The 42,490-nt window shown below is 41.9% G+C and carries 42 protein-coding genes and 2 pseudogenes (1 of these 44 cut by a window edge); 21 read left to right on the top strand and 23 right to left on the bottom strand.

The genetic code is table 11. The features are described 5' to 3' along the window. From DK188_RS12750 to DK188_RS12800, 11 genes are all read right to left on the bottom strand, one after another. Nucleotides 1-177, bottom strand: partial view of a M23 family metallopeptidase gene (locus tag DK188_RS12750; RefSeq protein ID WP_111671264.1) — the 5' portion only. The gene continues 1,701 nt to the left of window position 1, outside the view; 177 of the gene's 1,878 nt are visible here — the first part of the coding sequence; its start codon is at nucleotides 175-177; the stop codon falls past the left edge of the window. Then, complete coding sequence (locus tag DK188_RS12755) at nucleotides 164-775, bottom strand: fumarylacetoacetate hydrolase family protein (RefSeq protein ID WP_111671209.1); 612 nt, start codon at nucleotides 773-775, stop codon at nucleotides 164-166. Before DK188_RS12755 ends, DK188_RS12750 begins: the two co-directional genes overlap by 14 nt. A gap of 202 nt (nucleotides 776-977) precedes the next feature. Beyond that, nucleotides 978-1,673 carry a DUF4377 domain-containing protein gene (locus tag DK188_RS12760; RefSeq protein ID WP_111671210.1) on the bottom strand — a complete coding sequence of 232 codons (696 nt, stop codon included), beginning with the start codon at nucleotides 1,671-1,673 and terminating at the stop codon, nucleotides 978-980. Between the two features lie 4 nt (nucleotides 1,674-1,677). Then, nucleotides 1,678-2,376: an SGNH/GDSL hydrolase family protein gene (locus tag DK188_RS12765; RefSeq protein ID WP_111671211.1), complete on the bottom strand. Its 699-nt coding sequence runs from the start codon at nucleotides 2,374-2,376 to the stop codon at nucleotides 1,678-1,680. A gap of 79 nt (nucleotides 2,377-2,455) precedes the next feature. After that, nucleotides 2,456-3,496, bottom strand: coding sequence for a S66 peptidase family protein (locus DK188_RS12770; RefSeq protein WP_111671212.1), 1,041 nt, complete (start codon nucleotides 3,494-3,496; stop codon nucleotides 2,456-2,458). A 136-nt stretch (nucleotides 3,497-3,632) separates the two neighbouring features. Further along, nucleotides 3,633-4,220, bottom strand: a complete 588-nt coding sequence (locus DK188_RS12775) for a hypothetical protein (RefSeq protein ID WP_111671213.1) — start codon at nucleotides 4,218-4,220, stop codon at nucleotides 3,633-3,635. After that, complete coding sequence (locus tag DK188_RS12780; RefSeq protein ID WP_111671214.1) at nucleotides 4,210-4,722, bottom strand: RNA polymerase sigma factor; 513 nt, start codon at nucleotides 4,720-4,722, stop codon at nucleotides 4,210-4,212. Before DK188_RS12780 ends, DK188_RS12775 begins: the two co-directional genes overlap by 11 nt. Beyond that, nucleotides 4,719-5,573, bottom strand: coding sequence for an alpha/beta fold hydrolase (locus tag DK188_RS12785; RefSeq protein WP_111671215.1), 855 nt, complete (start codon nucleotides 5,571-5,573; stop codon nucleotides 4,719-4,721). Before DK188_RS12785 ends, DK188_RS12780 begins: the two co-directional genes overlap by 4 nt. Nucleotides 5,574-6,029: 456 nt before the next feature. Then, complete coding sequence (locus DK188_RS12790) at nucleotides 6,030-7,316, bottom strand: D-alanyl-D-alanine carboxypeptidase (RefSeq protein WP_111671216.1); 1,287 nt, start codon at nucleotides 7,314-7,316, stop codon at nucleotides 6,030-6,032. A gap of 1 nt (nucleotide 7,317) precedes the next feature. Continuing rightward, nucleotides 7,318-7,710: a DUF423 domain-containing protein gene (locus DK188_RS12795; protein ID WP_111671217.1), complete on the bottom strand. Its 393-nt coding sequence runs from the start codon at nucleotides 7,708-7,710 to the stop codon at nucleotides 7,318-7,320. 104 nt (nucleotides 7,711-7,814) lie between these two features. Next, on the bottom strand, nucleotides 7,815-8,489 hold the full coding sequence (locus DK188_RS12800) for a YggS family pyridoxal phosphate-dependent enzyme (RefSeq protein ID WP_111671218.1): 675 nt from the start codon (nucleotides 8,487-8,489) through the stop codon (nucleotides 7,815-7,817). A gap of 49 nt (nucleotides 8,490-8,538) precedes the next feature. Between DK188_RS12800 and DK188_RS12805 the strand changes: the two genes are divergently transcribed. The 10 genes from DK188_RS12805 (at nucleotide 8,539) to egtD (ending at nucleotide 17,996) form a co-directional block, all read left to right on the top strand. Beyond that, nucleotides 8,539-10,089: a GH3 family domain-containing protein gene (locus DK188_RS12805; protein ID WP_111671219.1), complete on the top strand. Its 1,551-nt coding sequence runs from the start codon at nucleotides 8,539-8,541 to the stop codon at nucleotides 10,087-10,089. Continuing rightward, nucleotides 10,086-10,709, top strand: a complete 624-nt coding sequence (locus DK188_RS12810; RefSeq protein ID WP_111671220.1) for a LysE family translocator — start codon at nucleotides 10,086-10,088, stop codon at nucleotides 10,707-10,709. Before DK188_RS12805 ends, DK188_RS12810 begins: the two co-directional genes overlap by 4 nt. 36 nt (nucleotides 10,710-10,745) lie before the next feature. After that, on the top strand, nucleotides 10,746-11,345 hold the full coding sequence (locus DK188_RS12815; RefSeq protein ID WP_111671221.1) for a DUF6992 family protein: 600 nt from the start codon (nucleotides 10,746-10,748) through the stop codon (nucleotides 11,343-11,345). Nucleotides 11,346-11,417: 72 nt separating this feature from the next. Further along, a complete protein-coding gene (locus DK188_RS12820; RefSeq protein WP_111671222.1) occupies nucleotides 11,418-11,954 on the top strand; it encodes a DUF4136 domain-containing protein in 537 nt (178 codons plus the stop codon). A gap of 87 nt (nucleotides 11,955-12,041) precedes the next feature. Further along, entirely contained in the window at nucleotides 12,042-12,380 is a 339-nt protein-coding gene (locus DK188_RS12825) for a zinc ribbon domain-containing protein YjdM (RefSeq protein ID WP_111671223.1), read from the top strand. Nucleotides 12,381-12,584: 204 nt separating this feature from the next. Then, a complete protein-coding gene (locus DK188_RS12830; protein WP_111671224.1) occupies nucleotides 12,585-13,823 on the top strand; it encodes a bifunctional alpha/beta hydrolase/OsmC family protein in 1,239 nt (412 codons plus the stop codon). A gap of 97 nt (nucleotides 13,824-13,920) precedes the next feature. Beyond that, nucleotides 13,921-14,202: a DUF427 domain-containing protein gene (locus DK188_RS12835; protein ID WP_111671225.1), complete on the top strand. Its 282-nt coding sequence runs from the start codon at nucleotides 13,921-13,923 to the stop codon at nucleotides 14,200-14,202. Between the two features lie 24 nt (nucleotides 14,203-14,226). After that, nucleotides 14,227-15,723: a BCCT family transporter gene (locus tag DK188_RS12840; protein WP_157963237.1), complete on the top strand. Its 1,497-nt coding sequence runs from the start codon at nucleotides 14,227-14,229 to the stop codon at nucleotides 15,721-15,723. 182 nt (nucleotides 15,724-15,905) lie between these two features. Continuing rightward, nucleotides 15,906-17,063 carry an ergothioneine biosynthesis protein EgtB gene (gene egtB / locus DK188_RS12845; protein ID WP_111671227.1) on the top strand — a complete coding sequence of 386 codons (1,158 nt, stop codon included), beginning with the start codon at nucleotides 15,906-15,908 and terminating at the stop codon, nucleotides 17,061-17,063. A 6-nt stretch (nucleotides 17,064-17,069) separates the two neighbouring features. Then, nucleotides 17,070-17,996 carry an L-histidine N(alpha)-methyltransferase gene (gene egtD, locus DK188_RS12850; RefSeq protein ID WP_111671228.1) on the top strand — a complete coding sequence of 309 codons (927 nt, stop codon included), beginning with the start codon at nucleotides 17,070-17,072 and terminating at the stop codon, nucleotides 17,994-17,996. Nucleotides 17,997-18,279: 283 nt separating this feature from the next. On the opposite strand, the gene DK188_RS12855 is transcribed toward egtD, so the two are convergent. Both DK188_RS12855 and DK188_RS12860 read right to left on the bottom strand, forming a co-directional pair. After that, nucleotides 18,280-19,779 carry a M43 family zinc metalloprotease gene (locus DK188_RS12855; protein WP_111671229.1) on the bottom strand — a complete coding sequence of 500 codons (1,500 nt, stop codon included), beginning with the start codon at nucleotides 19,777-19,779 and terminating at the stop codon, nucleotides 18,280-18,282. A gap of 333 nt (nucleotides 19,780-20,112) precedes the next feature. Further along, nucleotides 20,113-20,286: pseudogene (locus tag DK188_RS12860) on the bottom strand (helix-turn-helix domain-containing protein); the annotation flags it as partial. 74 nt (nucleotides 20,287-20,360) lie between these two features. Between DK188_RS12860 and DK188_RS12865 the strand changes: the two are divergent. Continuing rightward, entirely contained in the window at nucleotides 20,361-21,467 is a 1,107-nt protein-coding gene (locus tag DK188_RS12865; RefSeq protein WP_111671230.1) for a Fic family protein, read from the top strand. Between the two features lie 88 nt (nucleotides 21,468-21,555). Here the strand turns inward: DK188_RS12865 and mnmE are convergent, their stop codons facing one another. The 8 genes from mnmE to DK188_RS12905 all read right to left on the bottom strand — a co-directional run bounded on the left by mnmE (nucleotide 21,556) and on the right by DK188_RS12905 (nucleotide 29,393). Beyond that, a complete protein-coding gene (mnmE, locus tag DK188_RS12870) occupies nucleotides 21,556-22,938 on the bottom strand; it encodes a tRNA uridine-5-carboxymethylaminomethyl(34) synthesis GTPase MnmE (RefSeq protein ID WP_111671231.1) in 1,383 nt (460 codons plus the stop codon). Then, nucleotides 22,935-23,390, bottom strand: coding sequence for a thioredoxin family protein (locus tag DK188_RS12875; protein WP_111671232.1), 456 nt, complete (start codon nucleotides 23,388-23,390; stop codon nucleotides 22,935-22,937). The genes mnmE and DK188_RS12875 overlap by 4 nt, the downstream gene beginning before the upstream one ends. Before the next feature lie 12 nt (nucleotides 23,391-23,402). Continuing rightward, nucleotides 23,403-24,299, bottom strand: a complete 897-nt coding sequence (locus tag DK188_RS12880; protein WP_111671233.1) for a metal ABC transporter permease — start codon at nucleotides 24,297-24,299, stop codon at nucleotides 23,403-23,405. Further along, on the bottom strand, nucleotides 24,286-25,581 hold the full coding sequence (locus DK188_RS12885) for a metal ABC transporter permease (RefSeq protein WP_111671234.1): 1,296 nt from the start codon (nucleotides 25,579-25,581) through the stop codon (nucleotides 24,286-24,288). Before DK188_RS12885 ends, DK188_RS12880 begins: the two co-directional genes overlap by 14 nt. A gap of 1 nt (nucleotide 25,582) precedes the next feature. Beyond that, nucleotides 25,583-26,371, bottom strand: coding sequence for a metal ABC transporter ATP-binding protein (locus DK188_RS12890; protein WP_111671235.1), 789 nt, complete (start codon nucleotides 26,369-26,371; stop codon nucleotides 25,583-25,585). Next, nucleotides 26,368-27,282 carry a metal ABC transporter solute-binding protein, Zn/Mn family gene (locus DK188_RS12895; protein ID WP_232825725.1) on the bottom strand — a complete coding sequence of 305 codons (915 nt, stop codon included), beginning with the start codon at nucleotides 27,280-27,282 and terminating at the stop codon, nucleotides 26,368-26,370. Before DK188_RS12895 ends, DK188_RS12890 begins: the two co-directional genes overlap by 4 nt. After that, the gene (locus DK188_RS12900; protein ID WP_111671237.1) at nucleotides 27,279-27,941 is read right to left on the bottom strand and encodes a metal-dependent transcriptional regulator; all 663 of its coding nucleotides are present in this window, start codon (nucleotides 27,939-27,941) and stop codon (nucleotides 27,279-27,281) included. Before DK188_RS12900 ends, DK188_RS12895 begins: the two co-directional genes overlap by 4 nt. Nucleotides 27,942-28,265: 324 nt before the next feature. Next, nucleotides 28,266-29,393 carry a glycosyltransferase family protein gene (locus tag DK188_RS12905; protein WP_111671238.1) on the bottom strand — a complete coding sequence of 376 codons (1,128 nt, stop codon included), beginning with the start codon at nucleotides 29,391-29,393 and terminating at the stop codon, nucleotides 28,266-28,268. 20 nt (nucleotides 29,394-29,413) lie between these two features. Here DK188_RS12905 and DK188_RS12910 point away from each other — a divergent pair, with 20 nt between their 5' ends. Further along, entirely contained in the window at nucleotides 29,414-30,229 is an 816-nt protein-coding gene (locus DK188_RS12910; RefSeq protein ID WP_111671239.1) for a 2,3,4,5-tetrahydropyridine-2,6-dicarboxylate N-succinyltransferase, read from the top strand. A 10-nt stretch (nucleotides 30,230-30,239) separates the two neighbouring features. Further along, nucleotides 30,240-30,842 (top strand): tetratricopeptide repeat protein, encoded by a 603-nt coding sequence (locus DK188_RS12915; RefSeq protein WP_111671240.1) that lies wholly within the window; start codon nucleotides 30,240-30,242, stop codon nucleotides 30,840-30,842. Nucleotides 30,843-30,869: 27 nt separating this feature from the next. Here the strand turns inward: DK188_RS12915 and DK188_RS12920 are convergent, their stop codons facing one another. Then, a complete protein-coding gene (locus DK188_RS12920) occupies nucleotides 30,870-31,475 on the bottom strand; it encodes a tetratricopeptide repeat protein (RefSeq protein WP_232825726.1) in 606 nt (201 codons plus the stop codon). A gap of 313 nt (nucleotides 31,476-31,788) precedes the next feature. On the opposite strand from DK188_RS12920, the gene DK188_RS12925 reads away from it, so the two are divergent. The 6 genes from DK188_RS12925 to DK188_RS12950 all read left to right on the top strand — a co-directional run bounded on the left by DK188_RS12925 (nucleotide 31,789) and on the right by DK188_RS12950 (nucleotide 38,060). Further along, a complete protein-coding gene (locus DK188_RS12925; RefSeq protein WP_111671242.1) occupies nucleotides 31,789-32,196 on the top strand; it encodes a DUF4332 domain-containing protein in 408 nt (135 codons plus the stop codon). Between the two features lie 80 nt (nucleotides 32,197-32,276). Further along, complete coding sequence (locus tag DK188_RS12930) at nucleotides 32,277-33,812, top strand: helicase HerA-like domain-containing protein (protein ID WP_111671243.1); 1,536 nt, start codon at nucleotides 32,277-32,279, stop codon at nucleotides 33,810-33,812. Between the two features lie 34 nt (nucleotides 33,813-33,846). Then, on the top strand, nucleotides 33,847-35,049 hold the full coding sequence (locus DK188_RS12935) for a BaiN/RdsA family NAD(P)/FAD-dependent oxidoreductase (RefSeq protein WP_111671244.1): 1,203 nt from the start codon (nucleotides 33,847-33,849) through the stop codon (nucleotides 35,047-35,049). 8 nt (nucleotides 35,050-35,057) lie between these two features. After that, a complete protein-coding gene (locus DK188_RS12940; protein WP_111671245.1) occupies nucleotides 35,058-35,405 on the top strand; it encodes a hypothetical protein in 348 nt (115 codons plus the stop codon). 138 nt (nucleotides 35,406-35,543) lie between these two features. After that, entirely contained in the window at nucleotides 35,544-36,506 is a 963-nt protein-coding gene (locus tag DK188_RS12945; protein WP_111671246.1) for a YheT family hydrolase, read from the top strand. A gap of 36 nt (nucleotides 36,507-36,542) precedes the next feature. Continuing rightward, complete coding sequence (locus DK188_RS12950; RefSeq protein WP_111671247.1) at nucleotides 36,543-38,060, top strand: FMN-binding glutamate synthase family protein; 1,518 nt, start codon at nucleotides 36,543-36,545, stop codon at nucleotides 38,058-38,060. On the opposite strand, the gene lhgO is transcribed toward DK188_RS12950, so the two are convergent. Then, nucleotides 38,061-39,263 (bottom strand): L-2-hydroxyglutarate oxidase, encoded by a 1,203-nt coding sequence (gene lhgO / locus DK188_RS12955; RefSeq protein ID WP_111671248.1) that lies wholly within the window; start codon nucleotides 39,261-39,263, stop codon nucleotides 38,061-38,063. 167 nt (nucleotides 39,264-39,430) lie between these two features. Between lhgO and DK188_RS12960 the strand changes: the two genes are divergently transcribed. Next, nucleotides 39,431-41,908: a DUF5686 and carboxypeptidase-like regulatory domain-containing protein gene (locus tag DK188_RS12960; protein WP_111671249.1), complete on the top strand. Its 2,478-nt coding sequence runs from the start codon at nucleotides 39,431-39,433 to the stop codon at nucleotides 41,906-41,908. A gap of 154 nt (nucleotides 41,909-42,062) precedes the next feature. Beyond that, a pseudogene (locus DK188_RS12965) lies at nucleotides 42,063-42,490 on the top strand (hypothetical protein); the annotation flags it as partial.

A 42,490-nucleotide genomic window follows, 5' to 3' on the forward strand; every position in this document is an offset into this window, starting at 1 on the left:
CAAGCCAGTATGAAAGTGGTTTGGACGTAATTCAGAAAAATTACCCGAAAGGTAATTTCTTCCTCCCGGTTTTACAGGTGAGCGAAAAACCCCTTTTTCAATTTGCTGCGCAGAAAGCTCAGAAACGAAGAAAAAACCAAGAAAGAGGGTAAGCGAAAAAAGATTATTTAACTTCAAAATCAAGCATTTTTTCTGTTCCAATAAATCCAGCTAGGTGATCACCGACTTTCACTGGGCCAACTCCCGCGGGTGTTCCGGTGTAAATCAAGTCTCCTTTCTTCAACGTGAAAAACTGAGATACATAGGAGATTATTGTAGCAAAATCGAATAGCATCAGACTTGTATTCCCTTTTTGTTTCAATTCACCGTTGATTTCCAAGTGAAAGTCAATATCCTTCAGATCGCTAAAATCACCAACAGGCTTAAAGCTTCCAATTGGTGCAGAACCGTTGAAAGCTTTGGCAATTTCCCAAGGCAAACCTTTGGCTTTGCACTGATCTTGCAAATCGCGGGCGGTAAAGTCGATCCCCAAACCGATTTCCTCAAAATACCGATGCGCAAATTGAGGCTGGATATACTTCCCTTCCTTGTTGATTTTCAATACCAATTCTACTTCGTGGTGGATATTTTCTGAAAAATCAGGGTAGAAAAATGGAGCGCCTCCTTTTAACAGTGCTGTATCCGGCTTGAGGAATACGACTGGTTTTCCGGGTTTTTCGTTTTTGAGTTCTTCAATATGTGCCGCGTAATTGCGACCAATGCAAATGATTTTCATAAAATAGGTAGGCTGGATTTACCGAAAAGCTGATTCACTTTGAAGTCGTGAAAATAAGCATATCTTCGGCAAAGTGAGGATTGAAAATAAGCAATTCTGAGATTTGTACTCGTCTGGAAAAAAGGCGATGAAGACATTAACTTCCAAAAATTACCAGTATAATTTAGGGTATTTTGCCAAATGTGTTTCCAACTGAATAAATTCAGTCTACAGCCTGAAACTTGATCAGAATTGTTCCAAGTGAATCAATCAAATGAAGCTGGTTGTTTTCAAGTTTGTACTTCCGAGTATCAATTAAGGCTTTTCCAATCGCCTGTTCCACATTCATATCCGGACAAGCCATCATCGTACTTGCACCAGGACCCAAAATAAGATTTTCAGCATCAGCTTCTTTGATTCCACCTCGAACTGAATTACAGCCCATATCGCCAAAATAAGTTCCTGCGCTTCGATTGATCTCAAAGGTTAAGGCTTCGCCGGTTTTGAAGCTTTTCGGGTCTTTGAACTCTCCGACTTCCAGTACTTTCCAGATATTGGTCAGCCTCAGGCTTGCATCAGGTTCTTTGCTCATGATTTCCACTAGTTTGAAATTTAAAGAGGAAGCGTCTGCAGGTATGGGTTCGGATTTTTTGCTGATTTCCACTTTTACCTGATACAGGTTTCCTGGTTCGTATCCGAAACCCTCAATCTGGTTGTAAAACAGTTCCCAACTTCCGCTTTCTAGTTTATCGCCTTTTTGGATTTGAAAGCAGGACATCGGTCCTACGCCTGTGCAGTCCACTTTTGCAGAGTTGATCCACCAGATTTCGATGTCATTTACATTTTCAGTTGAAGTCTCTTTTTGGCAGGAAGTAGCTACCAATAGTGTCAGGTTGAGCAAAAGAAGCAGTGATTTCATGGGATTAAAATTTCATGCTTTGAACTTCAGTCAAAATCTTTTCTGTCCATCTAGAATAAACCAAACCAGAAGGATGAAGCTGATCTTCCACGACCATTTCAGGATTGGCTCCAATGGCACGGTAATCTTCTGTAATATCAATATAAGTGACTTTGTACTTGTTGCAAACGGCTTCTTTTGCAGCATTATAGGCATCAATTTCCTTTGCAACTTTCGCCTGATCAGATTTTCGATTTACTGCAAATGGAGTCACTCCCCAGTCAGGAATTGAAATTACCACCACATGCTCTTTTTTGCCTCTGGCAAATTCAATCGCCCGTTGAAGCATGGCCTCAAACTCCTTTTCGAAGTCGGCTACTGGCCTTCCTCGGTATTGATTATTGACGCCGATAAGCAAGGTGACCAGATCATAACCTTCAGATTTGGTAGTTGCTGCGTTGATTCCAGCATCTAGTTCGTCGACGGTCCAACCTGTTTTGGCAATAATCTGAGGAGCTGAAAAATTAACCTTTCCTTCATTTTTGAGCATTGTTACCAGTTGAACGGGGTATCGGTCATTTTCAGGAACTCCTTCTCCAATGGTGTAGCTATCGCCAAGGGCGAGGTAGGATAATGGTGTGGTCTTTGACATGGGTTCGGATAAATCGGTGCTTTTGCAGCTCAAGAAGCTAAAAGCGATGATGAAGAATAATAGTATTTTCATGGGCAGTTTAATAGGCAATCAAAGGAGATTTAATCTAGTAAATCCTTATTTAAAATGGTCTTTGGACAACTTTGATTTTTTAAGAAAACACCTGATTCAAAATCGTAAATGTCCCTTTATCCGCATCCATTCTTACTTTTGCTCCCACAGGGATGATAAATTGCTTTGGAATATGACCGATCATTGCGCCGGTGTAGGCAGGAATTCCAAGTGGCAAAATGTACTGATCCATAATCTGATCTACTGTGAAAGAACCATAGCCGCCACCCGGTGTGCAGCCTGAACATTGACCGAAAATAAAGCCTTTGATTTTGGCTAAAGTTCCATTCAGTTGTAGCGTACTCATCATCCGATCGATCCGATAAGGATCCTCTCCGATGTCCTCAATGAATAAAATAGCGTCTTGAAATTCAGGATAATATGGAGTTCCTGATAAAGCTGAAAGAACGGTCAAATTCCCTCCTAAAATGGGACCTTCTACAATTCCACCTTTAAGAGTTTGAATCCGATTTCCTTTGGAAACAAGGTCATCTCCTTTGCTTGTTTCGTTTTGGTAAGTGACCAATTCCCGTTCAAAAAAGACTTTTTCGAATTGTTTCACATTAAAACTGTTCCAACTTCCGGTTCCATTTTGCCCATGAAACGTGATCAAACCGGTTTGACTGTAAATCGCACAATGTAAAGCGGTAATATCCGAATAGCCCAAGATCGGTTTTGGGTTGGATTTGATGATTTCATAGTTGATCAAAGGAAGAATTCGTGCTGCACCTGAACCACCTCGGATGCAGATCACAGCTTTGACTTCCGGGTCAGTGAACATTTGATTCAGATCATTTGCCCGCTCTTCATCAGTTCCGGCCAAGTGTCCAAAACGGTTTTTGAGGTTTTCTCCAAGCTTTACATTAAATCCTAAAGCCTCCATGGCTTCTTTAGCAAAAGTAAATTCCATGCGATCGGCAGTCGCGGCTGATGGGCTGATGATTCCGACGGTATCGCCCTTTTTTATGGATTTGGGTAAAAGGGGAGAGGGGAGGTCTACATTTTTGCTAAAATCAAAACTTAGAAATGGTATTGATCCTGCAGCAAATCCTATTGATTTTAGAAAAGTCCGTTTGTCCATTTTGGAAATATTTTGGGTGAAAATAGTGCCTTTTTGCTTAAGCTTTTAAAATTCTTGGCTTCGACTCTGCTCAGCCTGACAAAGAAATAGATATGGCCTGACAAAGAAAAACCCTGCCAAATGACAGGGTTATCATTCAATTTTCTGCTGCATTGAGTAGTTTTTCCAATTGCCTGATCACAGGTCGAGATTCGACATCAAACTTTCTCTGCTTCTTTTTTAAAGTGAACCACATAATCCCTGCGACAAACAAAGTTGCTCCTATATGGGCTATTAGCCTGAACTTTAATTCCAGAGGGGATAGTACTTCCAAATAGCCCAAATTGATCGCTAAAGCCAACAAAACTCCATACGTAATCATGTGCTTTTGGATGATCTTGCCCCGGAGATTGAGCTTTTGAAGTTGTTCTTTCAGATAGTCCCGCTGATTATAAAGCTCGGAATCTTCCACCTGTCTCAGAAGTGATTTACTGTTTAGCCAGAGGACCCAAGCCATGCCAAAACTGATAATCAAAAGCGTAAGAATACCCAAAAGACTGTCTTTGAGCGGAAGCGCATAGACCAAAAAAATGATGGTAATCGGGGTGCAAACCAAACCGATGATCCATTCCATTTTTTGTTTCTTTTCGGTTGCTTTCATTTGTTGAATCAGACCGCCAAGGTCAAAATTGCTTGCTTTTTGGCTCTGCCAAAGTTGTTGTATATCGTTGAAGTTAGTTTCCATGAGGTTGGGGGTTGAGTTTTTGGGTTAAAGCTGCTTTGATCCGGTTGACTTTCACAGCGACGTAATTTTCAGAAATCCCGCTGATCTCAGCGATGGCTTTGTAAGCGGTATTTTCCAAAAGAAGCGTTGCAATCACCCGATCCAATTCTGAAAGTTCATTGATGGCTTGATAGAGCAATTGAATCCGGATTTCCTGTTCTGATTGGTAGTTTTCTGGTTCGCTTAGATCCAGATTTGCTGGGATTTCGGTATGCTTTTCGCCTTTTTTCTTTTCCCTTGCGGAAAAAGTCAGGGCAGTGTTATACGCTATCCGATAGATCCAGGTACTGATATCGCTTTCGCCTTTAAAACTGTCCAAATGCCGCCAAATCTTGATCAAGATCTCTTGGAAAAGGTCATTTGCAAGTTCCTTTTCCCTTACAAAACCTAGGCAAAGTCGATACACTTTGTCTTTGTGACTTTGGTATACGGCTTCAAACTGAAGTTCTTTTTGACTTTTCATTTAAGAAATTGGTTCACTTTTTCCATAAACCATTCTGGGTTGTCCCACATGATGAAGTGGTGAGCGGTTGGCGCCATTTCAATTTGGACATTATTCGCTAATTGATATTGGGTCTCAAAGGTTTTTTTGACGCTTTCTTCAGTCAATCCATAGGCTTTGCCCGAATGCCATGCTCCTAGGACGAGTATTGGTGTAGAAACTTCAGCCAGCTCATCCCGATAATCTGTCGTCATCAATTCAAAAAGTGCCTGAGCAGTCGTCTCCCGATCACTTTCCAAGGACCAGTCCACCGCGATTGGAAGTTTATTCGTGTTGGTAGTCATGACAGGCATGGAAATCTCCTGCTGCGCCCGGTATTGCTCGGGGCTCTGAGCGATCATCAATTGCTTCATTTGAGTGGCCATTTCTACCATATTTTCCTCAGTTGCTGCGGGATTAAAGGCAGCGGAGTAAAAGGGAAAGGAGTCGACGATGATGGCACGATCAATTTTATCAGGGATGCTCCGGGATAGCCTGAGCGAGAGAAATCCGCCGAGGCTGTGTCCGATTAGTGTTACTTTTTCAGTTTGTTTGTTGATGTAATCGGTGATCAAACCTTCCATAGTGGAAATGAATCCCTCTGGCATTTCTATTTTGGGATTGGTGCCAAAGCCTGGAAGCGTGAGGACATGACATTCGAAGCTTTCAGAAAGTTGAGAAACAGTTTCGTCCCAAACCTCCCCAGAAGAAGCAAGTCCTGGAATGAGGATGATTTTTGGTCCCTTGCCAGAGACTCTGACATCCAAGCCTTGAGTGAATGAAGTAGATAAACTTCCAAAAAGAATGAAGTAAAGAAGGAATAGCTTTTTCATGGTTTGTGCTTTTTTTCTTCTTTAGACCGAGTGGCCTTGGAAACCTTACAGTGTTTTTGAAAAAAATGAAATTTTATAAAAAAAACTCATGAAATACGTCGATAATTACGAGACCGAACTCTTTTTCCGCTTACCTAAAAACTCCATCACTTCTGAATTTTGGGATTTTTTTTTCGTTCTTTTGGCTTGACCCAAAAGAACCAAAAGGTCAAGATTTGCCAAAGCTCCTACCGCACGTGGCCAAACGCTGGCTCGCTGGCAAATCCTCCCATCGCGCCTATCCGATTAATATTTTGTGCTAGAAAGGCGGAGCTCAAACGTAGTTTCGCAGCATGGAGGCCAACCAATGACAAAAACTTTTAATCCTTTTTTTGTTTGCAAAGGAGTTATAAAAACTTTAGAGTAAAACATATAAACTTCCCAACCATCGGTCATCTGACATCCCGCATCAACCACCTACAACATATCCCTCACCATCACCAGCACCTTTTCCATTTCTTTTCGGACTGTGGAAGCGGAATAAGGGTAATTGGAATTCATAAAAGCCATGCCATACACTTTTCCGCTTTTGGTTTTGATTATGCCAACCAGACTGTGATTGTTGGCCATTGTTCCTGTTTTGGCAAAAACATAGGGAGTAGCTGCTTGATAGCTGTTTTTTAGCGTTCCAGTTTTCCCACCTGTTGGCAGCAACTCATACAATTGATTTTCGGGAAGGAATCGATAGATCTTGTCAAAAAGTGTAATCATCGAGCGTGGCGTGAATAAATTATGACGGCTGAGTCCGCTTCCATCTACCCATTTGGGTTGGTCTGGTAGGTCAGAAAGGTGGGTTTTCAGGATGTATTCGATCGCTCGCTCGGTATCCAACTCTTGAAAAAGGCGATCAGAGATCATAAAAAGCAATTGCTCCGCGATGAAATTGTCGCTTTCGAGCATCATTTCTTTTAGCAATGGAAACAGCGGCGAACCACGAAAAACCTGGTGATTTTCAGGGAGACTTTCTGTGGAATAAATCCATTTTTTACCTGTCGCCTCGGCAGCTAATTGAACCAATAAATCCGGTTGGGTTAGGAAAGGAATGTATTTCTCTCTGCCCAGAAAAGTGGCTGGATTGTAGGAAAATGTGTTGCTGTGGAAATCCCGCTCGAGTTCTTTGATCGGTTTGGTGGTCATCCGGATAGCGGACTGAAAAAGTAGCGGAAAAACGGTGGGTTGATTTCCCACTTTCCGCACCTCTACCAAATTCCCATAAATCGGTAGCGAACTCCGCTCCGCAGAATAATCGTAGTAATAATCATCCCATTGCCAGCCATATCCAAAGCCAGGGGAAACCTGATTAGCATCTGAGAATTGGACAACCGAGTAGGGGCTGAGCAATTTTTGAAAATCAGGCTGAATGAATTCCTTGTATTTCCAACTCGGATCCCCGCTTCCCCAAATCTTAATCGTGTCGCCTGAGGTGACATATCGGAGCGTTTGGGTGCTGTCCTGCAGGATTAGAATACTTGCAAAAAGTGTCCAAAGCTTGGTCGTCGATGCAGGGACAAAGCGGATTTGGGAGTTTTTCTCAAACAAAACCTGCTGCGAATCCAAATCATACAGCATAAATCCGGTGAGGTGTCCGCTGAAAAAACTTTGGTCACCAAGTGCGGATTCAAGTTTGGAAAATTGGTCTCTGGAAAGCTGAGGAAAGGCTAACTGAGAGACAAAAAGCAGTACAAAAAGAAAGGAAAAACGCATGTTAGATTTCACTTTGCTTTGCTGAAATCGTGCCCCAAAACAAGCCTAACCAGCCCAAAATAAATGCTACGCCACCCAAAGGAGTAATTGCTCCCAACCAAGTGATGCCGCTCAGACAAAGCACATAAAGTGATCCTGAGAAAATCAAAATTCCTATAGTAAATCCCCAAAAGCTCAAGCTTAACTTTTTCCATTTTGGCTTTACAAAAGCTAAAATTCCCAACCCAAAAAGAGCCAAAGAATGGTAGAAATGGTATTTGACAGCAGTTTCAAAAGTTTCCAATCTACCGGAAGCTTCCAACATCGATTTCAGTCCATGAGCGCCAAAAGCTCCTACTCCTACGGCAATTGCGCCAAAGATTGCTGCGGTTTGGATGATTGTGGTTGGTTTCAAAAGAGTAATAGTTATTTGTTATTGAGTTATTTAAATCTAGGGGATCGGTTAATGGCCTATTGAAGGAAAATGTGTGTGAAATTTCAAATCTCAAACTCCAAATCTCAAATTTTTCCTCTGCTTCCAAATATCGCCGATCCAATTCGCACCATCGTGCTTCCTTCTTCCTGTGCGATTTTATAATCCCCGCTCATTCCCATGGAGATTTCTTTCAAATCAACGAAATCGGGGAGTTTACGGCCTTTCAATTCCTCAAAAAGTTGCTTCAACCCGTTGAATTCTTTCCGGATCTGATCTGCATTTTCAGTAAAAGTGGCCATGCCCATCAGCCCAATCACCTTCACATGAGTCAATTCGGCAAACTCTTGTGAACCCAGCATTTCCTCCAATTCGGCTCGATCAAAACCAAACTTACTTTCCTCCTCAGCGATATGGATTTGGATCAAAACGGAGATCTGGCGGTCGATTTTTTTACCCTGCTTATTGATTTCCTGAAGTAATTTGAAAGAGTCCACACCATGAATCAGGTGGACAAAAGGCGCGATGTATTTGACTTTGTTGCTTTGCAAATGTCCGATCATGTGCCAACGGGTGTCAGCTGGCATCTCAGGCTGTTTGGCTTGGATTTCCTGAACTTTATTTTCACCAAAGTCCCGAATACCAGCTTCATAAGCAGCTTTGAGATCAGACAGCGGCTTGGTTTTGCTGACTGCGATCAACTTGCAATATGAATTTGGAAACGATTTCTTAATACCTTCTAGATTGGCTTTGATATCCATTTTCTATTTTTAACAATTAATTTTTCTATAAACCCGCCAAAACAAAGATATGGCAATACTCAGCAACTTGCTCAAAAAAGGCATCAGACTCCGGGAGAGTTTGGAACAGGAATACTCCAGCCCGATAGATCTCCAAAAAGAGCAATTGAAGAAGCTCCTCCTTAAAGCAGAACAAACTGAAATCGGAAAGAAATACGATTTTGATAAGGTGTTGCGAAGCTTCAGAAATGGAAACCAGGAATTTTATGACAAGTTTAAAACCCAAGTTCCAGTCTATGACTACAATTCAATTCATGCTGAATTTTGGCATAAACTGCAGCAGGGAAAGAAAAATATCACTTGGCCGGGAGCTGTGAAATACTTTGCGCTGAGTTCGGGAACTTCAGGTGCAGCCTCCAAATACATACCGATCACCAAGTCGATGGTAAATGCTATTCGGAAAACGGGAGTCCGACAGATTTTGAGCCTTTCGAAATATGATTTGCCGGCATCACTTTTTACCAAGGGAATATTGATGCTCGGAGGAAGTACCGATCTGGAGTTCAACGGAACCTATTTTTCCGGAGACTTGAGTGGAATCACTGCCAGCAAGCTTCCAATCTGGCTCCAGCGATTTTATAAACCGGGCAAAAAGATCGCAAGAAACAGGAATTGGGGAGATAAGTTGGATCAGATCGTGGAGCAGGCCCGAGATTGGGATATCGGGATTATTGTGGGCGTGCCGGCATGGCTGCAGCTGTTGATGGAAAAAATCATCGAACGGTATAAAGTCAAGAATATCCACGAAATCTGGCCTAATCTGCAGATTTTCGTTCATGGCGGTGTTTCATTTGAACCGTATAAAAAAGGCTTCGAAAAGCTGCTCGGCAAGCCGCTGATCTACATCGAAACCTATTTGGCATCGGAGGGATTTTTGGCATTCCAAGCCTTGCCCAATCGAAAATCCATGCGGCTGGTGCTGAATAATGGAATTTTCTATGAATTCATTCCTTTTAACGGAGAGAACTTTGATGAAGAAGGAAACGTCCGCTCCACTGTTCAAACTTTCAAAATCGATGAAATCGAAGAGGGAAAAGATTATGCTTTGCTGATCACGACCTGTGCCGGAGCTTGGCGGTATTTAATTGGCGACGTTGTCAGGTTTGTCTCCAAAGAAGAGTCTGAGATCATCATTACAGGACGCACCAAGCATTTTCTTAGCTTATGCGGGGAGCATCTATCAGTCGATAACATGAACAAAGCCATCGAACTGACGGCTGAAGAACTCAATTTCCGGGTGAAAGAATTCACCGTTTTGGGAGTGCCTTACAAAAGTCTCTTTGCACATCACTGGTATGTAGGTTCTGATGATGAAGTCGATTCTGAAAAACTGCAGGAACTTCTCGACGCAAATCTCAAAGCCTTGAATGACGACTATGCCGTTGAGCGAAAGCATGCCCTGAAAAAAGTCTATGTCGACGTCTTGCCATCAGACCTCTTTTACAAATGGATGAAAAGTCAGGGAAAAGAGGGGGGACAGCATAAATTTCCACGGGTTTTGAAGGGGGAGAAAGCTGGAGATTGGGTTAAGTTTCTTTCAGAAAACGGCCATTCTAAATGATCCAATCACTTTTGGAAGGGATCAGCATGGGGCTTTTGCTTTCAGCAATAGTGGGTCCCGTGTTTTTCACTTTGATCCAAAACAGCATGGAGCATGGGTTTCGCTATGCAGCCATGCTTGCCTTTGGGATTTTGGTCAGTGATTCTCTATATGTGATTTTGACTTTTTTTGGGATCAAGTTTCTTGCTGACACGACGTATTTTGAATTGGTTTTAGGTTATGTCGGAGGTATGATTTTGGTTGGGTTTGGAATAAGCTCTCTGGCTAAAAAGCAAATGATCCGTCCCAATTCTGGTGGTTTAGAACTTCCTCATCAGCGAAAGCGGACTGCTTTTGTCAAAGGATTTGGAGTCAATGGAGTCAATCCGTTTGTGCTGCTTTTCTGGATTTCGATCGCGAGTTTGGTTTCTTTGAAAACAGATTGGAGTGGTGGGCAAGTCCTAAATTACTATGTAGGGATTTTGATGACTGTCTTTGCAATTGACTTAATAAAAGCCTTTATGGCCAAGCAATTGTCCCATTTGATGACGCCTCGGCTGATGTGGCTTTTGAAAAAGGGAGTGGGCCTGGTGATGATTTTCTACGGATTGCGAATGATTTGGATCACTTACAGCGGCTAAGAAAAACTTTAGCACTTCAAAACCTGTTTCAATACCATGAGAAAACCTTATTTCAGCTTTGGGCTACTTTTAGTGGTATTTTGTTTTTTTTCGACCCAAGCTTTAGCGCAGGAGATTCCCGCTTTAGCTGATTTTAACCAAACCAGATTGGATTACAACAAGCAGGGAATGATGATTTTGGGTTCTTGGGCAGTTGGAAATATGGTCTGGGGTGGGATAGGAGCGAGTCAGACCACAGGCGAGACCAAGGCTTTCCACCAAATGAACCTGTATTGGAACTCGGTCAATTTGGTTATCGCAGGTTTTGGCTATTGGCAAGCAACAAAAGAAACTCCCGGAACAGATTTTTGGACTACCATGGAAGCACAGCAGGGAATCGAAAAAGTATTGCTTTTGAATGGAGCCTTGGATTTGGCATACATGGCCGGTGGATTATACATGAAAGAGCGTGGATTAAGAAAAGACAATTCGAGATTAATTGGTTTTGGTAAATCTGTCATTCTCCAAGGAGCCTTTCTTTTGGCTTTTGACGGGGTGATGTATGGCTTTCATCAGGTACATGGAAAAGAGCTGCCAAACTTGGTTGAAAATATTAGTTTGGGACCAATGGGAGTGAATTTTAAAATGAATTTCTAAAATTTTGGTTGGTTTTAATCTACTTGTTGAATAATCCGTAATTTTAGTTGTTTCCAAGACAATCCTCGAAATATGAAAAATCTATTCCCACTGCTCCCTCTAGTTTTCGTTTTGGCATCATGTAGGGTTTCAGAAGTCATCTCTGTGGATACCCTCGCAAATTCTCAACTGCTGAAAGAATATCAGACTTTTAAAATGATCGAGGAAGATTATTCAGATAAACGAAATGAGCGAATCAAACTCACCTTCAGAGACAAACTGATCGAGTATGGATTTGAGGAAGTTTCCGAAAACCCTGATTTTTTGATCCAGGGAGTGATAGTTTCTCGAGAATTCATTAAAGAAGGAGGGCAGTTCTACAATTCCTCCATTCCGGGTCCCTTTTATAGCGCAAATAATTCTGGCAATTCAGTTGTCAGCGGTGGGCAAAATTCAATTATAAACCGAGGAATGATCGGAAAGGTGATTTTTATTATTCAAGACTCCCAAACCAATGAAATTGCATGGATGGGCTCCAGTTCGGGAGTGATTTATGGAGGTGGTCGTCAGTTTGATCTAGACAAAGTGGATCTAGTCCTTCATCAGTTATTGACCTCGCTTTATGAATAGGACCGTTTAGTAATCCAATCTATACTAATTGCGGTTTACCAAATCTTAGGACAAGGCTTAGGTATAAATATTTTTTATCTTTGTCCCATGGAAAATTTATCACCTTGCCCCAAGTGCAATTCCGAATACACGTATGAGATGGATAACCAGATGGTCTGCCCAGATTGCGGCCATGAATGGGATCCAAATGAAATAACAGAAGTAGAAATCGGTTTGGTGGTCAAAGATGCCAATGGGACAATTCTTACAAATGGCGATTCGGTTGTAATTGCGAAAGACCTTCCGGTGAAAGGTGCTCCCAAATCCATCAAAGCAGGCACAAAAGTTAAAAATATCCGATTGGTGGAAGGTGATCACAACATCGACTGCAAAATCGACGGTTTTGGCTCCATGGCACTTAAGTCTGAGTTTGTAAGAAAGGCATAGGACGAGCAGATTCTTCCTCGGGATTTTTTCAAAGGATCAAGAATAAAATCAACCGATTGATCAAGGATTCATCCATTAAATAATGGAGTTTTCTGGGCTTTCTACCTTCCTAAATGCGTAAATCAGGGCAAATTTTCTTAGGGTAAGAATTCATGGTTTGCTATCTTATGAGAGTTTACCATTAATTTTTGAATCCGAATTCCCATGAAAATCCAAGAATTGTTTTTTACCAATGCATCTGGAGAAAAGCTTTCGGCAAGACTTTACCATCCCTTGGATGAAGTGCCTAGGTTTTTCGCAATTTTTGCACACTGTTTTACCTGTTCCAAAAACTTCAAAGCCGTAACCAACATTTCCGATAGACTCAGTCAACTGGGAGTGGCAGTGATGAGTTTTGATTTTACAGGATTGGGTAGGTCTGATGGGGATTTTGGTGAATCGGGATTTTCGTCCAATGTTTCTGATTTGATCCTTGCTTCCCAATTCCTTGAGGAAAACTTTGAAGCTCCAAAGTTGATCATTGGACATTCGCTAGGAGGAGCGGCAGCCATTTTAGCCGCAGCAAAACTCGAAAGTATCCAAGCGGTAGTCACTATAGGTGCTCCTTCCCAGCCTAATCATGTCAAGCGTCTGTTTGCGAATGATGTGGACAAAATCGAAAAAGAGGGAAGTGCAGAAGTCAATATAGGCGGGAGACCCTTTACCCTGAGTTATGAGTTTATTCAGGATTTGGAATCCCAAAATCTTCTGGAATTACTCCATGGAATGCGCAAAGCATTTCTGTTTATGCATTCTCCTCAGGATAGCATAGTGGATATCTCCAATGCGGCTGATTTGTACCAAGCTGCCTTTCATCCCAAAAGTTTTATCAGCTTGGACAAAGCAGACCACCTCCTTGGTGATCCCAATGAAAGCAGATATGCAGGTGAGGTCATCAGTTCCTGGTCAAAAAAATACCTACCAACCGAAGTATCTGAAAATGATGTACAAGGTCATGAGGTAAAAGTCCGGCTATCAGGAGATTCTTACACTGCGGAGGTAATGACACCTTTTCATCACCTGATTGCTGACGAACCAGAGTCAGTTGGCGGAAATAACCTTGGACCTACTCCCTACGACTTACTGCTGGCTTCTTTGGGCACTTGTACTGCAATGACCCTAAAAATGTATGCGAATCGAAAAGGTTGGGCTTTGGAGGAAATCAACGTCTACCTCAATCATGAAAAAATCCACCAAAATGACAGTGTTTCAGTTGAAGACTCGAAAAATTCAAAATTGTCCAAATTCACGAGATGGCTGGAGATCAAGGGAGATGTCACTGATGAAATGAAAGAAAAGCTTCTGGAAATCGCGGATAAATGCCCCGTACATAAAACTTTGCATGAGCAAATTACCGTAGAGACTTTTTTTAAAACACCTGAATCCACTGGTGGAAAAGAATGAATTCTGAAGTTTTTGAATTAAGGGAACTTATACTGTCTGAGACAGTTTTAAAGAGTAGTTGTTGAAAATTTTAAGCTTAAAATAAATCTGGAACTTTATGAAAGCAATCTGGAATAACCAAGTCATCGCAGAGAGTGATCAAACAATCGTCATCGAAGGAAATCACTATTTCCCTCCGGATTCGGTTAAAAAAGAGTTTTTCAAAGCTTCAGATACCCACACAGTCTGTCCATGGAAGGGGACAGCGTCCTATTTTTCTGTAGAAGTTGATGGATCAACCAATAAAGACGCTGCCTGGTACTATCCCGAAACAAAGCCTATGGCTTCAGGAATCAAGGGGTATGTTGCATTTTGGAAAGGTGTCAAAGTCGAAAAATAAGACTTTTCCAAAACGGTAATTGAATTGAATCCAATCACAGCCAAATCCAATCCATCCATTTTACTCCGGCTGACTGCTGTAGTATTGTCGACTTTCCTGATTTGCGTTTTATTTTTCAATGATTATTTGATTGATAACCTGAATGATGGGACTGATTTTGTCCTGTCTCTTTTTGGAGGATACTATCTTTTTTTGGGCCTCAGTTGTGTATTCTTGATGCTGTCAGTAGCACTTCTTCCACTGGGGAAAATCAAGCTTGGAAAAGGAAAACCAGAGTTTGGGTGGCTTTCTTGGATCGCAATGTTGTACTCCACGGGGATGGGCGGAGGACTGATTTTGCGGGCTGTTCAAGAGCCCGTCTATTATTTTCAGAATCCTCCCAGAGTGAGCGACTTGGATCCTATCAACTTCTCGCTGCAATACACTTTTTTCCACTGGGGTTTTACTCCATGGGCTTTTTATGGGTTGATGGCACTGATCGTGGCCTACAATCTTTACATCAAAAAAGGGACTGCCTTGAGTTCTTCTGCACTGTTAGGCAAATGGAATTATCCGTGGCTAGCAGGATTTTTGGACCTGTTGACTGTAATCTGCACCTTATTTGGCGTGGTAGCAGGAGTAGGGCTGGGAAGTAGACAACTGATGGAAGCAGTAGCCTATTGGACTGGATCCAGCTTTTCTCAAAATGCCGTCATTCTACCCATTTTTTTGGTGTCTGCGATAGCGATGGTCTCTGCATATTTTGGAGTCAGAAAGGGAATCCGGCTACTTTCCAATTTGAATATTCTGGGAGCAACACTTCTTTTGCTCTTTGCGTGGATAATGGGCAATACTTGGGGGTCTGTCACTCATTTTTTCGCAGCAATTAAAATGTACCTTATTGATTTCGTCACGATGAGCCTCAATTATGGAGAATCCAAAGTCACTCCGGATTTTTTAAAGGACTGGACCTATTTCTACTGGGCATTTTGGCTATCCTGGGCACCATTCACGGGAGTTTTTATCGCAAGAATTTCCAAAGGCAGATCTATCCGGGAACTTGTTTTTGCCACACTATTTATTCCTGCACTGGGTACATTTATTTGGTTTTCGGTCTTTGGTCTGAATGGTATTGAACTGATCCAATCTGGCCAGATCGCTCCTGAGTCCTTTTCTTCGATCTATAGTTCTTTATTCAACTATTTCTCAAATTTCCCTTTTTCTTTGCTAAGCAACTTACTTGTCTCTTTGCTAATCGCAACGTTTCTGATCACCTCGATCGATTCGGCAATTTTTGTGTTGAGTATATTTTCTGATGAGGGAAAAGAAGAACCAAAAAAGAGAATCCGTTTTTTTTGGGGAATTAGTATTTTCCTATTCACTGGGATTCTGGTTTGGTTAGGTAAAGATGAGCTTTTACAAGCCGTAAGTAATTTATTGATTCTGTGCGCCTTGCCGTTCAGCTTTGTTTTTCTATTTCTGATCTTTCAATTTTTCCGAAGGATAGTTAACCTACATGTAAATGAAATCAAACAGGACTAGAATGACACTCACTGAAAGGGCTATCGGCGATGCAGGATTTTCTCGAAGAACTATGGGCTCATACAATCCGGCAAAAAAAATCTAAATAAAACTCCTGAAATGCCCTTAAGAATAAGTCTTCACAAAGGAGTAAAGTTATTCAAGGCATACCAAGTGGACTTTGTAATGCAAATGATAATCCTATGAAAAATAAAGAATTAATTAAAACAGATTTTCTTACGACCCGAAGCCTCACGGAATCCATCTGTGCCCCTTTGGAAGTGGAAGATTATGTTCCACAACCCATTATTGATGTTTCTCCACCCAAATGGCATTTAGGTCACACCACCTGGTTTTTTGAGCAATTCGTTTTGATTCCTTTTGCAACCAATTACCAGCTGTTCCATGAAGATTTTGCTTTTCTTTTCAATAGCTATTACAACCATGCGGGAGAGCGAGTCCTCAGACCCAATCGGGGATTGATGAGTAGACCTCCTGTACGAGAAGTTATGCAGTATCGATCTTATGTGACTGAAAAACTTATTGAAATGATCACAAAGCAAGATCCCGCTGAAGAAATCCTCGAACGAATCATTCTGGGAATCAATCACGAGCAGCAGCACCAAGAGCTTTTGGTCTATGATCTAAAATATATCTTAGGCAATCAGCCTACATTTCCTGTTTACGGGGATAAATTTCAAACCAAACCAATCGCAAAAAGCGATTTCCGGAAGTTTACTGAGGGAATTTATGAGATAGGTTTCGCAGGAGAAGGCTTTTTCTTTGACAATGAGTTGGGAAGACATCGGGTGTTTCTGGAAGCTTTTGAAATGGCAGTGCAATTGGTGACGAATGGAGAGTATATGGAATTTATCGAAGCTGGTGGCTATCAGAATTTTGATTATTGGCTGGATGAGGGTTTGAGTTTCATAAAAAAAGAGGGAATCACTGCACCACTTTACTGGTACCGAAAAGGTGGAGAATGGTGGAATTATACGCTCAATGGATTCCAAAAAGTAGATCCATCGCTTCCAGTACAGCATGTAAGCTTTTATGAAGCCAGTGCATTTGCATCGTGGAAAGGATGCAGATTGCCCACTGAATTTGAATGGGAGGTAGCTGCCGACCAGTTGAACTGGGGCCAATTATGGGAATGGACCAACAGCGCCTATTTACCCTATCCAGGATTCAGCAAAGTCCCAGGCGCATTGGGCGAGTACAACGGAAAGTTCATGGTAAGTCAGCACGTGCTTCGAGGCGCATCTGTAGCCACTCCTTCCGGACATTCCCGGCCAACTTATCGAAACTTTTTTCATCCGTCTTCACGTTGGGTTTTTTCCGGAATTCGACTGGCTAACTAAAAACTAATGGAAATTTTCAAAAAAGAAGTTTTAGCAGGATTACAGAAATCTCACAAAACCCTGTCATCCAAGTATTTTTATGATGATGAAGGTTCTAGGATATTTCAAGAAATCATGGATATGCCTGAATATTACCTTCCAGCTGCAGAGATGGAGATCATCGAGAGACATTCCCAAGTCATTGCACAAAAGATAGCGGGAGAGGAGCTGGACATCGTAGAGCTTGGTGCAGGTGATGGGCGAAAGATTTCCCATTTCCTAAAAGTCCTACATCCCTTCGTAGATCATCTCACCTATTTTCCATTGGATATTTCACAAGGCATTCTGGAAGAAAATACCAAGTTGATGGCAAAGGAAGTCCGAGGAATTAAGATTGAAGCGATGTGGGGGGACTTTTTTATTTCTTTACCCAAAATAAGAGATCGAAAAACCCGACGCGTCCTCATTTTTGCAGGAAGCAACATTGGAAATTTTAAAAGGAAAGAAGCTGAGGAATTTTTGCAGTTCATTGATCAGGAATTGAAAACTGGTGACAACTTTATCCTTGGCGTAGATTTAAAAAAGAATCCGAGAAAAATCCTTGCGGCATATGATGACCCACATGGGATTACCAAACGATTCAATTTGAACCTTCTCAATCGCATCAACAAGGAGTTGGGAGGGGATTTTGAATTAGAGTCATTTGACCATTATGGCACATACCATCCGATTACAGGAGCCGCGGAGAGTTTTCTGGTGAGCTTGAAAGACCAAAAAGTGAGGATAGGAGATGAGGTGATTCTTTTCCAAAAAGATGAGGTAATCCAAACTGAAATCTCGCAAAAGTTTGATTTACCACTTTTGATGGAACTTTCTAAAAATGTGGAATTCAGGATTGATTCCATATTTTCCGACAGCTCTTCACTTTTTTCTTGGGTGCTGTTTAGGAAGTAAACTGGCCGAAAATGATGAAGGGGAAAGATAAACTTACTTCCCGATACAGAAAATGCAACTAGTTGTAAATAAGATAAATGGAAAAAATCGGTACAAAAACGGTACATATTGAAGATGGACTTTTTTTTCGCGGTTCAAAATCGATTTTTTATCGAGCTGAATAAGGCTTAAGATGATGAACATTTGTTTCAAAAAATCAAAAGCTATTCAGATCATTTTTGCAGCCTGAATTGGAAAGCCTCTTTTGAATTCATAAAATTAAAATTAGGTATTGGAGAAATTACTATTCAATCGGTTTAATAGTTGGATCAAATTTACCTCTCCAAGCCTGAGTTTTTATACGTTCATTGGGATGAGGAGCTATTGGCAAAAAGTGAGCCTTTTCAAGTGTACTTCTCATTTTGGAAACTTGATCTAGAGTGAAACTATTTCCAACGGTTGGGTAATAATCCATGATATTAGTAGCAAAAAAGAATTCTCCCTCGCAGTTTGTCTTCAATTGTAGAAAGGTCTTTTTTAAGTCATCATTGTATGATTCAGTATCCTGAAAGCCATCTCCATCGATACATTGGTTACCATTTGAAAATGTATGCGGTAGGCCTAAAAAGTGTCCCAATTCATGTAGCATGAGGAAGTTCTGAAATCCCTTGTTGATAACAAATCCGTAAAATCTTGAAAGTGGCATATTTGAACCGGATCCAGGTGGATAAGATGAAAACCCATCTCGACCATCAATATTCATTACAAATACATTCACATATTCATTTGGATTCCACATTTGATCGAAAACATATTTTCTAGTGATTTCTTCTCCAATGGGATAAGATAGTTTCTCTGAGAAAATCCGATTAATTCCAGGTTCTTCGAGCGGCTTCTCATCCTGTCCGTTTGGGGCGAGGTAAAATTCAATATTGGGATCTACTTGATTATGTCCCTTTCGAAATTCTGATTCTGACTTTCCTAAAAGCCAGTCATTAGTTTCCTTCAAAAGTTGGACAAAGTTCTCCTGCCCCGGATTTTCCCTTGTTCCTTTTTCTTGCCCGGAGTGGACCACATGAAACACGATTGGCAAGGAATATTTTTTAGGAAAATTTGGTAATTCTCTGGAAATCAGTATTTCAATCTCACTCTTTTTTCCACCTACTTCTACCCAAAATGGAATTTCTCCAGATCTAAAAATAGGCACACGATGCAGCTTTTCTAATTGAACACCGTCAAAATAAAATTTATAAGGAGGTTTATTTGATTCTTCAAACTCTTTTCCCCTGTAGTCATAGATACTGGCTTTAAAATCCACGAACGATCTACCACTTATTGCATAGGGGGCTTTGGTAGAATCTCCCATCGAAGCCTTAAACCTTGAAACATAGGTCTTGGGATCTACATCAATCACTCTAATCTTTACAGGTTTGGATGTGAGCTTGCCAATTTTTGCAAAAATCTCAAATTCACGCTCTTTATCGGTGGGTATCCGAGGTGGATTTGAGCTTCGTTTTCCGTCAATATAAAATTGAATGGAAGGAATGCTGGGTAAAATGACTTCTTCACCAAAGGCAGCTGTAAATTTTGGAGAAAGATTGAGTTCTTGATCTCCGGGCCAGATTGTAAATACTGAATCAAACGGAATGAGTTCAAAACTTGCCACCTTGTTAAACCCTTCCGGAAGCGGTTCTTCCTTCTCTTTACATGCGGATAAGTTGATAATACAAGCCGCAAAAACAATCCCAATTCCCTTGGTTAATTGATTTTTTAATGAGTTTCTTGATTGAAAAAAGTGGTTCATAATATTAAAGAAAATAATTTACTTTCCTGACGTGGAAAAATGGAGATATGCTACTGTATCCTTTGAAAAAATCCAAATTTATTTCTATTAGGTACAATATATTTTAACGGAAGAATACCTTTAATGCAGTGCTATAAATTCTGCCAAGGCAGGCAATTACTCAGGACTAAAAAGCCTGATTTTCGTGGATTTTTGATCTTTACAGTGTCTTAGTCAATTGAAAATTAGTAAAGTTATAGAGGTGAAATTTAAAGCTCGCACGCCATTCACCTAAACTTTAGAGATCTGGAGAAAATAATACCCCTGGATGAGGTTTCTAAAAGAGCAGCGAAATCAGAACAATTTTTGACTATACCTATCCTGATCTTTTGCATTAGTAGGTGCCAATACATGACCAAACATGCTCAATACATGATTTACCTTGGATAGGCTTAGGTTTTCCTTGCCTTGTTCGATTTTCCGAATTACGGTGAGTGCAACGCCAGCTTTGTCTGCAAATTCTTCCTGAGTTAGGGATAGAAGGTCATTCTATAACTCATTTATTTCGTATTATTGAGCTATAGAAATAATTTCAATAGCTCATGCAATGGATTTGGGAGAGAGCGGATTGGCCAAACTTCACATTTGACCCAGCGACATTTGTTCAATTAGAACGCGAATTTCATCGGAATACGGGTTTGATTTTAGGTTCGCTAAGTTTGGTGTCGTCTGAGGATGCGGATGATCTAAAGGTAAGTCTTTTGAGCAGCGAAGCGTTGGATACCTCGAAAATTGAAGGGGAGATATTAGACAGAGATTCTGTTCAATCATCTATTCGTGGTCAGCTGGGATTGCTGACTGATGGAAGAAGGCCTGGTCCCAAAGAAACGGGTGTTTCCCGAATGATGGTGGATCTCTACAAGAGTTACCATGAGCCTCTTGACCTAGAGCGCCTATTCTCCTGGAATCAAATGATGATGAACGGAAGGATTGATTTGGAAATTGTCGGAGGTTATCGAGTTCATGTAGATCCGATGCAGATTGTATCGGGGAGGTTAGATTCGCCTCAAGTTTTCTATGAGGCTCCGCCTTCTCATAGGGTGCCAAAAGAGATGGAAAATTATCTTCTTTGGTTCAATCGAGCTTTTAGCGAAGGAATGCCCACATTGGTTCATGCTGGCTTGGCGCACCTTTATTTTGAATTAATTCCCCCTTTTGAAGACGGAAATGGTCGAATTGGGCGAGCCATTGCAGAAAAAGCCTTGGCGATGGGAGCAAAGCATCCCTTGATTACTTCACTTTCCAGTACAATAGAGCAAAATAAAAAGGCGTACTATCAGGCTTTAAAGCGTGCAAATAGCTCGTTGGAGGTGACAGATTGGTTGGTTTATTTTTCTGAAGAGGTGTTGAAAGCCCAAATCAATGAGCAGAAATTGATTCTATTTATAGTGGAAAAGGCTCGCTACTTTGAAGAATTCCGGACTAAGCTGAATGAGCGTCAGTCCAAAGTCGCGCTGCGGTTGTTCCGTGAAGGACCAGAAGGTTTCAAAGGTGGACTGAGTGCTGAGAATTACATTCGTATCAGTAAAACTTCTCCCGCTACTGCTACCAGAGATCTAGCGGAAATGGTAGCCCTTGGAGCTCTAAAAAAGACTGGTAAACTTAGGCATACGCGATACTTTTTACCGATGGTGGAAATCTCGCACTGAGATTTTTTCATTCAGGTCAATCATTCCTTGACCTTATTGCTCAACTGTTAAGGTTTCTTTGACACCTACCGCTTAATTCAGTTTACCTTTACTTTCCGATACAGAACTTACTAAAAATATTCGCCAGCAAATCATCCGTAGTCACTGCTCCTGTTATCTCACCTAAGTAGTGCAGAGATCGGCGGATGTCCATGGCGACAAAATCATTGGTGACCTCATTATCCAGTCCTGCTAAAATATCCAAAAGCGATTCTCTCGTTTTGGTCAAAGAATCGTAGTGACGAACATTGGTCACAATCGTATTTCCTGTTCGAAATTTGTCTAGGTTGACCAGTTCCAAAACACGGGATTTAAGCGCTTCCAGGTTTTCTTTTTTACCTGCAGAAATAAAAATAGTGTCAGGATGAATATCCCTTAACTCACTGATTATATTTCCATTAGCTTTATCTGTCTTATTTGCTACTTTTAGAAAAGGTACGCCCAAATTTTCAAGTTTGTTGATGTCCCGATTGATCTCGATCAGGTCCGTGTCGCTCAAATCAAAAAGGTACAAAATCAAGGAAGCTGTCTTCATCTTCTCCTGAGTTCGGCTGACGCCGATTGCCTCGATAGTATCGGTTGTTTCACGCAATCCAGCCGTGTCGATAAATCTGAAAATGACTCCGCCTATACTGATTTCATCTTCAATGAAATCTCTAGTCGTCCCTGCAATGTCTGAGACTATGGCTTTTTCTTCATTGAGCAATGCATTGAGTAGGGTGGATTTGCCGGCATTGGGTTTTCCTGCGATGACGGTAGGAACTCCATTTTTGATCACGTTACCGAGATCAAAACTCAGAATAAGTTCTTCGACGATGCGTAGGATTTTTTCCACCAAAATCCGTAAGTCTTCTCTGCTCGCAAACTCCACATCTTCCTCAGTAAAGTCCAATTCCAATTCAATCATGGAAGCAAAATGGATCAACTGATTTCTCAAATCCTGTATTTCTGAACTGAATCCCCCTCTTAATTGACTCAAGGCCGCTTGGTGACTAGTCTCCGAGTCAGCATGGATCAAATCTGCCACAGCTTCAGCCTGAGCCAAGTCAAATTGCCCATTAAGGAACGCCCGCTGGGTAAATTCTCCCGGCTTGGCAGGTCTCACACCTTTACGGATGAAAAGTTTGAGAACTTGATTGATGATATAAGAAGAGCCATGTGTGGAGATTTCCACGACATTTTCTTTTGTAAAAGACTTTGGCGCTTTGAAAATGGAAACCAAAACCTCATCGATTACTTTTTCCCCATCTCGAATTGTTCCGAAATGGATGGTATGGGTAGGCTGGTTTTCCAGATTTTTACCAAAAAAAACGGCATTGGTTATGCGGATAGCATTTTTTCCAGAAAGTCGGATCACGGCTATGGCGCCGATTCCTTGCGGAGTGGCTAATGCGATAATAGTATCATCCCGCTCGGAGAGGGAAAAACTCATGGCTTGGCTTTAAATGCTTTTTCAACCAATTCAGTTAACCCAGCCAAAAATGCCTCAGGTTGACGGTAGCCTGGAAGTTGGGCGATGTTTTGGAGCTTGGGTTCAATGATGACAAAATTTGGGTAGGAGCGAACGCGCATTGCAGCGGCCATAGTGGCTTCTGTGTATTCTTTACCCATAAATTCAAAAGTGCGCTTCGTGTCTTCCGCATTCATTTTTACTGCGTAAAAGTTGCTGTTGATGTGCGCGATAACCTTGGGATCTGTGAAAGTTTCCTTATCCATTTTTTTGCACCATCCACACCAGTCTGTATAGACGTCGACCAATAGCATTTTAGGGTTCTCAGCATTCGCAGCGATAGCTTCCTCAAACTTCAACCATTTGATTTGATCCTGAGCCTCCGCCGTGACACTTAGCAAAATCGAAAACAAAAACAGACTTAGGTATTTCATCTTAATTCTAATTTAAACTCCAAACGGTTCCTTGACGGAAGAAGTTCCTCTCAACCAGCTTGGCTTTTTGCTATGAATCAGGACACTAATTCCAAACAGGCCTCCCGCCACAGTTACCATCATCCCAGCTATTGAGCTGTCGATCCAATAGGCAAGATAATAACCCAGCACCGAAATCGAAATCCCCAGACCAGCCGTCAGCTTCAATAGGGGCATCAGACTTTTGGTCCAAAGAAACGCTGTAGCAGGCGGTACCACAAGCAAAGCTACAACTAATATCGCGCCAACTGACTCAAAGCTACTGACCGTGGTGTAGGAGACTATACTCATCAAGGCCAAGTTCACACCTTTAGAAGGTATGCCCATAACAGAGCTGAAGTTTTCATCGAAGCTAGTTAGGGTCAATTCCTTAAACAACAGGTAAATAAACCCACTAACAAAAAAGAAATTGAGACCAGCGAGCCAAGTGATTCTTGGGCCAAGGTTCAGGCCGCTTTTTGTGATCCAGCTATCGATCGGCAAGTAAGCGATCTCGCCGTATAAAACACATTCCTGATCCAAATCCACTTTGTATGCTAGAAGGTTAATAAGAATAATGCCAATGGCGAAGAGAAGTGTGAACGTGATTCCAATGGATGCATCCAACTGCACCCGGGCTTTTTTGCGAAGCCAATCAATCATCAGCGTGGCTAAAATTCCCAAAAGACCAGCACCTATGATGACTTCTAAGCTACGCTGGCTACCTGAAACGAAATAGCCGATCACGATTCCCGGAAGCACCGCGTGGGAAATGGCGTCACCGGTCATGGACATTTTGCGAAGCATCATGAAGACGCCCAGAAAACCGCAGGAAATCGCAATCAGCGAACCTGTGAAAATGATCAGAAATGCATTGCTATCGAAGGTCATTTTTCTCTCTTGGGATAGTTTCTTGGTGAGGATCTAAAGCAGGGTAGTTGAGTCTTTTCTCGAGTAAAGCTTCCAATTCAGGAGTGATCAAATGCTCTAGCTGTTCGGCTGAATCATGAACATGGTCTGGTGCGATATTCATCGACTCATTGAGGTACAATTCCCAGAGACGATGCAACCTGACTATTCTCATCGCTTCAGAGTTTCCTCGCTCTGTCAGTTCTATAGTTTGTTGATTCCTAGCTATAAAACCCATAGTAATTAATTCAGAAATTGACTTGGTGGTCTGTGCCTTTTGGTAAGGATAGAGTTCATAGATTTCTTCTATGGGCAAGGATTCCTTCCCTTCTTCTTTTGCTTTGTACAGTCCCTTCATCAAGTGATCCCGATGTGTTTTCCTGAGGTATTTTTTTCTGGAAATAAACCTAGAAACGATACCACTCTTGGGAGCAATCAAGAATGAAATCAGCGCAAACAGGGAAAGAAAAACAACCACCCATGGACCTGTCGGCATCTGAGGAAGGACGAAAGAAACATAGGTTCCTAAAATTCCAGAAAGCACGGAGAAAATGGCCGCTAGGATCAAAAGTGGGTTCAATCTATCTGTCCAAAATCGAGCGGCTGCTCCGGGCGTAATCAGCAATGCAGCCATCAAAACCACCCCAATCGCCTGAATGCCGATCACTACTGCCAATATCATCAGTACATTGAACAAGAATGAAATGGTTTTCATCGGAAACCCGATCGCTTTACCATATTGTGGATCAAAAACCATTAGGCGAAATTCCTTCAGCAACAGCGTCAAAACCACAATAATGACCAATGAAAGCCCTCCATAAAGCATCAGATCAGCCTCGGAAATTCCGATGGCATTGCCGAAAATAAAAGAGTTTAAACCAGCTATCTCCGGATTGCCACTTTTCTGAAGGGATGTCAGAAGCACGATTCCAAAACCAAAAAAAACAGAAAGGATCGTCGCAATAATCGTATCCTCGCTGAGTTTGGTGTTTTGTTTCAGCCAGGAACTCAGGAAAGTGGCAATTCCACCAGAAATAAAGGCCCCTGTGACGATATAAACAGGATTCTTTTCTCCTGCCATCATAAATCCAAGGCAAATTCCTGGAAGCACTGCATGTGAAATAGCATCTCCGAGCAAGGCTTTTTTGTCCAAAAAGGAAAATGTGCCCACATAAGCAGAACCAATCCCCAAAAGCATGATTCCCAAAACCACCCAAAGTATGGAAGGATCCTGAAAGGTGAAGAAATAGACAAAATCTTCCATATCAGCTTTTCAATGGATTGAAGTCTTTTTGGCGAATCATATCGGTGACTCGGGTCAGGAGATTGAGTTTGCCTCCGTAGGTTTTGCGAAGCATCTCTTCATTCATCACCAGTTCCTTTGGTCCGGAGGCTACAAGATGAAGGTTTAACATAATCATCCAATCAAAGAACGTCATCGCAGAATGAATATCGTGATGCACCACAATGACGGTCTTACCCGCAGCAGTCATTTCCTGAAGCAATTGGAAAATGGCTGTCTCTGTGGACATGTCCACTCCTGCAAATGGTTCATCCATCAGGTATAAATCTGCCTCCTGTGCCAAGGCCCTGGCAATAAAGACCCGCTGCTGCTGTCCTCCGGATAGCTCTGATATCTGTCTGTTGACAAAACCATTCATACCCACTTGCTCCAAGCTTTTCAGGGCTAGGTCCTTTTCCTTTTTGCCGGGACGACGAAAGAGACCAAGCTTCCCGTAAGTACCCATCATGACCACATCCAGTACAGAAGCGGGGAAATTCCAGTCTACGGATTCCCGTTGGGGCACATAGCTAATTCTGGCCCTGACATCGTTCAGTGGTTTGTCAAAAACTTTCACATAGCCGGAAGTAGGAGTGATCAGCCCCATGATCGCTTTGATAAGCGTCGACTTCCCAGCTCCATTAGGACCCAGAATGCCAATCAGATTTCCTGCAGGCAAACTGAGGTCAACATTCCAAAGCACAGGATTCTGATCATAACTTACAGTTAGGTCATGGATTTCAAGAATTGGATTTTCTACCTGAGTGATCATAGCATTAGGCTTTCATAGATGATGTTTAGATTGGTATGGACCATGCCGATATAGGTTCCAGCAGGGGTTCCTTCAGCATCCAAACTATCTGTGTACAATGGTCCGGCAAGTTTGACCTGATGATTTCGCTCTGCAGCTCCGGCAGCTACGGCTCGGATGGCTTTTGGTGATATGGTCTGCTCCGCAAAAATTGCCTTGACTTTATTTTCCTGGACTGTGGTGATTAGTTCTGTCAAATCACGCAATCCGGGTTCGCTGAGGGTCGAAAGCCCTTGAAGGGATTTGACTTCGAGTCGATAGGCTTTGCCGAAATAGGCGAATGCATCGTGAGCGGTAACCAAAACCTGACCTGCTGACCGGAGTTCATTGACTTTGGTTCGAACTTCCTGATCTAACGCTTTAAGGTCGGACAGATATTTCCTTGAATTAGATTCAATGGTTGACTTAAGTTCAGGTTTCCAAAGGATGATCTGTTCAGATGTATATTTCATCGCTTTTGACCAAAGGTAAACATCGAACCAGATGTGTGGATCTACACTGTGCGCTTCCGGTCCGGATCGAATCAGATCTGTCTGTGGCAGTCCTTGTGAGATGTCAATAAGGTTTTGACTGAGGGCAAGTTTTTCAAAAATCTCAGTCATTTTACCCTCAAGGTACAATCCATGATAAACGACCAGATCAGCATTGGTCAACAGATCCAAATCGCGAACGGAGGCTTTATACAAATGTGGATCGACTCCGGCAGGCATAAGTGCAACGACATCTGCTTGATCTTGGACCATGTTTTTGATTCCATCTGCCAAGATGCTGGTCGTAGCTACAATCAATGGTTTGGTTCTGCTTTCCTTTGATTCGCTTTTGCAGGCAAAAGAACCCAGAATCAATAAAAACGGAATCAGGTATCTGCTCATGATTGCAACACCAAAATATTACAGGACACATCTTTGGACATGAAGAGCGTCTTTTTCTGATCTACCAAAATCTCCAGAGAACCGTCGAATTCCACCTTGTCCAAAACCTTAATCCGAGCTCCGATGTAGGCGCCTACTTTGTCGAGGTAGCGAAGGAAGGCAGCCGAACTGTCTTTGACCGCGACGATTTGCCCGGTCTGATCCACTTCCATTTCATTGAGCGGAACCCGTGGCCGGGCCCGTACATCTCCAAACTCATCCGGAATAGGATCCCCATGCGGATCAAACTTTGGATAGTTCAAATAGGAGTCCAGTCGTTGGATCAAAAGCGTGGAGTGAATGTGTTCCAATTGCTCAGCGACCTCGTGAACTTCATCCCACGCAAAATTCAATTTCTCCACCAAGAAAACTTCCCAAAGTCGATGTTTTCGGATGGTCTGAAGGGCAAGCCGCTTCCCTGATTCAGTGATCTGGAGACCGTAATATTTTCGGTATTCGATCACTTCTTTTTCACCCAGCTTTCGAAGCATATCGCTCACTGATGCAGCCTTGGTTTTCATCTCTGCAGCGATGTCATTCGTAGATACACTTTTCTTTCCTCCATCGGAGAGGTGATAGATCGCTTTCAGGTAATTCTCCTCAGTGCTTGTCAATTCCATATTTATTCAATCTCAATAATGAGTCAAATATAAAAATTAATTTAGATATAGCTAAATATATTTTTAATAAAAGCTAAATCAGCTGTTGATAACTCGATTTGGATTGTGTTTTGATAATTAGACTAGTCTAAAAATATTATTAGGACACCTAACAAAATGTATTAAAGCATTGAAATTGAACAGGTTAAATCACCTGAATTTAGGTAGGTACATTCAAATTTTGAGGATTTTCTCAGTTTCCATTCTGCGGAAATGAGTGTAAAAACAGGGAATCCAGTGGATAACTCTCCACACTTATCCACTTAAAGAAAATATACAGGGTAATTAAGAAAGTAAATCTTGGATAGCTTGCTGAAAATGAAGCTTTTCAGTTTTCCACAGGATGGATTCTGAAGGGGTGGCGGTAAAGAAAGTCTGGCCTAAAGCTGTTTGAAGATCCTCAATTGCCATCGGGAGATTTAAAAAATCAATAGGATATCCTCCGCTGAAATCAGCCAGAAATTTTTCCCATTTTGGATTGGGACTGATCAAAACGGGAATGCCCAATGCAGCACATTCAAAAAGTTTAGTAGGCATTTTATCTCGAATTGCCTGATGATCTTGATACGGCAATAGCGCAAAATCTGAGCTGGTCAGGACTTGAATAAACTCTTCATGAAGCACAGGATTTTGGTCAATTGATAAACTAATCTTGGGATTGTTTTTCGCTATTTCATGAAGCTTTTCCCGGAATGAAATCAATGGACAATGTCCTGCTATTACCAATTCGAAATCCGGGAAATAGGATAGAATCTCCGTAAACCAATTCACTGCATCCAGTATTCCAAAAGCAGGAGTGATGGTACCAATGATGCAGAATCGAATAACTTTTTTGTCAGAAAATGACCTAGGCAAGACTGGTTTCAAATTTCCCGAAAATTTATTTTCCAGAATGAGGAAAGGTTTCTTTTCGGGCATTTCTGCTGCATAGCAATTCTCGGCAAAGAGATACAAATCAATCCCCGTTACCGATTCAGCTTTTTCTATAATAGAAGCGGCCTTTCTTTTTTTACTTAATGAGAGTTCGGGATTGAGGTTTAGGTTGAGGAGGTAATTTTCCTGAACATCATAGACAAGCTTGTATTTCAAAAAAGGCTTCAGCAATGAGGCCAATGGTAAGTATTCATACGTGCAGGATATCACCAGTTTGGGTTTGACTTGAATTAACCTACACACGAATCTGACTTGGGACAGCATTCTGTCAAATCGGGATCCAAAATGGCTCATAGAAGAAAAAAATCGGAAACCGGGGAAGGAAATAGGCCTTTTCGCAGAAAAACCTATGATAAATAGGCTGTATGTATTTGTTTCGCCAATCGAAAGTCCAAGCTTTCCAAAAGCTCTCACATCATTGACCGGCTTCAGCGTAGAAGCAATCAAAACAGGAACTTTTTTGGCTTGGAACTGACTCATAAACGAAACTAAATAAAATAATGGAACTCAAGACTATCATCGAAGCTGCCTGGGAAAACAGAGAATTACTCAAAGAAAAAGAAACTGAAATCGCAATAAAAACGATCATTGCCGACTTGGATGCAGGTAAACTCAGAGTAGCAGAGCCGCTTGAAAATGGTGATTGGAAAGTAAATGATTGGGTGAAAAAAGCGGTAATCCTCTATTTCCCTATTCAGAAAATGCAAACGATCGAAGTTGGACCGTTTGAATTTCATGATAAAATGGCCCTGAAAACCAACTATGCAAAGCAGGGCGTTCGGGTTGTTCCTCATGCAGTGGCTCGTTATGGTGCATATTTAGCTTCTGGTGTGGTGATGATGCCAAGTTATGTTAATATCGGTGCCTATGTGGACAGTGGCACGATGGTTGATACCTGGGCTACGGTCGGATCCTGTGCGCAGATCGGCAAAAACGTTCATTTGAGTGGGGGAGTAGGTATCGGAGGTGTTCTAGAACCTGTTCAAGCAGCTCCAGTGATCGTGGAAGAGGGTGCATTTATCGGTTCTCGGGCGATCATTGTCGAAGGCATAAGAATCGGTAGAGAAGCCGTAATTGGAGCTGGAGTTACCTTAACAGCAAGTTCAAAAATCATCGACGTGACGGGTTCAGAACCTGTAGAATACAAAGGATATGTTCCTCCTAGATCGGTAGTGATACCGGGTTCTTTAGCAAAAGAGTTCCCTGCCGGCACCTATCAAGTTCCCTGTGCTTTGATCATCGGTCAGCGTAAAGCTTCTACTGATCTCAAGACCTCACTCAACGATGCGTTAAGAGAAAATAACGTAGCAGTCTAAACCAACTAGTATGAAATTCTTACCCAAAGCCCTGATCATTTCGGTTTTTGCCGGGACGATTTGGGCTTGTTCTGAAAACAAAAAAGATCCGGGTGATGCCTTTTTTGAGCGAGCGGAATATGAGCTCGCTGTGCAATCCTATACTGACAATCTTAAGCTTAAGCCTACGGATGTAACTTTGCTTTACAACCGAGGCAGGGCGTTTCAGGAAATGGGTGATCTCAATAAAGCAAGGATTGACTTTGAGTCAGCCTTGGCTTATGATCCAAAAAATTTTCAAGTTCTCTTGAGCTTGGCTGCTGTGCAGCTTGAGGAAAAAAACTACGCAAGTGCTTTGCTTTACGCTACCAAAGCCGAGGAAATTTCGGGAGCTCCAGCGATGGCTTCTTTCCTCAAAGGACGAGCCTTGCACCAACTTGGCTTGCCCGAAGATGCGCTAAAAGCTTACGGCAACGCAATCCAAATTGATAAGAATTTTGGCCAAGCCTATTTGAACAGAGGCTTATTGAAAGTAGCATTGGATCGAAAAAAACAAGCTTGTGAGGATTTGAAACTTGCCACGGTTTTGGAATATCCAGGAGCTGAAGAATCTTTCAATAAATACTGCAAGTAATCAAAATCCCGCCAAGAGCGGGATTTTTTAATGCGTATCGCCTTCGGTGTGTATGTGATCTTTGTGATCGCAAATTTGATCAGAAGTAATTTTTCCTGAACCTAAGCAGGTTTTGCAATCACTCACTGATTTGCCTGAGCCCTCACATTCGGGGCAGGTTAATCTTCCTTTTCCGGCACAGCGCTCGCATTCAAAGAATTCGACAATATTGAAGACATTCACTTTCTTGATCAGACCAGATGCTCCACATCTGCTACAGCCTACTATTCCTTTGGATTTACAGTAGTTGCATACCTGTTCGATCTGCTTGGAACCTTCACAGGTAAAGCACACCTCATACCGATATCCTCGACGATCACAAAGTTGGCAGGATTGAATTTCAGCCAAATGAACTTTTAGCTTTTCCTGAAGTTCCTTGGCTCCCTGATAGTTTTCTCCTTTAAACCCGGTAAGCTCAAGGTATTTGTTGAGGAAATTAGCGCTATTGTCGTATTGCCCCAATTCGTAGAGTGTCTCAGAAAAATAATAGGGCATTTCATCTGGCAAAGGAAGTCCAGAGTCAATCAAATTCCGGAAAATGGAGTTTGCTGTTTGATAATCTTTTCGTTCTAATGCAGCCATAGCTCCTTTCATCCAGCGATCCGTCTGGCCTAGATTGGGACCGGATTGGGCAAAGGAGTTACTCGATATAATGCACAACAAGCAGAACAGAACTAAACGAAAATGAGTCGGAAGGGATTTCAATTTGGGATTTGAATTTTGATGCAATAAAATAACTGTTTTTGTTACTCCAAAGTTAAAATTTGCTGTTGGCCGATTTAGAAATTACACTTTTCATTTTGACTGGAAAATAATGTCCTTATTTTAGCACAGGTGGATCAGATGAATAGTTTTTCATTATCCTATCGAAGTCAACTCATAAACCTAAAACAAAAACTTATTTCAAATGGGAAAGACCATCACGATGATTGAAGGTATTGGCGAAGTTTTCAAAGGTAAACTTGCCGAAGCAGGAGTGTCTACAGTCGAAGGATTGTTGGAAAAAGGCGCTACAAAATCAGGAAGAAAGACAATTGCTGAGTCCTCAGGAATAGATGAAGGCAAGATTTTGGACTGGGTGAATATGGCTGACCTTTTTCGAATCAACGGCGTAGGTAGTCAATTTGCGGAGCTACTCAAAGCTGCCGGCGTAGATACCGTCAAGGAATTACGAACTAGAAACCCAGAAAACCTTCATGCAGCTCTAGTGAAAACTCAAGAAGAAAAGGGTCTCACGAAAGTAGTGCCTGCCCTGTCAAAAATTGAAGACTTCATTAGCCAAGCCAAGGCACTAGAGCCAGTAGTGACGCATTAATTGTTTATCAATAGGGCATATACAAAACCTTGAGGCAACTCAAGGTTTTTTTGTAGTTTGAGTTCCTAAAAACGTTTACCATGAGCAATATCGATCAGTTTAAAACCACCCTGACTGATGGTCAGATTTTCAAAAAAGATTTCATCATTCTGGGCACGGGTATTTTGAATGGCACAGCTGTTCCCGAGACTCATGTGAAGATTCCCTTGAAAACGATGAATCGTCACGGGCTCATTGCTGGAGCTACAGGTACAGGCAAAACCAAAACTCTGCAGGTAATTGCTGAGCAACTTTCTCTAAAAGGAGTTCCCTCCGTATTGATGGACCTCAAAGGTGATCTATCAGGACTTGCTATGCCTGGAGAAGCCAACGATTTTATCATGAAGCGCTCTGCTACAATTGGCGTAGAATATTCACCCCAAGGTCTCCCTGTTGAATTGATGACCATTTCTAATGAAAAAGGAGTGCGTATGAGGGCCACAGTTTCAGAATTTGGACCTGTTTTGATGTCTCAGATTTTGGAAGTAAATGATACCCAGCAGGGAGTGATCGCCTTGGTGTTTAGATATTGTGATGTAAATCATTTGCCCTTGGTAGATTTGAAGGATTTCAAACGCGTGCTTCAGTTTGTTACCAATGAGGGAAAAGAAGCCATCACCAAGGAATTTGGTCAGGTTTCTTCAGCATCTGTCAATACCATCATGCGAAAAATCATCGAACTGGAGCAACAGGGAGCGGATCGTTTTTTTGGGGAGCGATCTTTTGAAGTGGAAGATTTCACCCGGACCAAAGATGGAAAAGGAGTTATATCTGTAATTCGATTGACTGATATTCAAAGCAAGCCTAAACTTTTCTCGACTTTCATGCTCAGCTTGTTATCTGAGATTTATGAGACTTTTCCCGAGCAGGGAGACGCTGACCAGCCCAAACTTTGTCTGTTTATCGATGAAGCACACCTGGTCTTTTCCAATGCATCCAAAGATCTCCTTGAAAAAATTGAGGCCATCATCAAGCTAATTCGATCCAAGGGTGTTGGAGTGTTTTTCTGTACTCAGACTCCCACGGATGTTCCGGACAATGTATTGGGTCAATTGGGTCTGAAAGTGCAACATGCGCTTCGAGCTTTCACTGCAAAAGATCGAAAGGCCATTACCAAAACAGCTGAAAACTATCCGGATTCTCCATTTTACAAGACCTCTGAAGTGTTGACTTCAATGGGAATTGGAGAGGCATTGATCACCGCACTGAACGAAAAAGGTATCCCAACACCATTAGCTCATACGCTAGTGCGTGCCCCAATCACACGAATGGACATTTTGGAGGATGCAGAGATCAATTCCCTGGTGTCCAAATCTGATTTGGTTCAGAAATACAATCAAGACATCGATCAGGAAAGTGCGTATGAAATGCTCGAACGAAAAATGATGCAACTGGAGAAGGAGCAGGAAAAAGTCACCTTGCCAAAACCCGCTACCAAAACAGTCCCTAAACCAAAACAGGAAGAATCATTTATAGAAGAATTAAGCAAGAATACCATGGTGAGACAAATGGGGAGAACCCTGTTCAGAGAATTGGCCCGAGGTATTTTAGGTTCATTTTCAGGTAAAAGACGATAAGCTTAATTTCTTGTAATACATTAATTTATACAAATTGAAAATTGCAGTGATTGGAGGTGGAGCCGCAGGATTTTTTGCTGCTATTCATGCGAGTGGAAAAGGGAGAGAAGTTTGCATCTTTGAAAAAAGCCCAAAACTTCTCTCCAAAGTAAAAGTATCCGGCGGTGGGAGATGCAACGTCACCCATCAGCCAATGGAGGTTTCTAAATTGATCAAAAATTATCCCAGAGGGGAGAAATTTTTGAAGAAGGTCTTTCGGCATTTTTCTATTGCAGATACTTTCCTCTGGTTTGAATCTCGGGGGGTACACTTGAAAGTAGAAGTCGATGGACGCGTATTTCCAGTGTCCGATTCCTCCCAAACTATAGTTGATGTGCTCCTCTCCGAAGCTGAAAAATCCGGGATCAAAATCTTCACCTCTACTGGGATCAAAGAATTAAATCCCTCCCAATCTGGCTACGAATTGATCACTGAGAAAGGGGTCTTTCGTGCTGATGCGGTAATTGTGGCTACTGGAGGCCATCCCAAATCGGACGGTTACAATTTTCTTAACTCATTAAAAATCAAATTAAATAGTCCAATACCTTCTTTGTTCACTTTCAATACTCCTGGAGAAAGTATTCGCGAATTGATGGGGATAGCAGTGCAGGATGGATTGGTAAAAATCGAGGGAACCAAACTCAATTACCGAGGCCCGGTATTAGTCACTCATTGGGGGATCAGTGGTCCAGCAGTACTGAAATTATCTGCCTTTGGAGCAGATTGGCTCTATGACCACGACTATCGTGCTCGTGCTATTATCAACTGGAATTCCCTCTACGGAGAAAATGATTACCTAAGCCAATTAGTCAAGTACAGTCAGGCTCATCCCAATCGTAAAGTCTATTCCCATGCACTTTTCGACTTACCTGCGAGACTTTGGGAGCACTTTTGCTTCAAATCCGAAATAGATCCGCTCCAACTTCACGGAAATCTACCGAAAAAGCAACTTAATAAGCTTGTACAAAACCTTTTTTGCTATATTTTGGAAGTCAATGGAAAGACGACCTTCAAAGATGAATTTGTCACAGCGGGTGGCATTGATTTGAATGAAGTCAATCCCGAAACCATGCAAAGTTTACTTCACCCTAACCTATACTTTGCTGGGGAGGTCCTCGATATAGATGGCATTACTGGTGGCTTTAATTTTCAAGCTGCTTGGTCTACTGGATTTCTTGCAGGAAGGTCTATTAATTAAAAGAACCCATGAGTAATTTCTACCCGGAATTGAACCAAAGAATTCTGGAAATGTCAGATGGTGATGAGGAATTTAGAATCGAACTGACCTCAGCCATTCATGCAGGACTAGTCGAATTAAAAAGCAAATATGGTGAAGGAATCCAGGAGAAGGATTCTGTTAAAATTCAGCAAATCAGACACAAACTCAAACCTACACTCATGATGTTTGAATTTGACGATTTAATAGAAAACCTTACCGAAGGAAAAGAGATTCTTGAAAATCAAGGTTTTGGTGAGGCCGCATCCAGACATTACTTTGAGTTTCTTGAAAAAGTCTCCAAAGCCATCGAAGAAGTGAGTCAATTGAAAAGCTAAAAAAAAAGGAGTCTGCACTTGCAGCTCCGATTTTTATATTAAACCCTATGATGAACTTTACTTTGCAAAAGTAAAGTGTCAATAGTACCCGCTGATTATCCATACATGAACTTCAGATGAAGTTTGGAATCTTTTCAAATGCCGATTATTTCCAGTACATACAAAAATCCTCCCTGGCACTTGTTTAATGGTCACCTGGAGACCATTGTTCCCAGCCTTACCCGCAAAGTGCAGGGCATCATGTACCATCGAGAGAAAATTAACACCCCCGATGGTGATTTTTTGAATTTAGATTGGTCTAGCGTAGGAGGAGGAAAGCTGCTGATCATCTCTCATGGTCTGGAAGGCGACTCCCGGAGGCACTATGTGATGGGACTTGCCAAACTTTTTAACCAACATGGCATAGACGTCTTGGCATGGAACAACCGAACCTGTGGTGGAGAAATGAACTTGAGACCCATTTTGTATCATCACGGAGCAAGTTATGACTTGAAAGCGGTCATTGCGCATGCATTGGCTTCTAAACCCTATGAGGAAATTTTTCTGGTTGGTATCAGTATGGGTGGAGCACAGACCCTCAAGTACCTTGGGGAAGAAGGAATTGACCTTCCAGCTCAAATTAAAAAAGCTGCTGTTTATTCTACCCCATGCAATCTGCCGTCAAGTGCGGCCACACTCAAACTTCGTCGGAACGTATTTTACAAAAATCGCTTTCTCGGCAAGCTCAAGAAAAAGATAGAGGCCAAAGCACTACAATTTCCTGAGCTGATAGATGTGGAATTGCTTCGCAAAGTGGATGATTTTGACAGCTTTGACACAAACTTCACCGCCAAAATTCATGGTTTCAAAAACGCCGATGACTTCTACCACTCTGTCAGTGCAGACAATTGGATGCCAAATATCCCTATTCCCACCTTGATAGTTAATGCGTTGAATGATCCTCTTCTCGGACCAGAATGCTACCCCATCAAGCTAGCTGAATCCAAGTCAGAAATTATTTTGGAAATGCCGAAAAGAGGAGGACATACCGGCTTTTCGGTTGCAGGTCAAGAATTTACCTGGTCAGAATATCGGATTCTTGCAATGTTTTTAGAAGGATAATATATCTTGAAGTAAATTTTACCAGCCGCTACTTCTATGAGAAAGCTATTTTTCTTCACCATCATTTTTCTTTTTGCGCTCACATTCTTTCTGATGTGGTTCTTTGAATTTCGGGTATTTAAGGTGGGTAATTTTTTCCTGTTGATCTTAGGTTTTTTGACTGCCTTGGGGATTTATGACTCGTTTCAGACGAAACACGCCATCTTAAGAAATTTCCCGGTCATAGGGCATTTCAGATATTTACTTGAATCAATAAGTCCTGAGATCCAGCAGTATTTTATTGAATCCAATACAGACGGTAGACCATTCAGCAGAAATCTCCGCTCCTTGGTATATCGCCGGGCCAAGGGTGTAAACGATACACATCCGTTTGGGACACAAAAAGACATCAATGATGAGCATTACATCGCTCTCAGGCACTCGATCTATGCCAAAGGTCCCGTTTCCGATGACATTCGTGTGACTGTGGGAGGACCAGATTGCAGCCAGCCTTATTCCGCCTCTATTTTTAATATCTCTGCCATGAGCTTTGGCAGTCTAAGTTCAAATGCTGTCAAAGCTTTAAATCAGGGTGCTAAAAAGGGAGGGTTTTACCACAATACCGGAGAAGGAGGAATCTCGAGCTATCATTTGGAAGGAGGTGATTTGGTTTGGCAGATTGGCACAGGGTACTTTGGATGCCGGGCTGAAGACGGTTCTTTTGATCCAGATAAATTCCGTGAAAAAGCATCGCTTCCCACTGTGAAGATGATCGAAATCAAGCTTTCCCAAGGTGCAAAACCTGGTCATGGAGGTGTGCTTCCGGGAATCAAAAATACGCCTGAAATAGCTGAAATCAGGGGACTTATGCCCGGAACCACAGTGCTTTCTCCACCTGCGCACAAAGCATTTTCAAATCCAGAAGGATTGATCCAATTTGTAGGAAAACTCCGTGAGCTATCGGGTGGAAAACCCATTGGTTTCAAACTTTGTATCGGACGAACCGAGGAATTTACTGCACTATGTCAGGCGATGATCAGTCAAGGAATAATCCCGGATTTCATCACTATTGATGGAGCAGAGGGTGGGACAGGAGCTGCTCCATTGGAATTTTCAGATAGTGTAGGATTACCATTGGAACCTGCACTGATTTTTGTCAGAGTGACATTGGAACGTTATAAACTCCGGGATAAAATCCGTCTAATTGCATCAGGTAAGGCTATCAGTGCTTTTTCTATTGTCAAATTCATGGCACTAGGTGCAGATATCTGCAATTCTGCTCGGGGTTTCATGTTTAGCCTGGGGTGTATTCAGGCCTTGCGATGCAATACGAACGAATGTCCTACGGGAGTGGCTACCCAAAACAGGGGACTGGTGAAAGGTTTGGTGGTGGTAGAAAAATCAGCAAGAGTCTATAATTTTCATAAAAACACAGTCCATGCAGTCAAAGAACTACTGGGCGCAAGCGGGCATACCCATCCCTCAGAATTAACCATTCATGATTTGGTCAAAGGCGATGAAATGGTAGCTTTGGCCAATAGGTATTTTCCAGATTCTGTCAATACCCAAGTTTAATCAGGAAAATCGCTTTAGGGCCATTTCTGACACTGTTCCACCGATAGAAAGTGAACTTGTAGCTGCAGGCGAAGGAGCATTTAGAACATTGATCGCGTGGGCAGATTCTCGGATTGCAAAATCGTCCAACAATCCACCTGACCGATCGCAAGCCTGTGCGCGAACCCCTGCTCCGCCTTCCACCAAGTCAGTTTCTTGGATTTCTGGAATGAGTTCCTGTAATGCTTTAGTGAATGCTGATTTAGAAAACGAACGATAAATCTCACCAAATCCTGTTTTCCAGTATTTAGCAGCTACCTTTTGAAATCCAGGCCAGGCAAGCGTTTCTGTCAATTCACTCAGGTTGATTTGGCTTTTCTTGTAGCCTTCTCTTCTAAACGCCAAGACAGCATTTGGGCCTGCCTCGACGCCACCTTTCATCATTCTGGTGAAGTGGACTCCCAAAAATGGAAAATTGGGATCTGGCACAGGATAGATCAGGTTTTTTACCAAATATTCCTTGTCCTTTTTCAACTTAAAATATTCACCTCGGAAAGGAATGATCTTTACATCATTTGAAGTGGCATCATTCATCTGAGCGACCTTGTCTGAATAGAGTCCCGCACAATTGATGACCAGCTTGGCTTCAAAGGTTTTGCTTGAGGTTTCGATATAATTGATCTGGTCTTTATGGTTTATTTTCAGAACCTTATAATTAAGAAATATTTCTCCTCCTGCCTGAATGATCTTCCTACCGTAAGCCAAAGCGACTTGATAATAATCCACAATTCCTGTTTGGGGTACGTGAATCGCCGCAACACCTGCACAGTGTGGTTCGTATTCTTTGAGTTCCTCCAAAGTGATGTACCGAGTACCTACAAGACCATTTTGGAGTCCTCGGTCAAAAAGTGTCTGCAGGAGAGGCTTTTGTTCCTCACGCGTGGCAACGACAACCTTACCGGTAATTTCGTGAGGAATTTTCTCGGCTTTGCAAAAAGCGAGCAATTCATGATATCCATTGATGCAATTGGTAGCTTTCAAAGATCCAGGCTTGTAATAAAGGCCTGAATGGATTACCCCGGAGTTGTTTCCGGTTTGGTGCTTGGCAAGTTGATCTTCCTTTTCCAAAATGGCAATTTTCAGGTCTGGCCTTGCTTTAAGAATTTTCAATCCAGTAGCCAAACCTACAATTCCACCTCCTACCAGTATTACATCGTATATCATTCCTGTCAAATTTGGCTCAAATATACATGCCGAAATGTGAATCCTCCATCATTCAAGCGTGTGTTGGAAACCTTGATTTTGCAAAATTTCACAGGGTTTCTGAACTAACCGTGCTGAGTTTCAATTTAACTTGCGTCTGTTTCCCAAAATCAGTGAATTTCCCATCAATGCTTCGACACGTCTTTTTTGCAATTTTTTTCTTTTTTTCCACGGTATCATGGGCACAATTTACGATCAATGGAAAAGTCACCGATGCCGAAACAGGCGATCCCATTCCATTTGCCAATGTGATTCTTCAGGGCACAACCACTGGGATTACTACGGATTTTGAAGGTAATTTTCTACTGAATCCCCGAATTTTAGCCGATAGCATAGTGGTAAGCTATTTAGGATACGTGCGACAGACCAAGGCTTTGGCTAAAGTCTCGGAGCAAACCATCAACTTCCAACTGCGTCCGGATTCCTTCGAATTAGAAGCATTTGTATTTGAATCTGGTGAAAATCCAGCGTTTGAGATTATCAGAAGGGCTGCCGAGCGACGAAAGGATTTTGATAAAAGAAGTCTCTCTGCCTATGAAACGAAGAATTATACCAAGATCGAGATTGACATAGACAACCTTTCAGAGGATTTTCGCCAGCGCAAATCAGTTCAAAAAGTCACTGCCGTTCTTGACAGTATCCAAGAACTGACCAATGATGAAGGGGAAAAAATACTTCCGGTATTTTTCTCCGAGACAGTCTCAAAATTCTATTACCGAAACAATCCCGAGCTGCGAAAAGAAATCATAGAAAAGACCAAAGTTACAGGCGTGGGCATCACCGACGGCTCCACTACTTCACAGATTACTGGCTCCGCATTTCAAGAGTACAACTTTTATAAAAATTGGCTTTCTATTCTTAACAAAGACTTTGTTTCACCCATTTCTGACAGTTGGAAATCATTTTATGATTACGACCTGCTAGATTCCGTGCTTGTAGGACAAGACACCTGCTACAAGCTGCAAGTCTATCCCCGCCGGGAACAGGATTTGGCTTTTTCGGGGATGATTTGGATCAAGAAAGATGACTATTCCCTCAAGCAGGTGGATTTGACTATTCCCAAAGAAGCCAATCTAAATTTTGTAGACCGGATCAAAATCCAGCAAGAATTGGGACCTAGTTCCGCAGGCCCTTTGATTCCTATCAAAACCAGGGTCTTGATCAAAATCGCCCAAGTGTCCGACAATACAGCGGGATTACTGGCCAAATTCTATACCGCTACCGACAGTGTGCTTGTCAATGCACCCAAGGACACCCGTTTTTTTAATCAGGCAGTAGAATTATTGCCTGATTTTGGGATAATTGAATCTGATTTTTGGGAGAAAAACAGACCGGATCCTCTGAGTTCCGAGGAATTGGCAGTGCTCCAGATGGTGGATACATTGAAGACGATTCCGATTATTCGATTCTACTCGGAAGGCCTGAAGTTTTTTGCCACGGGATATAAACCCATCGGCAAAGTAGATATTGGACCTTGGCCTGGATTCTTTAATTATAACAATATTGAAGGAATCCGGCTCGGAATGGGACTTCGAACGAATTACAAGTTCAGCAAAAAGTGGGAGCTGAAGGGGTATTTGGCCTATGGTTTCAAAGATGAAGAATGGAAATATGCAACCTCCGTGACCAGAATCTTGGATAGAAGCCATTGGACTACGGTGCAGGCTTATTCAAATAGGGAGATTGACCAAGTGGGATTGGAGATTGCAAACCTTCAGGGCAATAGCATTTTCCTTGCCGCCAGTAGGTTTGGCACACTCCGAAGTCCCTACTTCAGTACCAATCATGGGCTCAATGTGCAACGAGAGTTTTTTAAAGGCTTTTTGGTCAAAGCAGGAGTGAATGTCAGTCAATTTGATCCGTTATATGACTTCTTTTATCTCGAAAAGGATACTAGAGAATATCGCTCCAACTTTGAAACCACCGAAATCAGGGCAGGAATCCGATATGGACGTGATGAGATCATCATCATCAATGACAACGAGCGTGCTTCACTCGGTTCGGTGAAGTGGCCGATTTTTGAGGTAAATTATGCCAAAGGAATGGATTGGTTAGGAGGGGATTTGGACTACCAAAAGCTGAGTTTATATGTCTATCACCGAATCAACTTAGGCTTGTTTGGAGTTGGAAGATATGAACTGGATGCTGGAAAAATCTTTGGAGAGGTGCCATATCCTATTCTGAAAAATCATCTCGGAAATGAGACCCTGTTTTACACAACTGCTGCATTCAACACAATGAATTTCACGGAATTCACATCGGATCAATACTTCAGCATTCGGTACAGACAGTCCTTTGAAGGCTTTTTGCTAAATTCTATACCACTTTTACAAAAACTGAAATGGAGACTTGTAGGCAATGTAAACGCGCTTTGGGGATCCGTGCGAGATTACAATGTAGAAAATGTCCCAAGCGTAGATCCAAATGGCAATCCACTGAACACCTTTGGGCGCCTAGATTTTGGGACGCCCTATTTGGAATTGGGGTATGGAGTTGAAAATATCTTCAAGTTCTTTCGGGTTGACTTTTTCCATCGGATGACCTATTTAGATAATCTAGGAGCAAAGCCCTTTCATGTAAAGGTGAGCGCGCAGTTTATTTTGTGATTAGTAAAGAAAAAATTAAGTAGTTTCACTAAATGCTTTGTATAAAAAAACTTTACTTTAATGGGAAATAAGCATCTCAAGGTTTGATTGGAATAGGATATATCATAGATGTTTAGGGCCAAATAAACCAGAATTAATTTAAACCCATTTTATCATGAACTTCTCTTTTAATTCAGTTCTTATCGGATTTTTTCTCGTTTTCATGACTTTTTCCCAATCCACTTTTTCTCAAACCGAACCTGAGACATTTACCGCAAAAAATGCGGTTTATCTCGAATTAGGAGGAAGTTCTGGAAGATATGCGGTCAACTACAGCAAGATTTTTCATCAAAAAGGTAAGCTGAAGCTGAATGCCAGTGCAGGTTTTTCTATGTGGCGTGACAAATTAAATTCTAAAACTACTTGGCTTCCCGTTGTTCCTTTAGAGGTATCAGCCTTTTATGGTAAGTCAAACAGTCATCTGGAATTGGGTTTTGGAATCACTTCTAATTTAGGCAGAACTTTAGATTTTAATTCTGAAACATTAGAATTAGAAGATAAAGTGGTTTTTGATGCATTTATTCCTGTAAGAATTGGTTATCG

It is taken from the genome of Algoriphagus litoralis (assembly GCF_003259255.1).
Lineage (GTDB): Bacteria > Bacteroidota > Bacteroidia > Cytophagales > Cyclobacteriaceae > Algoriphagus > Algoriphagus litoralis.

Excerpts from the sequence above, each read along its gene's own strand:
- lhgO (WP_111671248.1), bottom strand. The coding sequence starts at position 39,263 with ATGATATACGATGTAATACTGGTAGGAGGTGGAATTGTAGGTTTGGCT.
- DK188_RS12880 (WP_111671233.1), bottom strand. The coding sequence starts at position 24,299 with ATGACCTTCGATAGCAATGCATTTCTGATCATTTTCACAGGTTCGCTG.
- DK188_RS12820 (WP_111671222.1), top strand. The coding sequence starts at position 11,418 with ATGAAAAATCTATTCCCACTGCTCCCTCTAGTTTTCGTTTTGGCATCA.
- egtD (WP_111671228.1), top strand. The coding sequence starts at position 17,070 with ATGGAAATTTTCAAAAAAGAAGTTTTAGCAGGATTACAGAAATCTCAC.
- DK188_RS12770 (WP_111671212.1), bottom strand. The coding sequence starts at position 3,496 with ATGGACAAACGGACTTTTCTAAAATCAATAGGATTTGCTGCAGGATCA.
- DK188_RS12895 (WP_232825725.1), bottom strand. The coding sequence starts at position 27,282 with ATGAGCAGATACCTGATTCCGTTTTTATTGATTCTGGGTTCTTTTGCC.
- DK188_RS12920 (WP_232825726.1), bottom strand. The coding sequence starts at position 31,475 with ATGAAAGGAGCTATGGCTGCATTAGAACGAAAAGATTATCAAACAGCA.
- DK188_RS12825 (WP_111671223.1), top strand. The coding sequence starts at position 12,042 with ATGGAAAATTTATCACCTTGCCCCAAGTGCAATTCCGAATACACGTAT.
- DK188_RS12790 (WP_111671216.1), bottom strand. The coding sequence starts at position 7,316 with ATGCGTTTTTCCTTTCTTTTTGTACTGCTTTTTGTCTCTCAGTTAGCC.
- DK188_RS12835 (WP_111671225.1), top strand. The coding sequence starts at position 13,921 with ATGAAAGCAATCTGGAATAACCAAGTCATCGCAGAGAGTGATCAAACA.
- DK188_RS12805 (WP_111671219.1), top strand. The coding sequence starts at position 8,539 with ATGGCAATACTCAGCAACTTGCTCAAAAAAGGCATCAGACTCCGGGAG.
- DK188_RS12755 (WP_111671209.1), bottom strand. The coding sequence starts at position 775 with ATGAAAATCATTTGCATTGGTCGCAATTACGCGGCACATATTGAAGAA.
- egtB (WP_111671227.1), top strand. The coding sequence starts at position 15,906 with ATGAAAAATAAAGAATTAATTAAAACAGATTTTCTTACGACCCGAAGC.
- DK188_RS12945 (WP_111671246.1), top strand. The coding sequence starts at position 35,544 with ATGCCGATTATTTCCAGTACATACAAAAATCCTCCCTGGCACTTGTTT.
- DK188_RS12815 (WP_111671221.1), top strand. The coding sequence starts at position 10,746 with ATGAGAAAACCTTATTTCAGCTTTGGGCTACTTTTAGTGGTATTTTGT.
- DK188_RS12940 (WP_111671245.1), top strand. The coding sequence starts at position 35,058 with ATGAGTAATTTCTACCCGGAATTGAACCAAAGAATTCTGGAAATGTCA.
- DK188_RS12900 (WP_111671237.1), bottom strand. The coding sequence starts at position 27,941 with ATGGAATTGACAAGCACTGAGGAGAATTACCTGAAAGCGATCTATCAC.
- DK188_RS12765 (WP_111671211.1), bottom strand. The coding sequence starts at position 2,376 with ATGAAAATACTATTATTCTTCATCATCGCTTTTAGCTTCTTGAGCTGC.
- DK188_RS12810 (WP_111671220.1), top strand. The coding sequence starts at position 10,086 with ATGATCCAATCACTTTTGGAAGGGATCAGCATGGGGCTTTTGCTTTCA.
- DK188_RS12915 (WP_111671240.1), top strand. The coding sequence starts at position 30,240 with ATGAAATTCTTACCCAAAGCCCTGATCATTTCGGTTTTTGCCGGGACG.
- DK188_RS12890 (WP_111671235.1), bottom strand. The coding sequence starts at position 26,371 with ATGATCACTCAGGTAGAAAATCCAATTCTTGAAATCCATGACCTAACT.
- DK188_RS12785 (WP_111671215.1), bottom strand. The coding sequence starts at position 5,573 with ATGAAAAAGCTATTCCTTCTTTACTTCATTCTTTTTGGAAGTTTATCT.
- mnmE (WP_111671231.1), bottom strand. The coding sequence starts at position 22,938 with ATGAGTTTTTCCCTCTCCGAGCGGGATGATACTATTATCGCATTAGCC.
- DK188_RS12830 (WP_111671224.1), top strand. The coding sequence starts at position 12,585 with ATGAAAATCCAAGAATTGTTTTTTACCAATGCATCTGGAGAAAAGCTT.
- DK188_RS12905 (WP_111671238.1), bottom strand. The coding sequence starts at position 29,393 with ATGAGTCAGTTCCAAGCCAAAAAAGTTCCTGTTTTGATTGCTTCTACG.
- DK188_RS12960 (WP_111671249.1), top strand. The coding sequence starts at position 39,431 with ATGCTTCGACACGTCTTTTTTGCAATTTTTTTCTTTTTTTCCACGGTA.
- DK188_RS12910 (WP_111671239.1), top strand. The coding sequence starts at position 29,414 with ATGGAACTCAAGACTATCATCGAAGCTGCCTGGGAAAACAGAGAATTA.
- DK188_RS12855 (WP_111671229.1), bottom strand. The coding sequence starts at position 19,779 with ATGAACCACTTTTTTCAATCAAGAAACTCATTAAAAAATCAATTAACC.
- DK188_RS12885 (WP_111671234.1), bottom strand. The coding sequence starts at position 25,581 with ATGGAAGATTTTGTCTATTTCTTCACCTTTCAGGATCCTTCCATACTT.
- DK188_RS12865 (WP_111671230.1), top strand. The coding sequence starts at position 20,361 with ATGCAATGGATTTGGGAGAGAGCGGATTGGCCAAACTTCACATTTGAC.
- DK188_RS12925 (WP_111671242.1), top strand. The coding sequence starts at position 31,789 with ATGGGAAAGACCATCACGATGATTGAAGGTATTGGCGAAGTTTTCAAA.
- DK188_RS12780 (WP_111671214.1), bottom strand. The coding sequence starts at position 4,722 with ATGAAAAGTCAAAAAGAACTTCAGTTTGAAGCCGTATACCAAAGTCAC.
- DK188_RS12800 (WP_111671218.1), bottom strand. The coding sequence starts at position 8,489 with ATGGATATCAAAGCCAATCTAGAAGGTATTAAGAAATCGTTTCCAAAT.
- DK188_RS12930 (WP_111671243.1), top strand. The coding sequence starts at position 32,277 with ATGAGCAATATCGATCAGTTTAAAACCACCCTGACTGATGGTCAGATT.
- DK188_RS12950 (WP_111671247.1), top strand. The coding sequence starts at position 36,543 with ATGAGAAAGCTATTTTTCTTCACCATCATTTTTCTTTTTGCGCTCACA.
- DK188_RS12875 (WP_111671232.1), bottom strand. The coding sequence starts at position 23,390 with ATGAAATACCTAAGTCTGTTTTTGTTTTCGATTTTGCTAAGTGTCACG.
- DK188_RS12760 (WP_111671210.1), bottom strand. The coding sequence starts at position 1,673 with ATGAAATCACTGCTTCTTTTGCTCAACCTGACACTATTGGTAGCTACT.
- DK188_RS12775 (WP_111671213.1), bottom strand. The coding sequence starts at position 4,220 with ATGGAAACTAACTTCAACGATATACAACAACTTTGGCAGAGCCAAAAA.